This is a genomic window from Micromonospora sp. NPDC049175, from assembly GCF_043197345.1.
Classification (GTDB): domain Bacteria; phylum Actinomycetota; class Actinomycetes; order Mycobacteriales; family Micromonosporaceae; genus Micromonospora.
The window spans coordinates 1-57,671 of the sequence record NZ_JBICSY010000014.1 but is presented as its reverse complement, the minus strand read 5'-3'; the positions used below and the strand labels follow the sequence as shown (position 1 = coordinate 57,671).

At 72.5% G+C, this 57,671-nt stretch carries 50 protein-coding genes and 1 pseudogene (1 of these 51 running past the window's edge); 19 read left to right on the top strand and 32 right to left on the bottom strand.

Annotated elements, in window-relative coordinates; translation table 11 throughout:
* Positions 1 to 613, bottom strand: the beginning of a protein-coding gene (locus tag ACGFH8_RS33445; protein ID WP_393375281.1) for a winged helix-turn-helix domain-containing protein. Its footprint begins 617 nt before the window's first position; 613 of the gene's 1,230 nt are visible here — the first part of the coding sequence; its start codon is at positions 611 to 613; its stop codon lies off the left edge, out of view.
* Positions 614 to 692: 79 nt separating this feature from the next.
* On the opposite strand from ACGFH8_RS33445, the gene ACGFH8_RS33440 reads away from it, so the two are divergent.
* A complete protein-coding gene (locus ACGFH8_RS33440) occupies positions 693 to 1,244 on the top strand; it encodes a GNAT family N-acetyltransferase (RefSeq protein ID WP_393375278.1) in 552 nt (183 codons plus the stop codon).
* Here the strand turns inward: ACGFH8_RS33440 and ACGFH8_RS33435 are convergent.
* Entirely contained in the window at positions 1,143 to 2,417 is a 1,275-nt protein-coding gene (locus tag ACGFH8_RS33435; RefSeq protein ID WP_393375275.1) for a glycosyltransferase family 87 protein, read from the bottom strand. The two genes, ACGFH8_RS33440 and ACGFH8_RS33435, sit on opposite strands and share 102 nt — an antisense overlap.
* Before the next feature lie 35 nt (positions 2,418 to 2,452).
* On the opposite strand from ACGFH8_RS33435, the gene ACGFH8_RS33430 reads away from it, so the two are divergent.
* The 3 genes from ACGFH8_RS33430 to ACGFH8_RS33420 all read left to right on the top strand — a co-directional run bounded on the left by ACGFH8_RS33430 (position 2,453) and on the right by ACGFH8_RS33420 (position 4,977).
* Positions 2,453 to 3,049, top strand: coding sequence for a GNAT family N-acetyltransferase (locus tag ACGFH8_RS33430; protein ID WP_393375273.1), 597 nt, complete (start codon positions 2,453 to 2,455; stop codon positions 3,047 to 3,049).
* A gap of 95 nt (positions 3,050 to 3,144) precedes the next feature.
* On the top strand, positions 3,145 to 3,342 hold the full coding sequence (locus ACGFH8_RS33425) for a sigma factor (RefSeq protein WP_393375270.1): 198 nt from the start codon (positions 3,145 to 3,147) through the stop codon (positions 3,340 to 3,342).
* Positions 3,343 to 3,405: 63 nt separating this feature from the next.
* Complete coding sequence (locus ACGFH8_RS33420; protein WP_393375267.1) at positions 3,406 to 4,977, top strand: MFS transporter; 1,572 nt, start codon at positions 3,406 to 3,408, stop codon at positions 4,975 to 4,977.
* Positions 4,978 to 4,986: 9 nt separating this feature from the next.
* Here ACGFH8_RS33420 and dapB read toward each other — a convergent pair whose 3' ends face one another.
* The 6 genes from dapB to truB all read right to left on the bottom strand — a co-directional run bounded on the left by dapB (position 4,987) and on the right by truB (position 12,260).
* Positions 4,987 to 5,754 carry a 4-hydroxy-tetrahydrodipicolinate reductase gene (gene dapB / locus ACGFH8_RS33415; protein ID WP_393375264.1) on the bottom strand — a complete coding sequence of 256 codons (768 nt, stop codon included), beginning with the start codon at positions 5,752 to 5,754 and terminating at the stop codon, positions 4,987 to 4,989.
* Positions 5,755 to 5,862: 108 nt separating this feature from the next.
* Positions 5,863 to 7,260, bottom strand: a complete 1,398-nt coding sequence (locus ACGFH8_RS33410; protein ID WP_393375262.1) for a M16 family metallopeptidase — start codon at positions 7,258 to 7,260, stop codon at positions 5,863 to 5,865.
* A gap of 47 nt (positions 7,261 to 7,307) precedes the next feature.
* Positions 7,308 to 9,695 carry a polyribonucleotide nucleotidyltransferase gene (locus ACGFH8_RS33405; protein WP_393375259.1) on the bottom strand — a complete coding sequence of 796 codons (2,388 nt, stop codon included), beginning with the start codon at positions 9,693 to 9,695 and terminating at the stop codon, positions 7,308 to 7,310.
* A gap of 226 nt (positions 9,696 to 9,921) precedes the next feature.
* Positions 9,922 to 10,191: a 30S ribosomal protein S15 gene (gene rpsO, locus ACGFH8_RS33400; RefSeq protein WP_030337594.1), complete on the bottom strand. Its 270-nt coding sequence runs from the start codon at positions 10,189 to 10,191 to the stop codon at positions 9,922 to 9,924.
* Between the two features lie 192 nt (positions 10,192 to 10,383).
* The gene (locus ACGFH8_RS33395; RefSeq protein ID WP_393375256.1) at positions 10,384 to 11,313 is read right to left on the bottom strand and encodes a bifunctional riboflavin kinase/FAD synthetase; all 930 of its coding nucleotides are present in this window, start codon (positions 11,311 to 11,313) and stop codon (positions 10,384 to 10,386) included.
* Between the two features lie 62 nt (positions 11,314 to 11,375).
* Entirely contained in the window at positions 11,376 to 12,260 is an 885-nt protein-coding gene (truB, locus tag ACGFH8_RS33390) for a tRNA pseudouridine(55) synthase TruB (RefSeq protein ID WP_393375254.1), read from the bottom strand.
* A gap of 155 nt (positions 12,261 to 12,415) precedes the next feature.
* Between truB and ACGFH8_RS33385 the strand changes: the two genes are divergently transcribed.
* Positions 12,416 to 13,387: a hypothetical protein gene (locus tag ACGFH8_RS33385; protein ID WP_393375251.1), complete on the top strand. Its 972-nt coding sequence runs from the start codon at positions 12,416 to 12,418 to the stop codon at positions 13,385 to 13,387.
* A 103-nt stretch (positions 13,388 to 13,490) separates the two neighbouring features.
* Here ACGFH8_RS33385 and ACGFH8_RS33380 read toward each other — a convergent pair whose 3' ends face one another.
* Positions 13,491 to 14,813, bottom strand: coding sequence for an MATE family efflux transporter (locus ACGFH8_RS33380; protein WP_393375248.1), 1,323 nt, complete (start codon positions 14,811 to 14,813; stop codon positions 13,491 to 13,493).
* A gap of 204 nt (positions 14,814 to 15,017) precedes the next feature.
* On the opposite strand from ACGFH8_RS33380, the gene ACGFH8_RS33375 reads away from it, so the two are divergent.
* Positions 15,018 to 15,857 (top strand): hypothetical protein, encoded by an 840-nt coding sequence (locus ACGFH8_RS33375; RefSeq protein WP_393375246.1) that lies wholly within the window; start codon positions 15,018 to 15,020, stop codon positions 15,855 to 15,857.
* A 440-nt stretch (positions 15,858 to 16,297) separates the two neighbouring features.
* On the opposite strand, the gene ACGFH8_RS33370 is transcribed toward ACGFH8_RS33375, so the two are convergent.
* From ACGFH8_RS33370 to rimP, 9 genes are all read right to left on the bottom strand, one after another.
* Complete coding sequence (locus ACGFH8_RS33370) at positions 16,298 to 16,507, bottom strand: DUF6186 family protein (protein WP_393375430.1); 210 nt, start codon at positions 16,505 to 16,507, stop codon at positions 16,298 to 16,300.
* Positions 16,507 to 16,914: a hypothetical protein gene (locus tag ACGFH8_RS33365; protein WP_393375243.1), complete on the bottom strand. Its 408-nt coding sequence runs from the start codon at positions 16,912 to 16,914 to the stop codon at positions 16,507 to 16,509. The genes ACGFH8_RS33370 and ACGFH8_RS33365 overlap by 1 nt, the downstream gene beginning before the upstream one ends.
* A 102-nt stretch (positions 16,915 to 17,016) precedes the next feature.
* Entirely contained in the window at positions 17,017 to 18,075 is a 1,059-nt protein-coding gene (locus ACGFH8_RS33360; protein WP_393375240.1) for a bifunctional oligoribonuclease/PAP phosphatase NrnA, read from the bottom strand.
* Positions 18,072 to 18,572, bottom strand: coding sequence for a 30S ribosome-binding factor RbfA (rbfA, locus tag ACGFH8_RS33355; RefSeq protein ID WP_393375238.1), 501 nt, complete (start codon positions 18,570 to 18,572; stop codon positions 18,072 to 18,074). The genes ACGFH8_RS33360 and rbfA overlap by 4 nt, the downstream gene beginning before the upstream one ends.
* 126 nt (positions 18,573 to 18,698) lie before the next feature.
* Entirely contained in the window at positions 18,699 to 18,995 is a 297-nt protein-coding gene (locus ACGFH8_RS33350; RefSeq protein WP_363616557.1) for a DUF503 domain-containing protein, read from the bottom strand.
* Between the two features lie 90 nt (positions 18,996 to 19,085).
* A complete protein-coding gene (infB, locus tag ACGFH8_RS33345) occupies positions 19,086 to 22,109 on the bottom strand; it encodes a translation initiation factor IF-2 (protein ID WP_393375234.1) in 3,024 nt (1,007 codons plus the stop codon).
* Between the two features lie 93 nt (positions 22,110 to 22,202).
* Positions 22,203 to 22,535: a YlxR family protein gene (locus ACGFH8_RS33340; protein WP_387200354.1), complete on the bottom strand. Its 333-nt coding sequence runs from the start codon at positions 22,533 to 22,535 to the stop codon at positions 22,203 to 22,205.
* Between the two features lie 16 nt (positions 22,536 to 22,551).
* Positions 22,552 to 23,595 carry a transcription termination factor NusA gene (nusA, locus tag ACGFH8_RS33335; protein ID WP_393375231.1) on the bottom strand — a complete coding sequence of 348 codons (1,044 nt, stop codon included), beginning with the start codon at positions 23,593 to 23,595 and terminating at the stop codon, positions 22,552 to 22,554.
* A complete protein-coding gene (gene rimP / locus ACGFH8_RS33330; protein ID WP_393375228.1) occupies positions 23,592 to 24,281 on the bottom strand; it encodes a ribosome maturation factor RimP in 690 nt (229 codons plus the stop codon). The genes nusA and rimP overlap by 4 nt, the downstream gene beginning before the upstream one ends.
* A gap of 155 nt (positions 24,282 to 24,436) precedes the next feature.
* Between rimP and ACGFH8_RS33325 the strand changes: the two genes are divergently transcribed.
* The 7 genes and pseudogenes from ACGFH8_RS33325 (at position 24,437) to ACGFH8_RS33295 (ending at position 31,033) form a co-directional block, all read left to right on the top strand.
* The gene (locus ACGFH8_RS33325) at positions 24,437 to 24,961 is read left to right on the top strand and encodes a hypothetical protein (protein WP_393375225.1); all 525 of its coding nucleotides are present in this window, start codon (positions 24,437 to 24,439) and stop codon (positions 24,959 to 24,961) included.
* The gene (locus ACGFH8_RS33320) at positions 24,958 to 25,395 is read left to right on the top strand and encodes a ferritin-like domain-containing protein (protein WP_393375222.1); all 438 of its coding nucleotides are present in this window, start codon (positions 24,958 to 24,960) and stop codon (positions 25,393 to 25,395) included. Before ACGFH8_RS33325 ends, ACGFH8_RS33320 begins: the two co-directional genes overlap by 4 nt.
* Before the next feature lie 52 nt (positions 25,396 to 25,447).
* On the top strand, positions 25,448 to 26,050 hold the full coding sequence (locus ACGFH8_RS33315; RefSeq protein WP_393375220.1) for a PadR family transcriptional regulator: 603 nt from the start codon (positions 25,448 to 25,450) through the stop codon (positions 26,048 to 26,050).
* Positions 26,047 to 26,781: an ABC transporter ATP-binding protein gene (locus tag ACGFH8_RS33310; RefSeq protein WP_393375217.1), complete on the top strand. Its 735-nt coding sequence runs from the start codon at positions 26,047 to 26,049 to the stop codon at positions 26,779 to 26,781. The genes ACGFH8_RS33315 and ACGFH8_RS33310 overlap by 4 nt, the downstream gene beginning before the upstream one ends.
* A complete protein-coding gene (locus tag ACGFH8_RS33305) occupies positions 26,778 to 29,561 on the top strand; it encodes an FtsX-like permease family protein (RefSeq protein ID WP_393375215.1) in 2,784 nt (927 codons plus the stop codon). The genes ACGFH8_RS33310 and ACGFH8_RS33305 overlap by 4 nt, the downstream gene beginning before the upstream one ends.
* An 82-nt stretch (positions 29,562 to 29,643) precedes the next feature.
* Complete coding sequence (locus ACGFH8_RS33300; protein WP_393375212.1) at positions 29,644 to 30,144, top strand: nitroreductase/quinone reductase family protein; 501 nt, start codon at positions 29,644 to 29,646, stop codon at positions 30,142 to 30,144.
* A gap of 158 nt (positions 30,145 to 30,302) precedes the next feature.
* Positions 30,303 to 31,033 (top strand): annotated as a pseudogene (locus ACGFH8_RS33295) (nucleotidyltransferase domain-containing protein).
* Positions 31,034 to 31,039: 6 nt separating this feature from the next.
* On the opposite strand, the gene ACGFH8_RS33290 reads toward ACGFH8_RS33295, so the two are convergent.
* Positions 31,040 to 31,753 carry a VIT1/CCC1 transporter family protein gene (locus tag ACGFH8_RS33290; RefSeq protein ID WP_393375209.1) on the bottom strand — a complete coding sequence of 238 codons (714 nt, stop codon included), beginning with the start codon at positions 31,751 to 31,753 and terminating at the stop codon, positions 31,040 to 31,042.
* Positions 31,750 to 32,607 carry a type I methionyl aminopeptidase gene (gene map / locus ACGFH8_RS33285; RefSeq protein WP_393375207.1) on the bottom strand — a complete coding sequence of 286 codons (858 nt, stop codon included), beginning with the start codon at positions 32,605 to 32,607 and terminating at the stop codon, positions 31,750 to 31,752. The genes ACGFH8_RS33290 and map overlap by 4 nt, the downstream gene beginning before the upstream one ends.
* Positions 32,608 to 32,702: 95 nt before the next feature.
* Between map and ACGFH8_RS33280 the strand changes: the two genes are divergently transcribed.
* Positions 32,703 to 33,017, top strand: a complete 315-nt coding sequence (locus ACGFH8_RS33280) for an STAS domain-containing protein (RefSeq protein ID WP_393375204.1) — start codon at positions 32,703 to 32,705, stop codon at positions 33,015 to 33,017.
* 28 nt (positions 33,018 to 33,045) lie between these two features.
* Here ACGFH8_RS33280 and ACGFH8_RS33275 read toward each other — a convergent pair whose 3' ends face one another.
* From ACGFH8_RS33275 to pcaF, 11 genes are all read right to left on the bottom strand, one after another.
* The gene (locus tag ACGFH8_RS33275; RefSeq protein ID WP_393375201.1) at positions 33,046 to 36,705 is read right to left on the bottom strand and encodes a SpoIIE family protein phosphatase; all 3,660 of its coding nucleotides are present in this window, start codon (positions 36,703 to 36,705) and stop codon (positions 33,046 to 33,048) included.
* 194 nt (positions 36,706 to 36,899) lie between these two features.
* Positions 36,900 to 37,451: a pyridoxamine 5'-phosphate oxidase family protein gene (locus ACGFH8_RS33270; RefSeq protein ID WP_393375198.1), complete on the bottom strand. Its 552-nt coding sequence runs from the start codon at positions 37,449 to 37,451 to the stop codon at positions 36,900 to 36,902.
* Positions 37,452 to 37,491: 40 nt separating this feature from the next.
* Positions 37,492 to 38,235: a gamma-glutamyl-gamma-aminobutyrate hydrolase family protein gene (locus ACGFH8_RS33265; RefSeq protein WP_393375196.1), complete on the bottom strand. Its 744-nt coding sequence runs from the start codon at positions 38,233 to 38,235 to the stop codon at positions 37,492 to 37,494.
* An 11-nt stretch (positions 38,236 to 38,246) separates the two neighbouring features.
* Positions 38,247 to 39,014: a 3-oxoacyl-ACP reductase gene (locus ACGFH8_RS33260; protein WP_393375194.1), complete on the bottom strand. Its 768-nt coding sequence runs from the start codon at positions 39,012 to 39,014 to the stop codon at positions 38,247 to 38,249.
* Positions 39,015 to 39,019: 5 nt separating this feature from the next.
* Positions 39,020 to 40,375, bottom strand: coding sequence for an aldehyde dehydrogenase family protein (locus tag ACGFH8_RS33255; protein WP_393375192.1), 1,356 nt, complete (start codon positions 40,373 to 40,375; stop codon positions 39,020 to 39,022).
* A 116-nt stretch (positions 40,376 to 40,491) separates the two neighbouring features.
* Positions 40,492 to 41,856, bottom strand: a complete 1,365-nt coding sequence (locus tag ACGFH8_RS33250; RefSeq protein WP_393375189.1) for a glutamine synthetase family protein — start codon at positions 41,854 to 41,856, stop codon at positions 40,492 to 40,494.
* A gap of 126 nt (positions 41,857 to 41,982) precedes the next feature.
* A complete protein-coding gene (locus ACGFH8_RS33245) occupies positions 41,983 to 43,569 on the bottom strand; it encodes an amino acid permease (RefSeq protein WP_393375187.1) in 1,587 nt (528 codons plus the stop codon).
* A 386-nt stretch (positions 43,570 to 43,955) separates the two neighbouring features.
* Positions 43,956 to 44,456 carry a DUF456 domain-containing protein gene (locus ACGFH8_RS33240; RefSeq protein WP_393375184.1) on the bottom strand — a complete coding sequence of 167 codons (501 nt, stop codon included), beginning with the start codon at positions 44,454 to 44,456 and terminating at the stop codon, positions 43,956 to 43,958.
* A 121-nt stretch (positions 44,457 to 44,577) separates the two neighbouring features.
* Complete coding sequence (locus ACGFH8_RS33235) at positions 44,578 to 46,728, bottom strand: putative bifunctional diguanylate cyclase/phosphodiesterase (RefSeq protein ID WP_393375181.1); 2,151 nt, start codon at positions 46,726 to 46,728, stop codon at positions 44,578 to 44,580.
* Positions 46,729 to 46,733: 5 nt separating this feature from the next.
* Positions 46,734 to 47,546: an SAM-dependent methyltransferase gene (locus ACGFH8_RS33230; protein WP_393375179.1), complete on the bottom strand. Its 813-nt coding sequence runs from the start codon at positions 47,544 to 47,546 to the stop codon at positions 46,734 to 46,736.
* 101 nt (positions 47,547 to 47,647) lie between these two features.
* Complete coding sequence (gene pcaF, locus ACGFH8_RS33225; RefSeq protein ID WP_393375177.1) at positions 47,648 to 48,853, bottom strand: 3-oxoadipyl-CoA thiolase; 1,206 nt, start codon at positions 48,851 to 48,853, stop codon at positions 47,648 to 47,650.
* A gap of 105 nt (positions 48,854 to 48,958) precedes the next feature.
* Between pcaF and ACGFH8_RS33220 the strand changes: the two genes are divergently transcribed.
* From ACGFH8_RS33220 to ACGFH8_RS33205, 4 genes are all read left to right on the top strand, one after another.
* A complete protein-coding gene (locus tag ACGFH8_RS33220; RefSeq protein WP_393375175.1) occupies positions 48,959 to 49,924 on the top strand; it encodes a glutathione S-transferase family protein in 966 nt (321 codons plus the stop codon).
* Positions 49,917 to 50,588 (top strand): DUF998 domain-containing protein, encoded by a 672-nt coding sequence (locus ACGFH8_RS33215; RefSeq protein WP_393375173.1) that lies wholly within the window; start codon positions 49,917 to 49,919, stop codon positions 50,586 to 50,588. Before ACGFH8_RS33220 ends, ACGFH8_RS33215 begins: the two co-directional genes overlap by 8 nt.
* 204 nt (positions 50,589 to 50,792) lie before the next feature.
* The gene (locus ACGFH8_RS33210; protein ID WP_393375427.1) at positions 50,793 to 52,097 is read left to right on the top strand and encodes a dicarboxylate/amino acid:cation symporter; all 1,305 of its coding nucleotides are present in this window, start codon (positions 50,793 to 50,795) and stop codon (positions 52,095 to 52,097) included.
* A 70-nt stretch (positions 52,098 to 52,167) separates the two neighbouring features.
* Entirely contained in the window at positions 52,168 to 53,232 is a 1,065-nt protein-coding gene (locus ACGFH8_RS33205) for an NADH:flavin oxidoreductase/NADH oxidase (protein WP_393375171.1), read from the top strand.
* Positions 53,233 to 53,278: 46 nt separating this feature from the next.
* Here the strand turns inward: ACGFH8_RS33205 and ACGFH8_RS33200 are convergent, their stop codons facing one another.
* A complete protein-coding gene (locus ACGFH8_RS33200; protein ID WP_393375169.1) occupies positions 53,279 to 56,956 on the bottom strand; it encodes an ATP-binding cassette domain-containing protein in 3,678 nt (1,225 codons plus the stop codon).
* Between ACGFH8_RS33200 and ACGFH8_RS33195 the strand changes: the two genes are divergently transcribed.
* Positions 56,955 to 57,203, top strand: coding sequence for a hypothetical protein (locus ACGFH8_RS33195; protein WP_393375166.1), 249 nt, complete (start codon positions 56,955 to 56,957; stop codon positions 57,201 to 57,203). The two genes, ACGFH8_RS33200 and ACGFH8_RS33195, sit on opposite strands and share 2 nt — an antisense overlap.
* Positions 57,204 to 57,671: the final 468 nt, after the last annotated feature.

Genomic DNA, 57,671 nt, shown 5'->3' with positions numbered 1-57,671 from the left:
CCAGCACCGCCGCGGGCAGCACCCGCTCGGGCAGGTCGTAGCGGCGGGCGAAGGAGGTGCTGCGCTCCGCGGCGGTCACCTCGCCGGCCCAGAAGAGGAACTCCAACGCCCGTTTGACCGCCGACCAGTTCCAGCCCCAGTTGCCGGTCTCCCGCGGTGCGTCGTGCTCGATCTCGGCAGCGGTCAGCGGGCCGCGGGCGGCCACCTCGTCACGCACCCAGGCGACCAGGTCCGGCTGCTCCTGGGCGATCCGCCGCATGCCGCCCCAGGACTCGCTGTGCGCGCGGGCCATCCGCCAGCGCAGCATCGGGTGCAGCTCGACCGGCACCAGCGACGCCTCGTGGCCCCAGTATTCGAACAGCTCCCGTGGGCGGCGGTAGGCGGCCTGGTCGAGCAGCGTGGTCGGGTAGGGCCCGAGCCGGCTGTAGAGCGGCAGGTAGTGCGCGCGTTGCAGCACGTTCACCGAGTCCATCTGGATCAGGTTGACCCGGTCGAGCACCCGACGCAGGTGCCGGCGGGTGGGCACGCCGGCTGGCGCCGGGTCGGCGAAGCCCTGGGCGGCGAGCGCCACCCGACGAGCCTGGGCGAGCGAGAGTGATTCCGGTGCGGCCATCGTCGGCGACCTTAATTCATCGGTACGACGCCGGTGCGGGAAGCTGGACGTGACGACCAACGGGGCATAGAACGGTGCAATGCTGACCATCCGTCGGGAGGAGCCGGACGACGCCGAGGCGGTCGCCCGGGTGCACGTGCACGGCTGGCAGGCGGGCTACGCGGGCTTCATGCCGGACGAGGTGCTGGCGCGGCTGAACGTGGCGGCCTGGGCGCAGCGTCGCCGCGACCTCGGCACCGCCGACCCGGACCATCCGTTCACCACACTGCTCGGCGAGGTGGACGGGCTGGTCGTCGGCTTCACCACCTTCGGGCCGTACCGCCGCGACCAGGACCGGGACGACCTGGACCCGACGGTCGGCGAGGTGGTGGCGTTGTACGTGGAGCCGGCGTACTGGGGGGACGGGAGCGCCGCCGCTCTCCTGGCCGCCGCTCGGGCCGGGCTCGCCGAGCGGGGCTGGAGCGAATACCGGGCGTGGGTGCTGGCGGACAACCGGCGGGCCCGCCGGTTCTGCGCGCGGGCCGGGCTGTCAGCGGACGGTGAGCGGTCGACCTATCATGTGCCGCTCGCCGGTGGGCAACCCCCGGTCAGCCTTGTCGAGCTGCGGTACGTCGGGCTCCTCGACACCTGACCCGGGCGGGGTCAGCCAGCCACGGATCGGCAGGAAGGCCAGCAACGCGAGGCTGATCCACACGTAGGCGTTGCTCCCCAGGAAGCCACCGAGACCAGTGAAGTCCTTCTCCCAGAACCAGACGGTCCGGCTGATCAGCAGCGCGTACCCGATGGTCGCGGCGACCAGCAGGACCCGCCGGCGGCGGCCGGCCGGCGCGGCCATCGCGTTGTCGACGAGCAGGATCAGCGCGGGCACCAGCCAGACCAGGTGGTGCACCCAGGTGACCGGGCTGACCAGGCACATCACCGCGCCGGTCAACGCCAGGCCGATGGCCTCGTCACCGGCGGAGACGGCGGCCCGGGAACGCCAGGCCCAGAGCGCCAGGGTGCCGAGCACCAGCAGCAGCCACAGCAGGGTGCTCGGGTGCTCGGGGTCGAGTCGGGCGACCACCCCCCGCAGCGACTGGTTGGAGACGAAGGCGAGCTCCCCCACCCGTGCGGTGTTCCACAGCGCCTCGGTCCAGAACTCCCGGGACGCGTCCGGAAAGAGCGCACCGGCGAGCAGCGACACCCCGGCGGCCGTCCCGCAGGCGGTGAGCGCCGCCCGCCATCGCCCGGTCACCAGCAGGTAGACGATGAAGACGCCAGGGGTCAGTTTGATCGCGGTGGCGAGCCCGATGCCCACCCCGGCCCACCTGTTGCCGGCCGGCAGCAGCCGCAGCAGGTCCACCGCCACCAGGAAGAGCAGCAGCGTGTTGACCTGGCCGAAGTTGACGGTCTCCCGCATCGGCTCGAACGCGGCGACCAGGCAGAGCGCCACCGCGAGGGCGAACCACCGGGTCCAGCCGGCCCGGCGGGCGATCGGGTCGACCCACCACCAGATCAGCACCGTGGTGGTGACCACGCTGGCGAGCACGCTCACCACGATCGCGGCCGACCACGGCAGGTACGCCATCGGCAGCATCACCAGCGCCGCGAACGGCGGATAGGTGAAGCCGTACTGGGTGCCCGGCTTGAGGTAGTCGTAGATCTCCCCGCCGTCGTGCACCCACCAGGTCAACGCGCCGTAGTAGACCTTCAGGTCGAAGAAGCCGTGCCGCACCGCCGCGACGGCGAGGAACGCGGTGACCGCCGCGGCGAGCACCACAACCCCGACGACCTGCCCGGTCGTCCTCCTGGCACCCTGCGCCACCGTCGCCTCCCTCGCCCTGCGTAGGCTTCCGTCCCATGGCTCTCGGGTACGTCCGCCCGGCGCGTCCTGAGGACGCCGGCGAGATCGCACGCATCCAACTCGCGACCTGGCGGGTCGCGTACCGCCGGATCCTGCCTCGGCACGTGCTCGACAACCTGGACGAGGCGTTCCTCGCCCGGCGGTGGAACGCCGCGGTGCTGGAGCCGCCCTCGCGCGCGCACCGGGTGCTGGTCGCCGTCGAACAGGCCGAGCAATCGTATCTGGTGGGGTTCGCCGCCTCCGGGCCGGCCGACGCCGAGGCGCTGGCCCCGGACGAGCCGGCCGAGGCGCTCGGCCCGGACGTGGCCGCCGTGACCGATCTGCTTGTGGAGCCGCGGTGGGGCCGGCGCGGGCACGGCAGCCGGTTGCTCGCCGCCGCCGTCGACCTGTGGCGGGAGGACGGGCTGAGCCGGGCGGTGGCCTGGGCGTTCGAGGGCGACGAGGCGACCCGGAAGTTCCTCACCAGCACCGGCTGGGAGCTCGACGGCGCGGCCCGTGCCCTGGACGTCGATGACATGCTCGTGCCCCAGGTACGCCTGCACGTGGGCGTACCACCCGAGAAGGTCCCGGCCGACGAGGAGCCGACCGGCTGACGCGCGCGGGCGCCCGGCCCCCGGACGCCGGCGCCTGTCGGCGCGCCGGCCGGAGTCGACGGTCGATGTCGGACCTGTCGCCTACCGTCAGGCCCATGAGCTCAGCCACCGCGCCGCTGTCGGCTGCGACCGCCGAGGGGCACCTGGAGGAGTTCCGGGTCGAACTGACCGGTTACTGCTACCGGATGCTCGGCTCACTGTTCGACGCCGAAGACGCGGTGCAGGAGACCCTGCTGCGGGCCTGGAGCGGGTGGGACGCGTTCCGCTTCGGCCTGCCCGACAGAATCGCCTGACGGTGCACCGATGAGTTCGGGGTCGGCCGGTCGTCCACCATCGTCACCAGGAGGGCGAGACCCATGCGGACAGCACACCTCACAGCCGGGCGTCGGGAGTGGATCGGGCTGGCGGTGCTTGCCCTCCCCACCCTGTTGCTGGCGCTCGACCTGAGCGTGCTCTACCTGGCCCTGCCCAGCCTCAGCGCGGACCTCGGCGCCGACAGCACCCAGCAGTTGTGGATCACCGATGCGTACGGCTTTCTGGTCGCCGGTTTCCTGGTCACGATGGGCACCCTGGGCGACCGGGTGGGCCGTCGACGCCTGTTGCTGATCGGGGCCGGTGCGTTCGCCGTGGTCTCGGTGGCGGCCGCCTACGCGCCGAACCCGCAGCTCCTGATCGCCGCGCGGGCGCTGCTCGGCGTCGCCGGGGCCACGCTGATGCCCTCCACGCTGGCCCTGATCAGCAACATGTTCCAGGTCCCGGCTCAGCGCGCGGTCGCGGTCGGGGTCTGGATGAGCTGCTTCATGGGCGGGATGGCGGTCGGCCCGGTGATCGGCGGGGTGCTCCTGGAGAATTTCTGGTGGGGCTCGGCGTTCCTGCTGGGCGTGCCGGTGATGGCGGTGTTGCTGGTGACCGCGCCGCTGCTGCTTCCGGAGTTCCGCGACCCGCACCCCGGTCGACTGGACCTGGTCAGCGTCGCGTTGTCGCTCGCCACCATCCTGCCGGTGGTCTACGGCCTCAAGGAGTTGGCCCGCCACGGTTGGCGCCCGCTGCCCGTGCTGGCGATGGTGACCGGCCTGCTGGTCGGGGTCGCCTTCGTCCGGCGGCAGCGCCGGCTGCGTCACCCACTGCTGGACGTCTCCCTCTTCGGCAATCGCACGTTCACCGCCGCGCTGCTGGTGTCCCTGCTCAACGGCCTGTTGATGGGCGGCACCTTCCTGCTCGTCAGCCAGTGGCTGCAACTCGTCGAGGGGCTGTCCCCGCTGCGCGCCGGGCTGCTGCTGGTGCCGCAGGCGGTGGCGATGATCGGTGCGACCACCCTGGCGCCGTTGCTGGCCCGCCGATTCCGGCCGGGGCACGTGATGGCCGCCGGGCAACTGGTCACGGCGGCGGGCTTCCTGCTGCTCACCGGGGTGCGAGGCGACCACGCCCTCCTCGTCGTCCTGGTCGCCTTCGTCGTCGCCTCGGTCGGGATCGCACTGCCGTCGGCCCTGGTCACCGACCTGATCGTGGGGTCGGCGCCGCCGGAACGGGCCGGCTCGGCAGCGTCGATATCCGAGACAAGCGGCGAGTTGGGCATCGCTCTGGGCGTGGCGGTCCTGGGCAGCGTGGGCGCCGCCGTCTACCGTGCCGAACTGGGCCCGGCGCTGCCCGCGGGGCTGCCCGCCGAGGCGGCGGCCCGGGCCCGCGACGGGCTGGCCGGGGCGGTGACGGTGGCCGGTGAGGTGCCGAGCGCCGTGGGCGGCCCGCTTGTCGAGGCCGCCCGGGCGGCGTACACGAGCGGGCTGGTCACGACGGCCGCCGCCGGTGCCGTCCTGCTGCTCGGGCTCGCCGTGGTCGCCGCGTTGGCGTTCCGGTCGGTGCCGCCCTACGCGCCGGTCGGTGCCGAGCCAGCCCAGCCCGAGGAGTCCGCGCCGGCCGGCCAGCACTGACGCCGCGCCTCAGTCGAGCAGGGCGTCCAGGGCGACGGTGAGACCGGGGCGGTTGCGCACCGCGCGGACGGCCAGCAGCACGCCCGGCATGAACGACACCCGGTCGTACGAGTCGTGCCGGATGGTGAGCGTCTCGCCTGTGGTGCCGAAGAGCACCTCCTGGTGGGCGACGAGTCCCCTGGCGCGCACCGCGTGGACGCGTACCCCGTCGATGTCGGCGCCGCGCGCACCCGCCACCTCGTCCTTTGTGGCGTCCGGGACCGGGCCGAGGCCGGCCTCGGCGCGGGCCTGGGCGATCTTCCGGGCGGTGTGCGTGGCGGTGCCGCTGGGGGCGTCCAGCTTGCCCGGGTGGTGCTGCTCGATGATCTCGACGGACTCGAAGTGTCGGGCGGCCCGCGCGGCGAACTGCATCATCAGCACCGCGCCGATGCCGAAGTTGGGGGCGATGACGACGCCCACGCCGGGCTTGTCGGCCAGCCAGCCGCGCACCTGCTCCAACCGCTCGGTGGTGAAGCCGGTCGTGCCGACCACCGCGTCGATGCCCTGGTCGACGCACCACCTGAGGTTGTCCATGACGACGTCCGGGGTGGTGAAGTCGACGACCACGTCGGCGCCGGAGGCGGCGGAGAGGTCGTCGCCCTGGTCGATGGCGGCGACCAGTTCGAGGTCGTCGGCGGCGTCGACCGCCTTGCAGACCTCGATGCCCATCCGGCCGCGCGCACCAAACACGCCGACCCGCAACGTCCCGGCCGGGGTCTTCTCCTGCTCGTCAGTCACGGGGCACAACCTATCCCAATCGGGACGCGCCCCTCGGGCCGGATCCGGTGCGCTCCACCGGCCGGGACGCCCCGACCGGGACGCCCTCGACGAGTCGGGCGGCAGACCTCAGACCGTGAAGTCGCCCGCGCCGAACGGGCCGACCACGGCCAGCGACATCGGCCGGCTGAGCAACTCGGCGGCGAGGACGTTCACGTCCTGCACGGTGACCTCGTCGACCCGGCGGAGCAGCTCGTCCACAGGCATCAGGTCACCGTAGAGCAGCTCACCCTTGGCCAGTCGGCTCATCCGGGAACCGGTGTCCTCCAGGCCGAGCACGAACGAGCCCTTGCTCATCCCCTTGCCCCGGGCCACCTCGGCCTCGGTCAACCCGTCGGCGGCCACCCGGGCCAGCTCGGCGCGGGTCAGGGCCAGCACCTCGTCCACCTTGCCCGGCGCGCAGCCGGCGTAGACGGCGAACAGGCCGGTGTCGGCGTACTGGCTGGCGTAGGAGTAGACCGAGTACGCCAGGCCGCGCTGCTCGCGGATCTCCTGGAACAGGCGGCTGGACATGCCACCGCCGAGCACGTTGTTGAGCACCCCGAGGGCGAAGCGCCGGTCGTCGAGGCGGTCGATGCCGGGGCAGCCGAGGATGATGTGCGCCTGCTCGGTCTCCTTCGGCTCCACCAGGGTGGTCGCCGCCTTGGTGCGTACCGCCGGGGTGGCCGCCCGGTACGGCGCCGGCGTGGCCGGGTCGCTGTCCAGTGGAGTGCCCCGCACCGCCTGGCGGACCATCTTGACCACCTCGGCGTGGTCCAGGTTGCCGGCGGCGGCGATGACGATCTGCGGCGCGGTGTAGCGGCCGCGGTAGAAGCTCTGGATCTGCTTGCGGGTCATCGGCGTGACGGTCTCGGCGGTGCCGGAGATCAGCCGACCCAGCGGGTGGTCGCCGTAGACGGCCTGGACGAAGAGGTCGTGCACCTCGTCACCGGGCTCGTCGTCGTGCATGGCGATCTCTTCCAGGATCACGCCGCGCTCGGTCTCGACGTCGGCCGGCTCCAGCAGCGAGTCGGCGACCAGGTCGCACATCACGTCGACCGCGAGCGGCAGGTCCTCGTCCAGCACGCGGGCGTAGTAGCAGGTGTATTCCTTCGTGGTGAACGCGTTCGTCTCACCACCCACCGCCTCGATCTGCGAGGAGATCTCCAGCGCGGTGCGCTTGTGGGTGCCCTTGAAGAGCAGGTGCTCGAGGAAGTGCGCGGCACCGGCCTGCGGGCCGGTCTCGTCGCGGGAGCCGACCGCCACCCAGACGCCGAACGAGACGCTGCGCATCGTCGGAATCGCCTCGGTGAGGACGCGCAGGCCGCTGGGCAGCACGGTACGTCGTACCGTGCCGCCCAGCGGGTCGTCGCTGAGCGTCCGGGTCACCGCACGGGCGGTGCCGCCGGAGCGGCCCGTCCCATTCCCCGGGGACGCGGCCACCCCCCGTCGATCCGGTGGAAACGGCGCGCTGATGGCCCGACTCACGACTTGCTCCCGGTTCGACGAGGGGTGGGTGATGCGATGTACGACGATCAGCTGTGCCGGGTCCGGCGGCGCGGACGCTCGCCGCCCTCGCCACCCTCGCCGCCGCCGTTGCCGCCCTCGCCGCCACGCTCCGGACCACGGCCACCTCGGTCGCCGCCCCGGTCGCCGCCACGCTCGCGGTCGCCACGGTCACGCGGACCCCGGTCGCCCCGGTCCCGACCGGCCGGCCGGTCGCCGCCGGCGGCCGGCGCCTCGGTGCCCTCCGGGCGGACCTTGTCGAGGTAGATCTTGCCGCGGGCGTCGATGTCCGCGATCTCGACCTCGACCCGGTCGCCGACGTTGAGGAAGTCCTCGACGCGCTCGACCCGCTTGCCGTCGCCCACCTTGGAGATGTGCAGCAGACCGTCGCGGCCCGGCAGCAGCGAGATGAACGCGCCGAACGCGGCGGTCTTGACCACCGTGCCGAGGAACCGCTCGCCCTGCTTCGGCAGTGTCGGGTTGGCGATCCCGTTGATCCGGTCGACGGCGGCTTGGGCCGACGGGCCGTTCGTCGCGCCGACGTAGATCGTGCCGTCGTCCTCGATGGAGATCTCGGCGCCGGTCTCGTCCTGGATCGCGTTGATGGTCTGCCCCTTCGGGCCGATCACCATGCCGATCTTGTCGACCGGGATCTTGACGGTGGTGACCCGCGGCGCGTAGTCCGACATCTCGGCCGGAGCCTCGATCGCGGCCTTCATGACGCCGAGGATGACCTGCCGGGCCTCGTTCGCCTGCTGCAGCGCGGCGGCCAGCACGTCCGACGGGATGCCGTTGAGCTTGGTGTCGAGCTGCAGCGCGGTGACGAACTCCGGCGTGCCGGCGACCTTGAAGTCCATGTCACCGAACGCGTCCTCGGCACCGAGGATGTCGGTCAGCGTCACGTACTGGGTCTTGCCGTCCACCTCGTCGGAGATGAGCCCCATCGCGATGCCGGCGACCGGCGCCTTCAGCGGGACACCCGCGGAGAGCAGGCCCAGCGTCGACGCGCAGACCGAACCCATCGAGGTGGAGCCGTTGGAGCCGAGCGCCTCCGAGACCTGCCGGATGGCGTACGGGAACTCCTCGCGCGACGGCAGCACCGGGATCAGCGCACGCTCGGCGAGAGCGCCGTGGCCGATCTCGCGACGCTTCGGCGAGCCGACCCGGCCGGTCTCACCGGTCGAGTACGGCGGGAAGTTGTAGTTGTGCATGTAGCGCTTGCGGTTCTCGGGGGACAGCGTGTCCACCATCTGCTCCATGCGGAGCATGTTCAGCGTGGTGACGCCCAGGATCTGGGTCTCGCCCCGCTCGAACAGCGCCGAACCGTGCACCCGGGGCAGCACGCCGACCTCGGCGGTCAGCTCCCGGATGTCGCGCGGGCCCCGGCCGTCCATGCGGACCTGCTCGCGCAGCACGCGGTTGCGCACCTCGGACTTGGTGAGCGACCGGAAGGCAGCGCTGAGCTCCTTCTCCCGACCCTCGAACCGAGCGCCCAACTCCTCGGCGACGCGGGCCTTGACCCGGTCCAGGGCCTCCTCGCGGTCGGCCTTGCCGGCGATGGTGATCGCCTCGGCGACCTCGCCGCGGGCCAGCTCGGAGACGGCGTCGTACACGTCGTCCTGGTAGTCCAGGAAGACCGGGAACTCGGTGACCGGCTTGGCGGCGACCTCGGCCAGCTCGCTCTGCGCGCGGCACAGCTCACGGATCGCCGGCTTGGCGGCCTCCAGGCCGCTGGCGACGACCTCCTCGGTCGGCGCGGTGGCGCCGGCCGAGATCAGGGCGACGGCGTTCGGGGTGGCCTCGGCCTCGACCATCATGATCGCGACGTCGCCGTCCTCGAGGGTGCGGCCGGCCACGACCATGTCGAAGGTGGCGCGGGCCAGCTCCTCCAGGGTCGGGAAGGCGACCCACTGGCCGTCGATGTGGGCGACGCGGGTCGCACCGATCGGGCCGGAGAACGGCAGGCCGGACAGCTTCGTCGACATCGAGGCGGCGTTGATCGCCACGACGTCGTACGGGTGCTGCGGGTCGAGCGCGAGGATGGTCTCGACGACCTGGACCTCGTTGCGCAGGCCCTTCACGAACGACGGGCGCAGCGGCCGGTCGATCAGGCGGCACGTGAGGATCGCGTCCTCGCTGGGCCGGCCCTCACGGCGGAAGAACGAGCCGGGAATGCGGCCCGCGGCGTACATCCGCTCCTCGACGTCGACGGTCAGCGGGAAGAAGTCGAACTGCTCCTTCGGGTGCTTACCGGCGGTGGTGGCGGAGAGAACGACCGTCTCACCCAGCTGGGCGATGACGGAACCGGCGGCCTGGCGAGCCAGCCGGCCGGTGGAGAAGGTGATCTCGCGGGTGCCGAAGGACCCGTTGTCGATCACGGCGGTGCGGGATTCGGTGCCGAGTTTGGTCTCGGTCATGTGCTGTCGTGCTCCTTCGCGTCGTGGGCCCACGACATCGGGGAGCTGCTCAGCCGGCCGGTCTTCGATCGAAGCGCCCGGGGGCCGGCTCGATGCCGGGGTTCCCGGGGGCCACTACCGGAGACCGGTACGCTGACCGGCTCCCTCTCGGGTGGTCGCGCGGCCCGTGTTTCTTCAGGTGGGACGCCGTACGGGGGAGCGGCCGGTCGGCCACTCCCCCGTCACGTCACCGGCGCAGGCCGAGCCGCTCGATGAGCGACCGGTAGCGGGCAATGTCCTTCTTCTGGACGTAGTTGAGCAGCCGACGGCGACGGCCGACCAGCAGCAGCAGCCCACGGCGGCTGTGGTGGTCGTGCTTGTGCACCTTCAGGTGCTCGGTCAGCTCGGCGATCCGCTTGGTGAGGACCGCGACCTGAACCTCCGGCGAACCGGTGTCGCCCTCGGCGGTCGCGTACTCCGCGCGGATGCTGGCCTTGGCTTCCTGGTCGAGCGCCATGTTCTCCCTGTTTCGATGGGTTGATCAAGTAGGTGTCCGTCGTCCCGATGGACCGGGAACGGACCGGTACCTCGCACCCGCGGCGTCGAGCAGGCACGCGAGGCCCCACGCCGGTCTCCCGACGTCTGGGCAAGACTACCAGCACTCGCCGGTAACACCCGGCGAAGGGCTCGGCGGCGCAGCCCACGGCGCTCAGGCGAGCGCGCGCCGGGTGCGTTCGACGTCCTGGTTCATCTGGGCGATCAACGGCTCGATCGAGTCGTACCGGATCTGACCGCGCAGGTGCGCCACGAAGTCCAGGGCCAGCCGCTCGCCGTACAGGTCACCGGCGAAGTCCAGCGCGTACGCCTCCACCCGCCGCTCCCGCCCGGAGAACGTCGGGTTGGTGCCCACCGACACCGCCGCCAGCAGCGGCTCGTGCTGCCCGCGACGGATCAGCCGGGCCGCGTACACCCCGTCGGCCGGGACCGCCGCGTACCGGTGGCAGAGCAGGTTGGCGGTGGGGAAGCCCAGTTCCCGCCCCCGCTGGTCGCCGCGGACCACCACACCTTCCAACCGGTGTGGGCGGCCGAGCGCGGCGGCGGCGGCGCCGACGTCGCCCGCGTCGACGCAGGAGCGGATGTACGTGGAGGAGAAGACGGTGCCGTCCTCGGCGACGAGCGGGCTGCCCTCCACCCCGAAGCCGAAGGTCTGACCGAGCCGCTCCAACAGCGCCACGTCGCCGGCCGCCCGGTGCCCGAACCGGAAGTTGCCGCCGACCACCACGAGCGCGCAGTGCAGGTGCTCGACCAGGACGTCGTGCACGAACTGTTCGGCGGGCAACCGGGAGAACTCCGGTGTGAACGGCACCACACAGAGCACGTCCACGCCGAGTTCCTCGACCAGTTCCGCCTTCCGGGCCTGCTCGGTGAGCACCGCCGGATGCGAACCGGGGCGGACCACCTCGGCCGGGTGCGGGTCGAAGGTGACCACCACCGACTGCACGCCCAACTCCCGCGCGCGGGCCACGGTGTGCCCGATGGTCGCCTGGTGCCCCTTGTGCACGCCGTCGAACACGCCGATGGTGACGACCGAGCGTCCCCACCCACCGGGCGCCGCGTCGTACCCCCGCCACCGCTGCATGCCGTTCCTCTCTGGTGTCCCCAACACCGCCGGCCGGGCCGGCGGGACTGCCTTGCGACCCGTCACGCCGGGGCGAGCACGATCTCCGCCCGAGCCCGTCCGTCCCGCTCGCTGACGATAGCGATCAGGCCGCCCGCCGGCCCGAAGACGGCGTACGGCCCGGTGAGGCCGACCGGGTCCAGTGGCCCGCCGTGGGCCAGCACCTTCGCCTCGTCGGGCGTGGCCTCCCGGCGCGGGAAGAACCGGTCGGCCGCCGCGTCCAGCGGCAGGTTCACCACGTCCGGGGCACGCTGTTCCAGCTCGTCGAGGGTCGCCGCCTCGGCCAGGGTGAAACCGCCCACGGCGGTCCGGCGCAGGGCCGTCAGGTGGCCACCGACGCCGAGCGCCAGGCCCGCGTCCCGGGCGATGGCCCGGATGTACGTGCCGGAGGAGCAGGTCACGTCCACGTCCACGTCCACCACGTCCGGCTCGGTGCGGTGGATGGCCAGCACCCCCAGGCGGGAGATGGTGACCCGCCGGGCGGGCAGCTCGACGCTCTCCCCGTCGCGGACCCGCTTGTACGCCCGCTGCCCGTCGATCTTGATGGCGCTGACCGCGCTCGGCACCTGGTCGACCTCGCCGCTCAACCCGGCCAGCGCTGACCGGATCGCCTCGTCGGTCACCAGGCCGGCCGGGGTGGTGGCGATCACGTCGCCCTCGGCGTCGTCGGTGACGGTGGCCTGACCGAGCCGGATGGTGCCGGTGTAGCTCTTGCCCGCGCCGATCACGTAGGTCAGCAGCCGGGTGGCCCGGCCCACGCCGATCACCAGCACGCCGGTGGCCATCGGGTCGAGGGTGCCGCCGTGCCCGACCCGTCGGGTCTTCGCCAGTCGGCGGATCCGCGCCACCACGTCGTGCGACGTCATGCCGCCGGGCTTGTCGACCACGATCAGACCATCGGTGCTCACGTCGGCCAAGCCTGCCAGACCGCCAGTCGGCGACGGTCGTCGCGGTGGCTCTCGGCCGGGCGCCACACCCCGCTGGCTCGATCACGGAGGGGACACCACGACGTCGCGGCGGATGCGAAGATCACTCGCCCGCTCCCATCGAGCCAGGACGACAGATGATCAGCGAAGAGCCCTCCAGCCCGCCCGTCACCCCGGCCCGCCCCCCGGATGCCGTCGAGCCTGAACCGTTGCGAGTGGCGGACTGGCTGCGCGAGCCGGTGACCGAACGCGCGCTGACCAGGGGGGAACGCCTGCGGCTGGGGTGGGAGCAGCACGCCGGAAAGGTGCTCGGCGGGACCGCCGCGTTCGTCACGCTGACGCTTGTCGCGGTGCTGACCTGGCAGGGCATCAACCTGGCGCGGGGCGAGTCGAACTCCCGGCCGGTCGACGGGAGCGGCAACGCCCTCGGCCCGTTCGCCGGCACTCCGGCGGAGACGTTCGCCGTGGGCGAGGCGGGAATCGCCCTCCCGACAGCCCGGGCCGCCGCGCCGTTCACCGCCCAGCAGGTCGCGGACGCGCTGACGAAGGTCAGGCAGGCGTTGATCCACGGTCGACTCGAGCGGTCCATGCTCGCCGGCGACCCCACGAAGTTCGTCGCCCTGCTGACACCGGACGGCCGGTACCAGGTGGACAAGGACTTCGCGGCCGGGGACAGCCTGGCCTACGCCACCCGCATCGACCCCGCCGCCGACCCGCGGTTCGACCCGGCGCCGGGCATCCGCGTCAGTGGCAGCATGGAGTACCGGTTGGTCACCGACGACCGTGTCCGGGAGCTGGAGATCACCACCCGGTTCCTGTGGGTGTACTCCTTCGCCCTGCCCGGACGGCAGGCACATCCGCCCGGCACCGGGCTCGTCACCCTCCGGGACGAGGTGGTCTGGCAGGTGCCGCACCCGGACGACGTCCTGGCCAGCTCGGCCGGCCTGTGGTTGGCAAGCGCCGACTACAGCGTGCTCAACGCGACCTGCGCCGCGATCCTCCGGGGAATGATCGACCTGGAGATCGGGTTCGAACGGGGCCTGCCGGCAGGGTCAACCAAGAGCATCTACGACCCGAACTGGGGCCCCGAAGAGGCAGAGATCTGCTAACCCCACCCCCGCGCTCCGCGATCTTGCAGTTACTGCCCCGACATAAGGCACCATCCACCTCATATCGGCGACAGAAACTGCAAGATCGGCGGGGACGTCGGGGTCAGCGGACGGCCCCGGTTACCGCCCAGCCGCCACTGCGCAGGCGCAGCAGCAGGGCGACCAGCCGGACCACCACGAACAGGGTGAGCCCGGCCCAGATGCCGCCCAGCCCGAGGTCGAGCACGTAGGCCAGCCAGATGGCCGGCAGGAAGCCGCCGAGCGCCGCCACGATGGTGAGGTTGCGCAGGTAACGCACGTCGCCCGCGCCGATCAGCACGCCGTCGAGGGCGAACACCACCCCGGCCAGCGGCAGCATGGCGACGAACCAGGGCCAGGCCACCATGGCCTGCTCGCGTACCCCCTCGTCGGAGCTGAACCACGACGGCACGACGCCGGCGCCCGCGGCGACGACAAGCGCGAAGGCGACGCCGCAGACGCCACCGAGCAGCCCGATCCGGCGGGCCAGTGCCCGGGCGCCCGCGTCGTCGCCGGCGCCGAGCGCGGCACCGACCAGGGACTGCGCGGCGATCGCGAGGGCGTCGAGCACCAGCGCGGTGAAGAACCAGAGTTGCAGGGCGATCTGGTGGGCGCCGACGGCGGCGGCGCCGAAGCGGGCGGCGACGGCCGTCGCGGAGAGGAAGCTGGCCTGGAACGCCAGCCCTCGGATGAGCAGGTCGCGGCTGAGCACCAACTGCTGGCGGATCACCCGGGGCCGGGGCCGCAGCGACACCCGCTCGGCGACAAGCGCCGCGGCGAACAGCGCCCCGCAGAGCGTCTGCGCGACGACGTTGGCCACCGCCGAACCGACCAGGCCCAGGCCGCCGGGGTAGACCAGCAGTGGGCAGAGCAGCGCGGAGAGCAGGTTGGGGCCGAGCACGAAGAACAGGGGACGTCGGGTGTCCTGCACGCCGCGCAGCCAGCCGTTGCCGGCGGCGGCGAGCAGCAGGCCGGGGGCGCCGAGGGCCGCGATCCGCAGCCAGTGCGCGGCGGCGTCGGCCACGTCGCCAGGTCCACCGGCGAGGGTACGCGCGAGCGCGCCACCGCCGACCTGCATGCCGATCGCGATCAGCAGGCCGACGCCGAACGCCAGCCAGGACGACTGCACTCCCTCGGCTACCGCGGCGGCCCGGTCCCCCGCGCCGAAGCGACGGGCGGCGCGACCGGTCGTGCCGTACGCGACGACGGTGCCGACCCAGGCGGTGAGGGTCATCACCGTGCCGCCGACGGCGAGCGCGGCGAGCGGCACCCGGCCGAGGTGTCCGACCACCGCGGTGTCGACGAGCACGTAGAGCGGCTCGGCGGCGAGCACCACGAGGGCCGGCAGGGCGAGCGCGGCGATCCGCCGAGGAGAGGCGGGTCGGTGAGCGGTGGCGGTGTGGTTCATCGCCGCCGATCCTGGCACGACTGCGGTAAGGAGCACAAGGCAACCGGGAACTTACGGGCCCAGCTCTCGCCCGGCTCGGTGGACGGCACCGAGGATCGCGGGCCCGATGCGCTCGGTGTCGCCGGCATCCCGGTTTGCGGCGCTCACTACCCTGTCCGAGGCTCCCACGCGGGGGGCACCACGACAGCGATAGGCCTGACCACAGTGAGCGACAGTTACCCTCCGCCCGGCCCGAACGTCACCCCATGGAGCGGCCCCCCGGTGCCGCAGCAGGGCGGCTACCCGCCGTACGGGCAGCCACCACCCCAGCCGTACTACGGCGCGCCACCGCCGCCGGCGCCGAACACGTCGAACAAGGGCCTGATCATCGGGCTGGTCGCCGGCGCGGTGGTCGTCATGCTCGCCATCTGTGGCGCGGGAATCGGCATCCTGCTCGCCTACGACAACGACGAGCCGGCACGGGGCACGTCCCCCACCCTCACACCCGGCGCCGCCAGCACTTCGGGCACGGGGACCGTCCCCACGCCGGGGCAGGCGGATCCACCGAACAACAACTCGATGACCGCCCGCTACTCGAGCGACCTGGCGAACGTCTGCGACGGCAGCCCGATCCTGAACGCGGCGCCCTACGGGGGCCGGGCCGGCGCCAAGGCGTACACGTTCTCGAACAACCCCGACCGGCCGACGTCCTGGTCGTCGACGTACGTCCCCTCGGACAAGTCCTACTACGCGAAGGGCGCGGACTACGAGAAGGTGTCGGTGGTCGGCTGCCTGAGATTCGTCGAGGGCAGCCAGGGCGCCCCGAAGAAGTGTCAGTACAAGGACAAGGCGGAGAAGCAGGTAAGCGTCGACTACGTCTCGTCGCGCTACACCCTGACCTTCTACGCGGCCCGGACCGCCGAGAAGATCGGCGACGGCGGCACCGTGACCGCCCCGACGAACAGGTGCCCGAGTTTCATCTCGTACGACAGGACCACAATGAGGGCGTACGCGACGCCGGACTCCGGCACCATCGAGGCGGCCCTGGACACGTTCCTGTCCTGAACGACCCGATCCCCACGTGTGGCCGGGCGGTGACGCCGTCAGCGCGGCGCATGGGCGGCGTCACCACGTGTCGAGATGAGTCACTGACGGGTGTCCATCGACGTCTGCAGGGCGCGGCGGGCCTGCTCGCGGGCGTCGTCGGTGGTCTCGGGCTTGGGCTTGTTCGGCATGGTGGTGGTCCTTCCAGGGAGCGAGCCACCGACACGCGGTGGCCCTCGCGGGCGGTCGTGCTGCGCGTCCCACGGCGGTCCGGGATTACCGGAGCAGCCGACTGGGCAGCGTGAGCCCGGGTCGGTCCGACCCTGGAGGGAGGCAGCACGAGGTGTGGCGCCACCACCCATGACCTGCACCGCGACGCGGTACCCGGCCGTCTCCCAAGTTATCGTTCAGGTCCATATGCTGCTCTCGGTTCCCGCCATGTGGACAGGCGGAGACCCGGCTCAGCGGGCCAGGAAGTGCCAGCCCAGCCACCACCAGAACCCGAACAGACCGATCCGGCCCACCGGGACCGACCCGACCTCGTAGCGCATCACGTACGCGCAGACCTCGCCCAGGGTGGGGATCCGGGAACCCTCCCGCCGGGCCATCCACTCGACCACCGCGAAGAGCGCCAACGCGGTGAGGAAACCACCGATGGCGAGCGCCCGCATCATCGACGCACCAGCCCCCAGAAGGCGGCCAGCCAGGCGAACCACACCGCCGACCGCGTCAGATGATCTTCCAGAAGCGGGTCGGCCAGCCGGGAGAAGGTGGGGAAGTCGTCACCGGCGGCCAGCACGAAGGTCACGCCCTCGAAGACCCCGAAGACCACCACCGGCACCGCCCACCAGACCGCCCCCGGGCCCAGCCGGCGCGGCGCCGGTCGGCGAGGCACCCGATTGCTCAGACCGAGCCAGATCAGCACCCCGCCGGTGCCGATGGTGAAGAGATTCGCCTCGGTGGAGAAGGACGCGAACCGACCACCGACGAGCGACAGGCAGACGAGGACGGGAACGGAGACGGTGGGCCGGTCCCAGGCACGGGGGGCCTCCACGGTGAGGTCGTGCGGCTGCTCCATCCCGCAATTCTTCCCGGTCTCACCGAGCGCGGGAAGACCGACACTCCCCGGAGTTGACCCTGATCCTGCGGACCGGGCGATCGATGACGGCGAACGTCGCCGTCAGGCGCCGGGGTCGAGCAGCGCCGCGTCCAGTTGGCCGCGGATCGACTCGACCACCTGCTCGACGGTGCCCCGACCGGTGAACCCCGCCGCGAACCGGTGGCCACCACCGCCAAGCGTCACCGCGACCTGGCTGACGTCCACCGCGCCCTTGCTGCGCATCGACACCGCCCACTCGGCGGGAGCGGTCTGCTTGAGCACGCAGCTCACATCCGCCTCGGCGGTGCACCGCACCGAGTCGATGAGCGCCTCCAGCACGTACGGCCGCTGGTCGTGCCGGGTCAGATCCGCGAGCGTGGCGAAGGTCCAGACAAACCCTCGGCCGCCCGCAGCCGCCGGCTCCAGCCGTGCCCGGCCGAGCACCTCACCGAAGAGACGCACCGCCCCGAAGGGCCGGGTGTCGAAGACCTGTCGGGAGATGTCTCCGGGCGAGATGCCTGTCGCCAGCAACCGGGCGGCCATCTCATGCACCGCCGGGGTGGTCGCCGCGAACCGGAACGAGCCGGTATCCGTGGTCAGGGCCACGTAGAAGCACTCCGCGATGGCGGGATCCACCACGACCCCGAGCCGGGCCAGCAACTGCTCCGCCACGACCGACGTCGCCGCGGCGCCCGGATCCACGAGGTTGACGGTGCCGAAGCCGGAGTTCGACGCGTGGTGGTCGAGCACCAGCGCCGCACCCGCCGACGACAACCGCCCGGCCAGCTCACCGAGGCGCGACTCACTCGCCGCGTCGAAGCAGATCACCAGGTCGGGTGCGGGGTCGGCGGCGTCCGCCGGGACCAGCAGGTCCAGCCCGGGCAGACCCCGGAACGGCTCGGGCACCTCCGGCGGCCCGGGAAAGGTCGCCTGCAGTTCGAAGACGCCGAACTGCCGCAGGCCCAGACCGAAGCCGAGCATGCTGCCCAGCGCGTCACCGTCCGGGTTGACGTGGCAGATCAGCAGGACCCGGCCACCCGGCGGGACAGCCCGCACCAGCGCCTCGGCCGCAGCCCAGTCCCTCTCGGCCGGGCCGAGCCCGGCTGCCCCGGCGAGCGGGGCGCTGGCGGTGCTGGTCACCGCGTTTCCCCACCCCGCGGGGTGTCCTTGACGTCGGTGGCCTCGTCGGCCTCGTCCGTCTCGTCTGTCTCGTCGTCCTCGTCGTCCACCCGGTACGGCTGGGCCTCGCCCGCGTACTTCGCCTGGGCGGCCAGTCGCTGCACCTCGGCGTCGGCGTTACGGGCGGCGGCGAGCAGGTCGTCGATGTGCTTGACCTGGTCCTGCACGTCGTCGAGGACGAACGTGAGGGTCGGCGAGTGGCGCAGCCCGAGCGCCTTGCCGACAGTGCTGCGCAGCAGCCCCTTGGCGCTCTCCAGGGCCGCGGCGGTGTCCGCCTGGGCCACCGCGTCACCGAGCACCGTGTAGAAGACCGTCGCCTCGCGCAGGTCAGCGGTGATCCGGGCGTCGGTGATGGTGATCATCCCGAGCCGCGGGTCCTTGATCTGGCTCCGCACCACCGACGCGACCAGCTCACGCACCCGTTCCGCGTGCCGGCGTACCTTGGCCGGATCAGACATCTCGCCACCTCCACGGCGTCCTGCTCCCGGTCGCGCCGACGACCCGGGGGTCGCCGGCCGACCGGCCAACATCTCGAACACTACCTTCGCGGCCGCACCGGTGGCCCGGCACAGCCGGCACCATGGTCAGTCGTCGTCCACGCCGTACAACCGGCGTCGGACCGACAGCAACTCGACCTCGGGGCGACTGGCCACCAGGCGCTCACAGGAGTCGAGCACCTCGCGGACGTGCGCCGTCTCGGCGGCCACCACGGCCACCGCCAGCTGCGCCCGACCATGCAGGTCGAGCGCACCCACCTCGGCGGCCGAGACCTCGAAGCGACGCAACGCCGCCACGATCGGCCGTACATATGATCTCTTGGCTTTGAGCGACCGGGAGTCGCCCGGCAGCAGCAGGTCGAAGACCGCGGTTCCGGTGAACATCGCCCCGGACGATACCGCCAACCCACCCCGCATGATCAAGGGGTTTACGCCGCGTGGCGTAAACCCCTCGATCAGCGTGTCACTGCCGGATCAGGCGCGAACCTTCTCCCGCATCTCGAAGGTCTCGATGACGTCGCCGACCTGGACGTTGTTGTAACCACCCAGGGTCAGACCACACTCGAAGCCCTCGCGGACCTCGGTGGCGTCGTCCTTGAACCGCTTGAGCGAGGTGATCGTGAGGTTGTCCGCCACGACCGTCCCGTCCCGAAGCAGCCGAGCCTTCGCGTTGCGTCGGATGATGCCCGACCGGACGATGCAACCGGAGATGTTGCCGATCTTGGACGAGCGGAAGACGTCGCGGATCTCCGCGCTGCCCAGCTCGGCCTCCTCGTACTCCGGCTTGAGCAGGCCCTTGAGCGCTGCCTCGATCTCCTCGATGGCCTGGTAGATGACGGTGTAGTACCGGATCTCCACGCCCTCGCGGTCGGCCATCTCGCGGACCTTGTTCGAGGCCCGCACGTTGAAGCCGATGATCGTGACCGGCTCGGACGACGCACTCGCGAGCATGACGTTGCTCTCGGTGATCGCGCCGACGCCCCGGTCGAGGACCTTGAGCTGGACCTCCTCGGGGATGTCGAGGTTGAACAGCGCGTCCTCCAGGGCCTCCACCGAACCGGAGACATCACCCTTGAGGATGAGGTTGAGCGAGGTCTTCTCGCCCTCCTTGAGCTGCTCCATGAGCGTCTCAAGAGTGGCCCGACCACGGGAGTTGGCGAATGCCGCCGCCCGCCGCCGCGCCTGCCGCTGCTCGGCGATCTGCCGCACCGTGCGGTCGTCCGCCGCGGCGAGGAACGTGTCACCCGCACCGGGAGGCGCGGTCAGACCCAGAACCATGACCGGACGTGCCGGCCCAGCCTCGGAGAGCTGGTTGCCGTTCTCGTCGAGCATGGCCCGGACCCGGCCGTGGGCCCCACCGGCGACGATCGAGTCGCCCGCCCGCAGGGTGCCCTTCTGCACGAGCACCGTCGCCACCGCACCGCGGCCCTTGTCCAGGTGCGCCTCGATGGCCACACCCTGCGCCGGCCCGTCGATCGGAGCGGTCAGCTCCAACGACGCGTCGGCGGTCAGCAGGACAGCCTCGAGCAGCTCCTCGATGCCGATGCCCGGCTTGGCGGCCACGTTGACGAACATGGTCTCGCCGCCGTACTCCTCGGCGACCAGGCCGTACTCGGTCAGCTGCTGGCGGACCTTGTCCGGGTTGGCCTCCGGCTTGTCGACCTTGTTGACCGCGACCACGATCGGCACGTCGGCCGCCTTGGCGTGGTTCAACGCCTCGATGGTCTGCGGCATCACGCCGTCGTCGGCCGCCACCACCAGGATCACGATGTCCGTCACCTGCGCGCCACGGGCACGCATGGCGGTGAACGCCTCGTGACCGGGGGTGTCGATGAAGGTCACCGCGCGGTCCACACCATCGTGCGGAACGTGCACCTGGTACGCACCGATGTGCTGGGTGATGCCACCCGCCTCACCGGCCACGACGTTCGCCTTACGGATCGCGTCGAGCAGCTTGGTCTTACCGTGGTCGACGTGACCCATGACGGTCACCACCGGCGCACGGCTGACCAGACGCTCCTCGGCCACCTCCGCGTCGAGGTCGATGTTGAACTGCGCGAGCAGCTCGCGGTCCTCGTCCTCCGGGCTGACGATCTGGATGTCGAAGCCCAGGTGCTCACCCAGCAGCTGCAGGGTGTCGTCAGAGCAGGACTGGGTCGCGGTGACCATCTCGCCCAGGTTGAACATCTCCTGGACCAGCGAACCCGGGTTGGCGTTGATCTTGTCGGCGAAGTCCGACAGCGAGGCGCCACGGGAGAGCCTGACGATCTGACCCTGACCCCGGGGAGCACCCGAGCTCATGGTCGGAGCCGACAGGTTGTCGAACTCCTGTCTGCGCTGCTTCTTGGACTTGCGACCACGCGTCGGCCGGCCACCCGGACGCCCGAAGGCACCCGCTGCGCCGCCGCCACGGCCACGACCACCCGCACCCGGACGACCGCCGCCACCGGACGGAGCACCCGGACGGAAACCGCCACCGGGGGCACCGCCACCGCCGCCGGGACCGCCACGGTAGCCACCGCCACCGCCGGCACCCGCGCCGCCACCAGGGCCGCCACGGTAACCGCCACCGCCACCGGCGCCACCGCCGGGACCGCCACGGAAGCCACCGCCGCCGCCACCGGGACGACCGGCGCCGCCGCCACCGGGGCGACCAGCGCCACCGGGACCGGGACGGCCGGCAGCCGGACGCTGGCTCGGCATGGAGGCCGGGCTGGGCCGCGGCGGCATCGAGTTGGGACTGGGCCGCGGCGGCATGCCCGCCGGGCTGTTGGGCCGGGGACCACCCGCACCGGCGGCCGGGGGCCGCTGCTGCTGGCCGCCCTGGATGCCGAACGGGTTGTTACCGGCGCCGCGCGCCGGTGGGCGACCACCGGGTCGGGCACCCGGACCCGGAGCCGGCGTGCTCGGACGAGCGGCCGGTGAACCGGGACGGGGTGGCATCGCGGCGGGACCCGGCCGAGGGCCGGGACGGTTGCCGCCGTCGGCCGGAGGCTCCCGGCGAACGGGGTTGTCCCGCTGCTGCTGGCGGGCGGCCTGTGCGGCCTTGACCGCGGCCTCCTGCTCAGCCTTCAGCGCGGCGGCACGCGCCTCGGCGGCCGCCACCTCGATGTCGTGGGCACTAGCCGGCTTGGCGACCGGAGCCGCAGGCTGCGGCGCACCAGGCACCGGACCCTTCGGCTTCGGGCCGGGTGCCGGCGCGGTCGGCCGCCGGGGCGGCATCGGCTTGGCCGAGACCCGGGGCGCGCCCGGGGTCGGGGACAGCGTCGGGGTCGGGTTGGAAGCCGGCGTCGGCGCGGGCGCCGACGGGGCGGCGGCCGGTGCCGGAGCACCGGCGGACGCGACGAATGCGTTACGCAGCCGCCGGGCGACGGGCGCCTCGACGGTGCTCGACGCGGACTTCACGAACTCGCCCATTTCCTTCAGCTTGGCGAGAACGGTCTTACTCTCGACCCCGAGCTCTTTTGCAAGCTCGTGTACGCGGGCCTTGCCTGCCACTGCACTCCTCACTCCGAGGTCGTGCGGGCAGCACCCGCAGCGACCTCACTCGTGCACTTGAAGCCTGGTCATTTCAGGGACTTCATCGTGTGCTCATGTCGGTCGTCCTACCCTGCTAGCGACCCTCGCCCGGTCGGGCTGACCGGACGTAGTGGTTGGCGCATCGACGTGCTCCGCCAGCACACCGTGGTCAAGGACCTCGGTGATGCGCAGCGCACGCCCGAAGGCGCGGCGACGCACCGCCAGCGCGAAGCAGGCCGGATCCGGGTGCATGTTCGCTCCCCGACCCGGCAGCCTGCGGCGCGGATCAGGTCGAAGACTGAAACCAGCCTCGTCCCGGACCGCGATGATCCGCAGCAATTCGCTGGCCGGCGCACGTTGCCGACAACCCACACAGGTGCGTTCCGGCGTTGCGCGTCGTACCACTGGAAGAAGTCTACCCCTAGCCGCCCGAGATCGCGCCGCCCGGCTCCCGCACGTGATCAGCTCCCGCACGCGCGGCCGGCGCGGTCTGCTCCGCATCGGACCGAATGTCGATCCGCCAACCGGTCAAACGGGCCGCGAGCCGGGCATTCTGCCCCTCCCGACCGATCGCGAGGGAGAGCTGGAAGTCGGGGACCGTCACCCGGGCGGCACGACCGGCCAGGTCGACCACCTCGACGCGCAGCGCCTTGGCCGGCGACAACGCGTTACCGACGAAGGTGGCGGGGTCGTCCGACCAGTCGATGATGTCGATCTTCTCACCGTGCAGCTCGCTCATCACCGCCCGCACCCGCTGACCCATCGGGCCGATGCAGGCGCCCTTGGCGTTCACCCCGGGGGTGGTGGAGCGTACGGCGATCTTCGTACGGTGACCTGCCTCACGGGCGATCGCGCCGATCTCCACCGTGCCGTCGGCGATCTCCGGCACCTCCAACGCGAACAGCTTCTTGACGAGCGCCGGGTGCGACCGGGACAGGGTGATCTGCGGCCCGCGCATGCCCTTGGCCACGTGCACCACGACACAGCGCACCCGCTCACCGTGCGCGTAGCGCTCACCGGGTACCTGCTCGGACTGCGGCAGCACGCCCTCGAGCTTGCCGAGGTCGACGCTGACGATGCCCTTCTCGGTACGCGTCTCGTGCGCCTGCACCACGCCGGTGACCAGGTCACCCTCGCGGCCCACGTACTCACCGAAGTGCACCTCGTCGGTGGCCTCCCGCAGGCGCTGGAGGATCACCTGCTTGGCGGTCATGGCGGCGATCCGGCCGAAGTCGTGCGGGGTGTCGTCCCACTCCCGCACCAGGCTGCCGTCGGCGTCCATCTCCTGCGCGTACACCAGGGCGGCGCCGGACCTGCGGTCGATCTCCACCCGGGCGTGCGGCTCGGCGCCGTCGGTGTGCCGGTAGGCGGTCAGCAACGCGGTCTCGATCGCCGCGAGAATCGTGTCGAACGGGATCTCCCGCTCGCGCTCGAGTGCGCGCAGCGCCGCGAGGTCGATGTTCACCTCTCCTCGTCCTCCACATCATCTTCGTCGTCGATGTCGTCTGAATCGTCGATCTCGTCTGAGTCGTCCGCGTCGTCGAACTCCTCGTCCGGCTCGCCGAGTTCGGCGAGCCGGGTGAACTCGACCTGCACACGGCCGGGGCCGAGTTGGGCGTACGCCCAGGAGCTACGGTCGCCGTCGGTCTCCAACTGCACGCCCTCGTCGTCGGCCGCGACCACCCGGCCGGTCAGCTGACGGTCACCGGCGGGCTGTTCGCCACGCTGGCCGGGCAACGCGGCCGCGCCCCGGGCGGTGACCTTGACCAGCCGGCCCACGTTGCGCCGCCAGTGGCGGGGCAGGGTGAGTGGCCGGTCGACGCCCGGCGAGCTGACCTCGAGCTGGTATTCCCCGGCGACGATGTCGCCACCGGCCTCCTCGGCGGCGTCCAGTGCGGTCGAGACCGCGCGGGAGACGTCGGCGACGGCGTCCAGGTCGATCCCGCCGTCGGTGTCGACCATCACCCGCACCACGTGCCGGCGACCGGCCCGGGAAACCGACAGGTCTTCCAGGTCGTAGCCGGCGTCGTTGACCACGGGCTCGATCACGGCCCGCAGTCGCGTGCGTCGCGCTGCGAGATCACCACCGCGGGGACCCGCGGCATCGCGGGGTCGCCCTGTCGACCTGGTGGCACGGCCACGCTGCGTCATCTCCGCACCCTCTCCCTGGTCGACGGTGATCGGTCGTCCCGACATGCCGGCATACCACCGGAGCGGACGCGCCGGTGGCTGCGCAGAGCGTAACGCGCCTGCCCGTCGGCGGGCCGGGCGGCGCACCGACGTCGGTGGCCCCCGGACCGACGGGGATGGTGTTGACTTGCCGGGTGGGGACCGGCAGAACGACACAGCGCGACCAGGCATCCAGACATTCCCGGCGAAAGCTCCTGCGTGCCGGGGCCCTGCTGGCACTCGGCGGCGCCGCGGCGCCGCTGACCGGCTGTGATCTTTTCGACCGTGACGACCAGCCGGCGCCACCGCCGGACCCGCTGCGGCCGATGGTGGACGAGTCACTCGCGCTGGCCGCCGCGTACCAGGCCGGCGCGGCCGCGCATCCCGACCTGGCCGCCCGGCTCGGCCCGATCGCCGAGGCGCACACCGCGCACGCCACCGAACTGGCCCGGGTGATCGGTGTCGCCCTGCCCAGCACTGTGGCCACGCCGACCACCGCCCCGGCAGCCGATCCGGCCGGCGCGCTCGCCGCCCTGCGCGCGTTGGAGAAGACCGCCCAGAAGTCCGCCACCGCCGCCTGCGCCTCGGCGAGCGCGGAACGGGCCGCGCTGCTCGGGTCGATCGCCGCCGCCCGAGCCACCCACCAGGAGGCACTGAAGTGAGGCAGCCGTCCGCCGGGGAGGCGCTCGCCGCCGCCCTGTCCGCCGAGTACGCGGCCATCTACGCCTACGGGCGGATCGGGGTCCGACTCACCGGGGCGGCGCGGGAGGCCGCACACCAGGCCGAGGCCGCACATCGCAGCCGGCGCGACGTCCTCGTGGTGCAACTGAGCGCGGCTGGCGGCGTCGTGCCGCCGGACCGCGCCGGCTACGCGCTGCCGTTCCCGGTCACCGACCGGGCCAGCGCCCTGCGGCTCGCCGCGGAGGTGGAGGAGCGCACGGCCGCGCACTGGCGGGCGGCTCTGGCGTCCACCACCGGCGCCGACCGCAACCAGGCGTTGGCCGCCCTCGTCGAGTACGCGGTACGGGCCACCAGGTGGCGCAAGACGGCCGGCCTGACCCCGCTGACTGTCCCATTTCCCGGTCGGCCGACCTGAACCGTTCCACTCCGGTTGCGGTGCGCATACCAGGTATGCATACTCCGTTGCCATGTCCATCCGTCACGGGTTGCTCGCCCTGCTCGAACGCGGCCAGATGTACGGCTACCAGCTGCGCGCCGCGTTCGAGGAGTCGACCGGCTCGACCTGGCCGCTGAACATCGGGCAGGTTTACACCACACTGTCCCGGCTGGAACGCGACGGTCTGGTGCGCCCGCTGCCAGAGAGCGAGGCCGGGCAGCGCCCGTACGAGATCACCGACGCCGGCCGGGCGGATCTGACGCTCTGGTTCGCCACCCCGGTCAACCGCAACGACCGGCCCCGCGACGAGCTGGCGATCAAACTGGCGCTGGCGCTGACCACCCCCGGCGTGGACGTCCGATCGGTGGTGCAGGCCCAGCGCAGCGCGACGATGCGGGCTCTGCAGGAGTTGACCCGGTTGAAGTACGGCAGCAACCGACCGGAGGACCTGCCCTGGCGTCTCGTGCTGGACTCGATGGTGTTCCAGGCCGAGGCCGAGGTCCGCTGGCTGGACCACTGCGAGACAAGTCTGGTGCGGCACCAGCCCAGCGGCCCGGCACCTCCCCCACCCGGGCCGGGCGACGCCGCCGCGCGGGACGCGGCGCACTGGGCCGGCGAGGAGGCGCGACGGTGAGCGGATCGGACGACGCGGTGCTGGAGCTTCGCGCCGTCCACCGCACCCACGGCGCCGGACCGGCCGCGGTGCACGCGTTGCGCGGGGTCAGCCTGGTCGTGCGGCCCGGCGAGCTGGTCGCCGTGATGGGCCCGTCCGGCTCCGGCAAGTCGACGTTGCTGGCCCTCGCCGGCGGGCTGGACCGCCCGACCGACGGGGAGGTCCGGGTGGAGGGGCAACCGCTGGGCGCGCTGGACCGTCGCGGGCTGGCCCAGCTGCGGCGCCGTCGGATCGGCTACATCTTCCAGCAGCTCAACCTGCTGGGCAGCCTGAGCGCGCTGGAGAACGTGGCGCTTCCGCTGGAACTCGACGGCACCAGCGGACGTCGGGCCCGGACGTTGGCCATGGCCGCGCTCACCGAGGTGGGTCTACCCGCGCTTGGTGACCGCTTCCCCGACCAGCTCTCCGGCGGGCAGCAGCAGCGGGTGGCCATCGCCCGCGCGCTGGTGGGCGAACGCCGGCTGGTGCTCGCCGACGAGCCCACCGGGGCCCTGGACTCGCAGACCGGCGAGGCGGTGCTGCACCTCCTGCGCCGCCGGATCGACGCGGGGGCCGCCGGCGTGCTCGTCACCCACGAGGCCCGACATGCCGGCTGGGCGGACCGGGTGGTGTTCCTGCGCGACGGCGTCCTCGTCGACACGACCACGCCGCTGGGCAGCGTCGAGCAGTTGCTGTCCGGCAGCGAGCGGTGACCGTCCGCCGTACCAGGCCGGCGCCTTCCCGGCTCGACACCCCCGCGGCACGACCTGCCGCGCCACCGGTCCGGGCCGGTCGTCGGCGGCTCGCCGAGCTGACCGGCTCGTGGCGGGCGGCGTTGCGGATCGCCCGCCGGGAGTCCCGCCGCGCCCGGCGCCGGACCGCCCTGGTGCTCGCGATGATCGCCCTGCCGGTGGCCGTGCTCGCCTTCCTGGCCGCCAGCTACGACATGGCCGTGCTGACCGGCCAGGAACAGGTGGATCGCCGGCTCGGCGTGGCCGACGCGGAGCTGCGCTGGATCTCCGACACCCCGCTGGACCAGGACGAGTGGGGGGACAGCTGGACCGCCCGCGACGGGACGCAGCGACCCACGACCGCCCGAGCCACCACCGCCCAGGTGAGCGCCCTGCTCGGGCCGGGCAGTCGAGTCACCGAGATGCGCAGCGGCGTCCGGCTGACCCTGCGGGGCCCACACCGCGACGAGGACATGCAGGGGCGAGTGCTGGACCTCGGCGACCCGTTGGCCCGCGGGCTGGTGCGCTTCCGGGCGGGACGGGCGCCCGAGCAGCCCGGCGAGGTCGCGGTGAGTCCGGCGGCGCTGCGCCTTCTGAACCTGCGCCTTGGTCGCGCCGTGGCCCTCGCCGACGGAAGCAGGGCGTACACCGTGGTGGGGGTGGTCGAGTTCCCCGACGACCTCGGCGCGGTGGTGGCGCTGCACCCGGGTGCGGTGCCCCGGACCGGTCCCGAACCGGAGAGCAGCTGGCTTGTCGACGTGCCCGGCACCATCGATGCGGCGCTGGTGTCCCGACTCAACGACCGGGGTGTGCTGGTCGCCGCCCGTCCTCCGAACGAGTCGGCCGCCGAACGGAAGCGGATCTGGCTCGGCCCCGTCGACCCGGGAGAAACAACCGACCTGGGCACCGGCGTGCTCATCGCCGGCCTCGGGCTGCTGGAGGTCGTCCTGCTGGTCGGGCCGGCCTTCGCGGTCGGCGTCCGTCGCCGACGGCGCGATCTGGCGCTCGTCGCGGTGGCCGGCGGGGACGCCGCCCAGCTTCGTCGGGTCGTGCTGGCCGACGGCGTGGTGCTGGGTGTGCTGGGCGCCGCCACCGGTCTGCTGGTCGGCGTCGGCGCGGCGTTCGCCGGTCGTCCGCTGATGGAGCAGTACGTCTTCGACGCCCGCTTCGGTGGGTACCGCTGCTGGCCGATCGCGCTACTGCTGCTGGGTGCCGTCGCGGTGTTGGCCGGGGTGCTCGCCGCGCTGGCGCCGGCCTGGACCGCCGCGCGGCAGGACGTCAGCGCCGGCCTCGCCGGGCGACGCACTCCCCCGGTGTCCCAGATCCGCTGGTTGGCCTTCGGGCTGTCGCTGGTGGCCGGCGGCGTGGGGTTGGCGGCGTTCGGGGCGTCCCGTACCTCCACCGTGGTGATCCTCACCGGCCTGATCCTCGGCGAGTTGGGCCTGGTGTGCTGCACGCCCACGTTGATCGGCGCGCTCGCCCGGCTCGGTCGGGCGTTGCCGTTGGCACCGCGAATCGCGTTGCGCGACGCCAGCCGCAACCGCGCCGCCGCCGCGCCCGCCATCTGCGCCGTGATGGCGGCGGTTGCCAGCAGTGTGGCGCTCGGCGGGTTCCTGGCCAGCAGCGACGCCCGTAGCTCGCACGCCTACCGGCCGATGCTGCCGACCGGCCATGTGCTCGTCTACGCGGGCGAGTCGGTCCGGCAGCCCTCGCTGACCCAGCTCGCCGCCATGGCCCGGGAGCAGTGGGGCGCCGATCGGATCGCCCCGGTCAACACGGTGAGTTGCGCACCCGAGGTGGGTTACTGCGACGTCGCGCCGGTGCTGCCGCCCGCGCAGGTCTGCCCCTGGCAGCCCGGGGACAAGCTCTCCGCGGCGCACCGTCGGCAGGCGCGGGCCGACAGGCGTTGTCGGATCGACCCGATGAACTACGACGGCGGCTACGTGCAGACGGGCGTGGACGACGGGGCCGCACTGCCGTTGCTCACCGGTGCGGACCCGGCGACGACAGCCGCCGCCACCGCCGTGCTGCGTGCCGGGGGTGTGGTGGTGACCGAGCCGCGCTACCTGCACGACGGCCTGGTGACCGTACGCGTGAACCAGGTGGATCCCGGGACGGACCGGCCGGGCCCCACCGCCGACTTCCCCGGGTACGCGTTGCACGGGGTGGCCGGCCAGTCCCACCTGCTGCTCTCCGGGTCCGCGGCCCGGCACCTCGGCCTGACCTGGTCACCGGCCGGTTGGGTGATCGGCGCTCCCACACCGCCGGACCGGCAGCAACGGGAACGCTTCGCCAGCGCGCTGCGACCCTTCGGCACGTTCTCGATGTCCGTGGAGTACGGCCGTGATTCGCACGACATCTCCCCGTTGCTACTGCTGCTCGCTGCGGCGGCCGGCGTCATCACGATGGGCGCGGCCGGGATCGCCACCGCGCTCGCCGCCGCCGAGGGACGCGCCGAGCTGACCACCCTCGCGGCCGTCGGCGCGGCACCGGCTCTCCGCCGGATGCTGGCGATCTGCCAGGCGGGGGTGATCGCCGGTCTGGGCTCGGTGCTCGGCATCGTGGCCGGGCTGGGCACCGCCGCGATCGTGCTGTTCTCGGCGAACCGGCAGTACGCCAACGACTGGCCGGTACCCGACCGGTACCCGTACGTGGTGCCGTGGCCCGCGCTCGGGGTGCTCGTCCTGGTGCCGATCGTGGCGATGCTCGGTGCGGGCCTGTTCACCCGCGCCCGGCTGCCGATCGAACGTCGACTGGACTGACTGGTGGCGCGACCGCCCGGTTGGCAAGCCGGGCGCGTACGGGGGGTGCCGGCGGGGCCCGGCAGCCGGCACACTGATCGGCGTGTCAGTGCTCGGAACCCTCACCCGTCGAGTCGGTCATCATCGCTGGTTCGGCGCCGCCGCACGTCTGCTGGTCCCGGCCGACCGGGTGGTCGGTCGACTCACCCGGGGGCGGGTGGTCGCGCTCGGCCTGATCCCGTCCCTGGTGATCACGACGACCGGCCGCCGCTCGGGCAAGCCACGCAGCAACCCGCTGCTCTACGTGCCCGACGACGACGCCTACGTGGTGATCGGCTCCAACTGGGGGCAGACCCAGCACCCCGGCTGGGCGATGAACCTGCTCGCCGATCCCGCCGCCGAGGTGCAGCTGAAGGGCCGGCGGATCCCGGTGCGGGCCGAGCGGGCGTCCGGCGCCGAGCGGGACCGGCTGTGGCAGCTGTTGGTCACCGAGTGGCCCGCGTACCACACGTACGTGCGGCGGGCCGGCGGCCGGGAGATCCACATCTTCCGGCTCGTGCCGGCCGGGCGCGGCGTGCCGGCCGGTCCACCGTCGGCTGGCTAGGCTGACGCTCGGTCGCGAACAGAGGCGGGTCCCGTGAGCGCGAGCAGTGAGCCGGGCTGGCAAGCCACGCGATCGCGCACGGCGACGCCCCCGCGAGACCCACGGTCGCGCATGGCGACAGCCCCGCAAGCCGCGCGGTCGCGCACCCTGGCGGCCGGATGAGCGCAGGCGGCGGGCCGGCCGAGGTCGGCCGGGGCCTCGACGACAGTCGGTGGGCGGTCGCGGAGCGGGTCGGCGAGGCGGTCCGCCGGCGCTTTCCGGCCGATGTGCTCGCGGTCGCGGTGCACGGCCCGCTGGCGCACGGTGACGACGACGGCGGCGGGGATCGCGAGGCGGGCCTGCTGGTGGTCACCTACCGGCCCCGGGCCGGCCCACGGCCGGCGACCCGGCGCGTGGACGGGGTGCTCGTCGATCTGACCGTGGCCGCCGCCGAGGACTACCTGGCGCAGGCCCGGGTCATCTCCCCGCTCTGGCCGCTGACCGCCGACCGGTACGTCACCACCCAGCCGTTGCACGATCCGACCGGCTGGTTGCGGACGCTGCGCGACGAGCATCTGGGCCGGCTGGCGCGGGCCCGACCGGCGGAGTTCACCACCGCGGCCCGGCAGGCCGGGGCAGCGCGGCGCACGCTCGGGCCGCCCGGCTCGCCGAGTGGTACGAGACCGACCAGGCGCTGCTGATGCTCGGTGAGGCCCGGCTGGCGGCGGCCACAGTGACGGGCCTGCTGAGCCGCACCTACTACCGGGACCCCGGCGACGCGGTACGACGGACCGGGTTGGCCGGCGCGGACATGACCGAGGTGGGTGTGGTGCTCGGTCGACAGGCCGAGGAGTTGGCCGCCCGTGGCCGGGCGGTCGACGGCACGATCGACGACCTGCTCAGCGGTTGACCGGCGTCACAGCCCGCCCGGCACGCCGATCAGCGTGCCGACCAGGTAGGTGGCGCCGGCGGCCGCGGCGCCCAGGAGCAGTTGCCGCAGCCCGCTGGTCCACCATGGGCGTTGGGTGAAGCGGGCTACCACCGCACCGGCGACGAACAGGCCGAGCCCGCCGACACCGAGTGCCAGCCACAGCTCGGTGGCGCCGAACAGGTAGCTCAGTAGCGGCACGAGCGCGCCCACCGAGAAGAACAGGAACGACGAGATCGCCGCGGCCCACGGGCTGGGCTGGTCGTCGGGGTCGACGCCCAACTCCTCGCGGACGTGCACCCGCAGGGCCTCCTCCGGGTCGCGCCGCACCGCTTCGGCGACCTGGGTCGCCAGGTCCCGGGGAAGACCCCGGGCCACCCAGGCGTCGGCCAGCTCCCGGGCCTCCGCCTCGGGGTGCCGTTCCAGCTCGCGTCGCTCCTTGGCGACCTCGGCGGCGACCTGCTCGTTGGCGGAGCGGACACTCGTGTACTCGCCGAGCCCCATCGAGATCGCGCCGGCCACCAGGCCGGCGGAGCCGGTGAGCACGATGTTGCGGGGGGACACCCCGCCGCCGCCGACACCGGCGATCAGGGCAATGTTGGTGACCAGGCCGTCCATCGCACCGAAGACGGCCGGGCGCAGCCACCCGCCGGAGACGTCCGCGTGGTGCGCCTCGCGCAGCGCCGCTGGGGTGTCGGTCACGGCAGGGTCAGGATCTCGTGGCCGTCGTCGGTCACCACGATCGTGTGCTCGAACTGGGCCGTCCACTTCCGGTCCTTCGTGACCACCGTCCACCCGTCGTCCCACATGTCGTACTGGTAGGTGCCCAGGGTGATCATCGGCTCGATGGTGAACGTCATGCCCGGCTCCATGATGTCCGTGGGCCGCGGGCTGTCGTAGTGCGGCACGTAGAGCCCGCTGTGGAAGGCCTCGCCGATGCCGTGGCCGGTGAAGTCGCGGACCACGCCGTAGCCGAACCGCTTGGCGTACGACTCGATGACCCGGCCCACCACGTTGATCTGGCGGCCCGGGGCGACCGCGCGGATGCCGCGCATCATCGCCTCGTGGGTCCGCTCGACAAGCAGCCGGGCGTCCTCGCTGACCGTGCCGACGCAGAAGGTGGCGTCGGTGTCGCCGTGCACCCCACCGATGTACGCGGTGACGTCGACGTTGATGATGTCGCCGTCCTGCAGCACCGTGGAGTCCGGGATGCCGTGGCAGATGACCTCGTTGAGGCTCGTGCAGCAGGACTTCGGGAAGCCCTTGTAGCCGAGCGTCGACGGGTACGCGCCGTGGTCGCAGAGGAACTCGTGCACCACCCGGTCGATCTCGTCGGTGGTCACGCCGGGCTTGCAGTGCTCGCCGGCGAGCTGGGTCGCCTGGGCGGCGAGCCGGCTGGCGATCCGCATCTTCTCGATGGTCTCCGGCGTCTGCACGTGCGAGCCGCGCCACTGGGCGGGGCGCTCCTTGCCCACGTACTCCGGTCGGGCGATCTGGGACGGCACCGGACGCGTCGGGGAGAGCGTGCCTGGTGTCAGCGGCGGACGGACGGTCATGCCGCCAGCCTATCGCCGGGGCCGCTGGTGACCCGCGCCACGGGCGCTGGAAGGGGGTTGTTGCCCCGTCAGGTCGGCTGTGCCATGGTGTCAGCGTGGATCAAGGGGGAGCACCACCCGTCTTCTCCGCCAGCGCGGAGATCGACGGTGACCACCTCCAGGTGGTGGTGGCCGGTGAGGTCGACATGGCCACGGCCGACACCATGCTCCAGACGGCGCTGCGCGAGCCCGCCGAGCGGATCACCCTCGACCTGAGCGCCGTCACCTTCTTCGACTCGGCCGCCATCCACGCCCTGGTCCGGCTCGCCCAGCAGTTCTCGGGCGCGCTCACCGTCCTGCCGTCGCGGCAGGTCCGCCGGGTGCTGGAGATCTCCGGCCTGGGCGAGCAGAGCTGGCTCCGGCCCACCTGAGTCGACCCGGCCGCCGCCGGGCGCACGGTCAGCTCCGCAACTCCCGGCGCAGCGTCACCTCGGTGCCCGCGTCGGTACGCCGCACCGACAGCTCACCCAACGCCCTGATCAGCGCCAGGCCACGCCCCCGGAACCCGGAGCCGGTCGACTCACGCCACTGCCCGCTGTCGCGCACGGTCGCCGTCACCGTCCGATCCTCGATGCCCACCTCCACGCTGATCACCGCCTCGGCGGGATGGACCGGGTGTTCGATGGCGTTGGCCGCGGCTTCGGAGACGGCCACGGTCAGGTCGAACACGTCCGTCTCGTCGACCGCGTGCGCGACGAGGAAGTCCTCCAGTCGCTTGCGCAGCACACTGAGCCGGGTCGGGTCCGCCGGCAGGCGCAACGCGAAACGGTTCAGCTCGGCCGCCTCGAGGGCGAGGACCGCCACGTCGTCGCGGCGCGGACGCCCGTCGACCCGCGCGACGACCGCGTCGATCAGGTCCGCCACGTGCTCACTGGGGGTCGCCGCGTCGACGCACAGCTGGGCCAGCGCGGCGTCGATGCCGAGCTGGCGGTCCTCGATCAACCCGTCGGTGTAGAGCACCAGTCGGTCGCCGGGCGCCAGCTCGCCCTCGACCGCCTCGTACGTCGCACCGGGGATCGCGCCGACCGGTGGGCCGAGCGCACGGTCGTGCAGGAACGACACCTCACCCGCCCGGACCAGCAGCGGGGACGGGTGACCGGCGCTCGCGTACCGCAGCCGGCCGGTGCGCGGGTTGAACAGCAGGCAGACCACCGTCGCGAAGGAGCGGCCCTCGGTGGAGTCGACAAGCCGGTTGAGCCGGGTCAACGACTCGCCCGGGCCGTAGCCCTCCAGCAGGTACGCCCGCAGCGCGTTGCGCAGTTGTCCCATCGTCGCGGCGGCCTGGACGCCCTTACCGACCACGTCGCCGATGACAAGCACCAGGTCGTCGTCCTCGACGTTTATCGCGTCGTACCAGTCACCGCCGACCTCGACGTCGGCGCTGCCGGGCAGGTACCGGCTGGCCACCACCGCTCCGGGTAGCTGCGGCAGCGACCGGGGCAGCAGGCTGTGTTGCAGGGTGGTCGCGATGCGGTGTTCGGCCTCGTAGAGCTGGGCGTTCTCCAGGCGGACCCCGACCAGTCGGGCCAGTTGGGTCAACGCGGCCTCGTCGGCCTGTGCGCCGTCGCCGGCCGGCCGCCAGACCCGCAGCTCGCCGAGTGGCTCGCCGGCGGTGCCGGTCAGGTCGGCCACGAAGGACGGATCGGTCGCGGTGGCGCCGCCGCTGTCCGCCTCGGCCCGGGCCCCGGTGGTGGTGACCACCACCCGCGCGGCCTCGGCGAGACTCAGCGCGTGCCGGGCGGCGACCTGGAGCACGTCGGCGGTGGACCGGGCGGTGTTCACGGCCACCGCCGCGTCGGCAAGCGCCCGGAGCCGACGGATGATCTGGCCGCGGAGTTGGCCCAGCTCGACGTTGGCCCGGACCCGGGCGATCAGCTCCTGGCTGGAGAACGGCTTGGTGAGGTAGTCGTCGGCCCCGGCGGAGAGGCCGGCGACGGCCTCCGCGGAGCCGGCTCGGGCGGAGAGCAGCACGATCGGCACGTGACGGGTACGCGGGTCTGCCCGCAGCGCGCTCACCAGCCCGAACCCGTCCAGTCGGGGCATCATCACGTCGCTGAGCACCAGGTCGAAGCCGCCCTCGCGGGCCAGCGGCAGGGCAACCACCCCATCGCTCGCGGTGACCACCTCCCAGGTCGGGGAGAGCAGTCTGGTGACGTGCTCGCGCAGGTCCACGTTGTCGTCGACGACGAGGATCCGGCCGGCCGGAGCGCCGTCCGTCGGCCGGCCGTCGAACCCGGGCGCCGGCGCGACGCCGGTCCACAGCGCGGTTTCCGCCACGTAGAGCCGGGCCTGCTCGGGCTCACCGGGCGGCAGCGGGTCGAAGGCCACGACCCGGTCCGCGGGCAGGTGTGCGACACCGAACGGAACGCTCACCGTGAAGGTGCTGCCCTCGTCGACCTGACTGGTCAGACCGACAGTGCCGCCGTGCATCTCGACCAGCTCCCGGACCAGCGCCAGGCCGATCCCGGTGCCCTCGTGGGTGCGGGCACGCACCCCCGGCACCCGGTGGAACCGCTCGAAGACGTGCGGCAGCTCGTCCGGCAGGATGCCGATGCCGGTGTCGGTCACCTCCAGGCAGGCCACGTCGTCCACGGCCCGGATCCGCACCCGGATCTCACCGTCGAAGGTGAACTTGACCGCGTTCGACACCAGGTTGAGGACGATCTTCTCCCACATGTCCCGGTCGACGACGACAGGCGCCGGCAGCGGTGGGCAGTCCACCACCAACCGCAACCCGGCCCGTTCGGTCGCCGAACGGAAGGTGCTGGCCAGTCGGGCCGTGTAGCTGGCGAGGTCGGTGGGCTGGTAGCGGGCGGCGAGCCGTCCGGACTCCAGTCGGGAGAAGTCCAGCACGGTGTTCACCAGTTTGAGCAGGCGCAGCGCGTTGCGGTGCATCATGGTGAGTCGGTCGGTCTCGGCCGCGGGCCGGGCCGGGTCGGCAAGCATGTCTTCCAGCGGGCCGAGCACCAGGGTCAGCGGGGTGCGGAACTCGTGGCTGACGTTGGCGAAGAAGTTGGTCTTCGCCAGATCCAGCGCCGCCAGTTCGGCGGCGCGGGCCCGCTCCTGTTCGTAGGCGCGCTGGGTGCCGGCCGCACGGGAGATCTGGGCGGCGATCAGCTCCAGGAAGTTGCGGTAGTCGTCGCTGAGCGGATGCTGACGGGCCACGCCGACGACGAGCGCGCCGACCGTCTGGTTGGCCGCCGTGAGGGGCAGCACGAGGGCCTGGTCGGCGGCGTCGGCCGGCGGCGGATCGAGCAGCTCGGCCACGTCGACGGCTGCGGGCGCGGTGTCGGCGGTGACCCGCGCCAGCAGCTCGGCGGTGTCGCCGAGAGTGGCCGGAGCGATGCCGGTGGACCCGGCCAGGGCGAGCTGACCGCTCTCGTCGGCCAGGTAGATCACGGCGAAGGGCACGTCCGCCCGGTGCCGGCCGAGCGCCTCGGCGGCGGTCCGACCGAGGTCGGCGGCGTTGCCCGTGTCGGTCAACTCGACACCCAGTTCGGCAAGTGCCCGCAGCCGGCGCTCGCCGAGGACCCGTCCGGTGGTCTCGTTGACGATGCAGTACACGCCACTGACCGAGCCGTCCTCGCCCCGGATCGGGTCGTACGAGACGTTGAAGTAGGTCTGCTCGACGAAACCGTGCCGGTCCAGCAGGAACGGGTGGTCGTCGCCGCGGTAGGAGCGCCCGGTGCTCCGCACGCCGTCGAGCAGCGGGCCGAGCACCGACCAGGTCTCCGCCCAGTGGTGTCGGGCCGGTTGGCAGAGCACGTCCGGATGTTTGCCGCCGATTGTCGGCCGGTAGGCGTCGTTGTAGAAGGCGAGCTGCTCGTCGCCCCAGAACATCACGACCTGCGCGCTGGAGGTGAGCATCATGCCGACCGCGTTGGAGAGCGCCAGCGGCCAGCGGCCGGGCTCGCCGAGCGGGCCGGTGGACCAGTCGAAGCGGCTCAGCAGCTCACCCATCTCGCCGCCGGCCACGAACGCCGCCGCCAGCATCGGAGGAGCCTTCGGGCCGGGCGCGACGGACTGCCCAGTGTCCGCGCCCCCCTGGGCCGAGCTCATACAGCCTCCCGCTCCGGCCGGCACCCCGCGACCGTTGATCTTCACCCGCCGTGCTTCGACTTGTACCCCAGCGGACCAGCAACGTAACGCAAGACGACAGTTGGACGCTGTTGACGTCCGCCCGAGCCGTCGGGCACGGGACGGTACGCCGGGCGCGCCGGCGTCGAACGGCGGTCGCCAGAGCGCCCGACGAGTCAGAAGACCGGCAGCCCGTCGATGCTCGCCGCGTTCTTTGTGGCCCGGTAGACAGCCAGGTCGTCGGTGGTGCGACGGGAGTGTGAGGTGAGTAACAGGTCGCGTTCGGCGCGGAAGTCCATCAATGGCACCGCGAAGCCGCAGGAGTCGCTGACCCGTTCCACCTCGACGATGATCACGGCCCGGACGGCGTGCACGTCCGGCGGCGCGGGAAACTCGGCGAGCCGGTCGGCGAAGTCGTCCTCGGTCACCGCCACGCTGCGCCCCCGGCCCTGCAACCGGACGATCTTCGGCGGCCCGTCGAAGGCGCAGAACATCAGCGTGATCCGGCCGTTGTCCCGCAGGTGGGCGATGGTCTCCGCTCCGCTGCCGTGATAGTCGAGGTAGGCGACCCGGTGCGGGCCGAGGACCACGAACGTGCCCCGCATGCCCTTCGGGGAGACGTTCACATGCCCCTCGGCGCCGGACGCCGCGGTCGCCACGAAGAAGACCGGCTGGTCCGCGATGAAGTCACGTAGTCGAGAGTCGATCTCCGGATAGACCTTGCCCATGCGGCGATCCTCCCACCGGCCCAACACCCGTCGGGGCGACCTAGCTCACACCGCTGGCCAGCCGCTCGGCGGCGGCCCGGACCAGCGCCGTGATCGGCCGCGGCTCCTTCTCGTTCTCCGGATGCCACTGCACGCCCAGCACGAACGGCCGCGTCGGGTCCTCGACGGCCTCGATCACGTCGTCCTCCGCCCACCCGGTGACCGCGAGTCGACCGGGATCGGCGACCGCCTGGTGGTGGTACGAGTTGACCCGGTCCACCCCGGCCAGCACCGTCGCGGCCAGGCTCCCCGGCGCGAACCGTGCCGGATGGGTCCCGTAGACGCCGGGCGCCGGCCGGTGCCCCTCGTGGCCGACCACGTCGGGTAGGTGCTGGTGCAGGGTGCCGCCGTAGGCGACGGCAAGCAACTGCATGCCCCGGCACACGCCCAGCACCGGCAGCCCGGCGGCGAGCGCGGCGGCCAACAACACCAGCTCACCGGCGTCCCGCTCCGGCCGATCCTCGGTACGCGGGTCGGGCCGCTGGCCGTAGCGCCCGGGACCCACGTCCGCGCCGCCGGCCAGCAGCAGCCCGTCGAGGACGGCCACCACGTCCGCGTCCACGTCGTCCGGCGGCAGGACCACCGCGCGGCCACCCGCGGCCGTCACCGCCCGCGCGTACGCCTCCGGCACCAGCACGGCCCGTACGCCCTGCCAGCTCGCCCAGGCGGCGGGCTCGACGTACGCGCTGATCCCGATCAGCGGCCGCCGCCGGGCCGGCGCCGTTCGCGACCGCGGGGCTCGCACGACCGGTGTGCTCACAGCGGTGTGACGTACGCGCCCGTGATGCCGCCGTCGACCACGAACTGCGCGGCGGTCATGAACGAGGCGTCGTCGCTGGCCAGGAACGCCACCGCGGCGGCGATCTCCTCGGGCTGCCCGAAGCGTCCCATCGGAACGTGCACGAGCCGGCGGGCGGCCCGCTCCGGGTCGGCGGCGAACAGCTCCAGCAGCAACGGGGTGGCCACCGGGCCGGGACAGAGCGCGTTGACCCGGATGCCCTCGCGGGCGAACTGCACACCCAGCTCCCGGGTCATCGCCAGCACCCCGCCCTTGCTCGCGGTGTACGCGATCTGTGACGTCGCCGCGCCCATCAGCGCCACGAACGACGCCGTGTTGATGATCGAGCCCTTGCCCTGGCGGCGCATGTGTGGAATGGCGTACTTACAGCAGAGGTAGACGCTCGTGGTGTTGACCCGGAGCACCCGCTCCCACGCGTCGAGGCCGGTGTCCAGGATGGAGTCGTCGTCCGGGGGTGAGATGCCGGCGTTGTTGAACGCGACGTCCACCCGACCGTGTCGGTCGGCCACCCCGTCGAACAGGTCGCGTACCGCCGACTCGTCGGCCACGTCGGTGGCCACGAACTCACCACCGCACTCCTCGGCGGCCCTCGTGCCGGCCGCCGCGTCGATGTCCACGCAGACCACCCGGGCGCCCTCGGCGGCGAACCGCCGCACGGTGGCCAACCCGATGCCGCTGCCCGCTCCGGTGACCACGGCCACCCGGTCCTGCAACCGACCCTGCACAGGCGTCACTCCTCTGTCGCGATGAACACGTTCTTGACGTCGGTGAAGGAGTGCAGCGCGTCCGGGCCCAGCTCACGGCCGAGCCCGGAACGCTTCATCCCGCCGAACGGGGTCCAGTAGCGCACCGAGGAGTGCGAGTTGACGCTGAGGTTGCCGGAGTCGACGGCACGGGCCAGGCGGAGTGCCCGCCCCACGTCCCGGGTCCAGATGGAGCCGGAGAGCCCGTACTCGGTGTCGTTGGCGAGCCGGACCGCGTCGGCCTCGTCGTCGAACGGCAGCACCGAGACCACCGGGCCGAAGATCTCCTCCCGCCAGTGCCGGTCGGCCGGTGAGTCGGCGAGCAGCACCGTGGGCGCGTGCCAGAAGCCGGGGCCGTCGGGGCAGGAGCCGGTGAAGGCGACCCGCGCGTCGGGCAGGTAGCCGGCGACCCGGTCCCGCTGGGCCGCAGAGATCAGCGGACCCATCTCGGCGGTCTCCCGGGACGGGTCCTCCACCCGGAAGGCGCGTACCGCCGGTTCGAGCAGTTCCAGGAACCTGTCGTACACCGAACGCTGGACCAGGATCCGCGACCGGGCGCAGCAGTCCTGGCCGGCGTTGTCGAAGACCGCGCCCGGCGCGGTCGCGGCGGCGCGTTCCAGGTCGGCGTCGGCGAACACGATGTTCGCGCTCTTGCCGCCCAGTTCCAGGGTGAGTCGCTTCACCTGGGCCGCGCAGCCGGCCATGATCCGGGTGCCGACCTCGGTGGAGCCGGTGAAGCAGATCTTGCGGACCGCCGGGTGGCTGACGAAGCGCTCCCCCACCACCGCACCCGCGCCGGGTACGACGGTGAACACGTCGTCGGGCAGACCCGCCTCGCGGGCCAGCTCGGCCAGCCGCAGCGCGGTGAGCGGGGTCAACTCGGCGGGCTTGAGCACCACTGTGTTGCCGGCGGCGAGGGCCGGGACGAACCCCCAGGCGGCGATCGGCATGGGGAAGTTCCACGGCACGATCACGCCGACCACGCCGAGCGGCTCGTGGAAGGTGACGTCCCACCCGCCCGGCACCGGGATCTGCCGCCCGGTCAGCCGCTCGGGCGCCCCGGCGTAGTAGTCCAGGACGTCGCGGACGTTGCCGGCCTCCCACCTGGCGTTGCCGATGGTGTGCCCGGAGTTGCGCACCTCCAGCGCGGCCAACTCGTCCAGGTGGGCGTCGACCACGGCGGCGAACCGCCGCAGCAACCGCGCCCGATCCCCCGCGGCGACGAGACGCCACGTCTCGAAGGCCGAGGCAGCCCGCGAGATCGCCCCGTCGACGTCAGCCACCGACGCCGCAGGAACCTCGCGAAACCCAACCCCGCTCGCCGGATCCACGACAACGCTCACGCCCCAACCCACCCTTCCTCCACGCGATCTTGCACTTACTGCCCCGACATCAGCGACGATTCACCACAGAACGGCGACACATAGTGCAAGATCGTGGCGGCGGCGGGGGCTGCGGGTCAGAGGCGTTCGAAGCCACGGGTCAGCTCCCAGTCCGTCACCGCCGCGTCGAACGCGGCCAGTTCTACCCGTGCCTGGTTGGCGTAGTGGGCTACCACCTCGGGGCCGAACGCCTCCTGGGCCGCCGTGGAGTTCTCCCAGAGGGTCAGGGCGTCCCGCAGGGTGCCGGGGACGCGCTCGGCCTCCGGGTCGTCGTACGCGTTGCCGGTGCACTCCGCGCCCAGCTCCAGCTCGCCGTCGATGCCGTGCAGCGCGCCCGCCACCAGCCCGGCGATCGCCAGGTACGGGTTGACGTCGGCGCCGGGCACCCGGTTCTCCACCCGCATGCCCTGCCCGTGCCCGACGACCCGCAGCGCGCAGGTGCGGTTGTCCACGCCCCAGCGCAGCGCGGTCGGGGCGAACGAGCCGGGTTGGTAGCGCTTGTAGGAATTGATGTTGGGGGCGAACAGCAGGCTGAACTCCCGCATGGTGGCGAGCAGCCCGGCGAGCACCCGCTGCCCGGTGGGTGACAGGTGCGCCGGCCCGTCGCCGAGCATCGCCGAGTCACCGAAGCTGTCGCGCAACGAGAAGTGGATGTGGCAGGAGTTGCCCTCCCGCTCGTTCGGCTTGGCCATGAAGGTGATCGCCATCCCCTCCTGGGCGGCGATCTCCTTGGCCCCGTTCTTGTAGATGACGTGGTGGTCGGCGCAGGCGACCGCCTCGTCGTAGCGGAAGGCGATCTCGTGCTGGCCGAGGTTGCACTCGCCCTTGGCGCTCTCCGGCGTGAGCCCGGCGCCGGCCATCTCGGTGCGGATCCGGCGCAGCAGCGGCTCCACCCGGGCGGTGCCGAGCAGCGAGTAGTCCACGTTGTACTGGTTTGCCGGGGTGAGGTCGCGGTAGCCGCGCCGCCAGGCATCCTCGTACGAGTCGCGGAACAGCACGAACTCCAGCTCGGTGCCGGCGTACGCGGTCAGCCCGTGCTCGGCCAGCCGGTCCAGTTGCCGTCGCAGGATCTGCCGGGGCGAGGCGACCACGTCTCCCGAGCCGTCGAGCCAGGCCAGATCGGCCAGCAGCAACGCGGAGCCCGGCTGCCAGGGCATCCGGCGCAACGTGGCGAAGTCGGGCACCATCGCGAAGTCACCGTAGCCGCGTTCCCAGCTCGACATCGCGTACCCGTCGACGGTGTTCATGTCGACGTCGACGGCGAGCAGATAGTTGCAGCCCTCGCTGCCGTTCTCGACCACCTGGTCGAGGAAGAAGGGCGCGTGGAACCGTTTGCCCTGCAACCGACCCTGCATGTCGACAAGGGCCAGCACCACCGTATCGATCTCACCGTCGGCGACAGCGACCCGCAGTTGTTCAAGCGTGAACGGAGCTTTCGTCATGCGCGGGCCTCCATCACCAAGGTCTACTGGCAAACCGGATCACCGTCAATGCCCCCGGCGGCACCCGCGGCAAACCCGACGGCCACCGGCGGGACGGACGGCGCCGTCCGTCCCGCCGGTGGCCGGTCAGACCGGGTCGTCGGCCGGCGCCGGGTCGGTCACCCCCGCCGACTCCTCGACGGTACGGACCGGGCCGGTGAACCACCTGCGGGCCGAGGCGTACCACCAGACGGCGACCACGAGCAGCACCCCGCCGACGGCGAGTGGCGCGTAGTTCACGGCCGACCAGGTGAAGCCGTCGTTGCCGGGCACCCCGGCGGGCACGATCGGCAGCACGAAGTAGACGGCGATGACCGCGATCTCGATCACCGCGATCCAGCCCAGCAGCCTGTACTTCCGCCCCAGCGTCCACGGGCCGGGCACGAACCGGTCGCCCATCCGCAGTCGCAGCGCGATCGGGATGAGGAAGGACAGGTACAGCCCGAGCACCGCCACGGAGACCACCGCGTAGAAGGCGATCGGGATGCCGGCCGAGCTTTCGTAGAGCGCCGGCAGGGTCAGCACCAGGCCGGCCACCGTGGCGCCGATGATCGCGTTGACCGGGGTGCCGTTCCGGTCGACTGTCGACCAGAGCCGCCAGCCCGGCACCGCCCGGTCCCGGCTGAACGCGTACGCCATGCGGCTCATCGACGTCACGCAGCTCATGCCGCAGAAGAACTGGCCGATCGTGGAGATGATGATGACGATCTTGAAGAAGACCGGGGTCAACGCGGACTCGAAGATGGCGCCGGAGAACCCGCCCGCCGCGTTGACCGCCTCGACGTCGGTGGCCGCGAAGAGGAACGCCAGCAGCAGGATCCAACCGCCGACCGCCGAATAGAAGATCGACTGCCAGAGCCCCCGCGCGGCGGCCTGCGACGCGCCCCGGGTCTCCTCGGAGACGTGCGCGCAGGCGTCGAAGCCGGTGATCGTGTACTGGGTCAGCAGGAAGCCCAGCGGCAGCACGTAGAACCAGAACGTCAGTCCGCCGATGTCCCCGTCACCGAAGCCGGAGTTGTTGAACCGCTCGGTGAACACGAACTGGAAGCTCTGGTGGTTGTCGGGCACGAGGACCAGGATGGCCACCACGACGGCCGCGCCGGCCACGTGCCACCAGACCGAGACGTTCTGGAGTACGTCGATGATCCGGTGCCCGAAGATGTTGATCAGGCCGTGCAGGATCAGGATGATCACGAAGAGCACGAACGCCTGTCGCAGCGTCCCGGCCCAGCCGTCGAAGAGCGCCGACAGGGTGAGGTTGAGAAACGTCGCGCAGCCGTAGTCGACCGAGGCGGTGACCGCCACCAGACCGATCAGGTTCAACCAGCCGGTGAACCAGCCGTGCACCGGGCGACCCATGGTGGCCGCCCACCAGTAGATCCCGCCCGCGGTCGGGTACGCCGACACCAGCTCCGCCATGCAGAAGCCGATGATCAGGATGAACAGCGAGATCAGCGGCCAGCCCCAGGAGATGGCGACCGGCCCGCCGTTGTTCCACGCCTGGCCGAAGGTGGTGAAGCAGCCGGCCAGGATCGAGATGATCGAGAACGAGATGGCGAAGTTGGAGAAGCCGCTCCACTTGCGGCGCAACTCCTGTTTGTAGCCGAGTTCGGCGAGCCGTCGGGCGTCGTCGTCCATCGGTTGCTCGGCGGTCGGCACGGGCGTCGTGGCCACTGCACACCTCCCTGAGGTGGTTCCGCGTGCGAGTGCGCAAAGTGTCGTCCCGGCTGATCAAGATGGTCAATACGTCGCGGGTGGGAAACTCGCCGCCGGAGGGCTAATTGCGTTGCCGGCCGGCCGCACCGACCCGCATCCTTGACCCCGTGACCAGGCCCGATCCAGGGGCCGCTCCCCGGGCGCTCGGACCGCCCGGACCACGGCGCGGGGCACGCCTCTCTCTCACGTACGGCTCATCGCCGTACCCAAAAAAAGTGCCCCGCGCCCGCCCCGCGCGCGCCGATCTTGCAGTTTCTGTCGTCGATTTCTGCGGGTATGCCCCATATATCGCGGCAGAAAGTGCAAGATCGCGGAGGAGAGGGGCGGGTCTGGGAGTTTGGGGGTCAGGTCAGGAGGAGGCCGGTCACCCAGAGGGCCGCGACGGTCAGACCGGCCAGGAACTCCACGAGCATCGAAAGGCCGACCGCCTTGAGGGCCTGCACCGTGGACGGCCAGGCGAGCCGGTTGCTGCCCAGCCGCAGCCGCTCCGCCGCCCACACCCCGGCGACGAAGCCGAGCACCAGCCCGACGACCGGCACCACGAAGAACCCGATGACGCCGAGCACCCCGCCGGCGAGCAGGGTGGACATCGGCACGCCGGTGTTCTTCAGGTTGCGGCCCGGCCACGCGTACTTGATCACGGTGCCGCCCGCCGCGACGACAGTGGCGGCCGCGAACACCGCCCAACCACCCACCCCGGCGCCGCCGAAGATCGCCCAGACCAGCACGCCGCCCCAGCACAGTGGCAACGCCGGCAGACCCGGCACCACCACGCCGGCCAGTCCGGCCAGGATGGCCAGCCCGGCCACCACCGTCACCGCCGTCTGCGAATCCGTCAGGTCCACGCCGTCACCCTCCATCGCCGCCAACCGAGCCAACCCGACCGTGGGGGCCCCTCGCGCACGCCGTCCTGCGGGCGGTCCACCGTGGCGCGCCCGCGCCGGCCGCCGGCAACCGGATCCCCGCTCACGCCGCCCCGCCCCGCAGCCGAGCGGTGATCGCGTCGGCCGGGACCGGGGCGCCGAAGTACCGGCCCTGCCCGGTGTCGCACCGTAGCGCCCGCAGCCGTTCGGCCTGCACGCCGGTCTCGACCGCCTCGGCGGTGACCCACAGCTCCAGGGCGTGCGCCAACCGGACCAACGCGTCGACGATCCGTTCGTCGCGGTGGTCGGCCGCGACGTCGGTCCCGTCGGCGCGGATCCCCTCCACGAACGGGCCGGCGAGCTTCAGCGAGTGGATCGGCAACCGCCGCAGGTACGCGAGGTTCGAGTAACCGGTGCCGAAGTCGTCCACGGCCAGCCGGACGCCGAGCGCGGCGAGCCGATGCAGGCTGCGCAGCGGCTCACCGGCGCTGCCCATCACGGCGCTCTCGGTCAGCTCCAACTGGAGCAGGTCGGCGGGCAGGCCGCTGGTGTGCAGCACGTCGGCCACCGTGTCCACGATCGCCGGGTCGTCGGCCTGCCGCGCCGCCAGGTTGACGCTGACCACCAGCCGGGCGTCGGGGAACTCCCGCCGCCACCGCTCGGCGTCCTGACAGGCCCGCCGCAGCACCCACTCGCCGAGCCGGACGATCAGGCCGGTCTCCTCGGCCAGGCCGATGAACCCGTCCGGCCCGAGCAGGCCCAACTCCGGGTGCTCCCACCGGACCAACGCCTCCACCGCGAGCATCGCGCCCTCCAACAGCGACACGATCGGCTGGTAGTGCAGCACGAACTCGCCCCGGTCCAGTGCGGCCGGCAGCCCGGCGACAAGTGCCGACCGGGCGATGTCCCGGGCGCTGCGCTCCGGGTCGTAGACCGCCCAGCGGCCCCGGCCCGCCCCCTTGGCCCAGTAGAGCGTGGTGTCCGCCGCCTTCATCAGCTCGGACGGGGTGGTCTCCGCCGCCGGGCACTGCACGATGCCCACGCTGGCCGTCACGGCCAACTGGTGGTCACCGACGTGCACCGGGGCCGCGACGGCGGCCAACGCGGACTCCGCGACGGCCACCGCGTCGTCGATGTCGTCCCCGCCGTCGACCAGGATCACGAACTCGTCGCCACCCATCCGGGCGACCAGGTGGCCGTGGTCGGCCACGCACGCGGCCAGCCTGCGGCCGATCATCACCAGCAGCCGGTCGCCGAGGTCGTGGCCGAGACTGTCGTTGATCGCCTTGAAGCCGTCCAGGTCGAGGAAGCACACCCCGACCCGCTGCCCGGCGCCCGCGCCGTCGAGGACCCGGCCCAGCGTCTCGAAGAACAACGTCCGGTTGGGCAGCCCGGTCAGCGGGTCGTGCAGCGCCTGGAAACGCAGCCGCTGCTGGAGTTCGTACCGCTGGGTGATGTCCTCGATCATCGCGACGGTGAACCGGGGTCGCCCGTCGCCGTGCCGGATCAGCGAGACGGCCAGATCCGTCCAGACGACGCTGCCGTCCTTGCGGTGGTAGCGCTTCTCCACCCGGGCGGCGTCCTGCTTGCCGTCGATCAACTCCTGGTAGAGCTCCCACATCCCGGCGGCGTCGTCGGCGTGGAACAGCGCCGCCACGTTGCTGCCGCGCAACTCCTCGATCGAGTAGCCGAGCATGTCGGCGAACGCCTGGTTGACGTCGATGATCTGACCGTCCACGCCGGCGATGCCGATGCCGATCGCGGCCCCGGTGAAGACCGCCCGGAAGCGGGCCTCACTGTCGCGCAGTGCCTGCTCGACCCGGTCCCGTGCCTGCCAGGCGGACCTGGCGATCTGCTCCTGCTGGCTGAACGTGCGGTCGCGCAGCGCGCGGGCGAACCCGGCGGCCAGCCCGCCCTGCAGCGCCGCGATCCGCTCGGTCAGGTCCGCCGGCTCATCGACGGTGGAGAGCACCCGGCCCGGGAAGTCCGTACCGAGGGCGCGCAGCGTCCAGTCCAGTGCCTGCGGCGCGGTGAGGTGCGCCTCGACAAGCGCCCGACCGACCTCCTCCGCCGGTTCGACACGGAACGGTTCCGCCCGCACCGCCTGCGCCAACCGGTTCGTGTGCGCCAGCAGCAGCCGCTCGGTCTCGGTCACGCTGAGCGGCACGAAACCGAGGCGGCGGATCGCGCGGGCCCAGTCGGCGGCGTACCCCTGGGCATCGGCCCGGCCGACGGAGTCCGGGACGGCGGTCATGTCGCTCAGCCGGCGGGCTGGTCGTACCGGGCGACGCCACCGAAGGCGCCGAACCGTTCCGGGTGTTCGTCCACGTCCGACGGTGAGTCCGGACGCCAGAGCGGCATGTGCACCACGCCCGGTTCGAGGACCGTCCAGTCGCCGAAGAAGCCGGTGACCTGCGCACGGGAGCGCAGGGTGATCTCGGTGTCGGTCCGTGCGGAGAGCCGCTGGGCGTCCAGCATCTCCTGTGGCTGGTCCTCGAAGGTGGAGTGCGAGACGACCAGGAAGCTGCCCGGCGCGGCGACGGCCCGCAGGGCGGTCAGGATCTCCTCGGGCCGGTCGCGGTCCGGGATGAAGTGCACCACCCCGGCCAGCAGGATGCCCATCGGCCGGCTGAAGTCGATGAGCCCGAGCTGCCGGGTCTCGGCGAGGATCCGCTCCGGCTCGCGCAGGTCGGCGTGGATGACACCTGTCAACTCGTTGCCGGCGAGCAACTCCCGGCTGTGGGCGACCGCCACCGGGTCGATGTCGACGTAGACCACGCGGGCCTTCGGGTTGACCGCCTGGGCCACCTCGTGCACGTTGCCGACAGTCGGTATTCCGGAGCCGATGTCGAGGAACTGGTCGATACCGGCGTCGAGGAGCACCCGGACGGCCCGCCGCAGGAACTCCCGGCCGGACCGCATGGTGGCGGCGAGGTTCGGGGTCATGCTGGCGATCTGCTCGGCCAGTTGCCTGTCGATCTCGAAGTTGTGCGCCCCGCCCAGGAAATAGTCGTACACCCGGGCCGCGCTCGGCCTGGTCAGATCGATCTCGGTCGGCAGTCCGTCCGGCATCAGCGTGCTCCCCAGTTCATCGCCGCGGCGCGGGACGGCACCGGCGTCGACGGGCGTTCGCGAGCACCGGCCGACCCGCGGGTCGTGTGGTGTGCACCACTCTAGGCGGCTGACTCCAGGATCAGCGAGATGCCTTGACCGACGCCGATGCACATGGTGGCCAACGCCCGGCGGCCGCCGCGACGGCGCAGCTCCAGGGCGGCCGTCAGCGCCAGCCGCGCGCCGCTCGCGCCGAGCGGGTGCCCCAGCGCGATGGCCCCGCCGTTCGGGTTGACGTGCTCGGCGTCCACGGGCAGGCCCAGCTCCCGCAACACCGCCACGGACTGCGCGGCGAACGCCTCGTTCAGCTCCACCACGTCCACCGCGCCCACCTCGACGCCCACCCGGTCGAGCAGCTTGCGGGTGGCCGGCACCGGGCCGATGCCCATGATCCGGGGCGGCACGCCGGCCACCGCCGCACCGCCGATGCGGGCCAGCGGGGTGAGGCCGTACCGGTGCACCGCCGCCTCGCTGGCCACCAGCAGCGCGACCGCGCCGTCGTTGACGCCCGAGGAGTTGCCGGCGGTGACCGTGCCGCCGTCACGGAACGGGGTGGACAGCGCGGCCAGCTTCTCCAGCGTGGTCTCCCGGGGGTGCTCGTCGACCTCGACCAGCCGGGTCTCGCGCCGGCCGGCCGGCACGGACACCGCCACGATCTCCTCGGCGAACCGGCCGTCGGCCTGCGCCTTGGCGGCGCGCTGCTGGGAGCGGTACGCGAAGGCGTCCTGCTCGGCCCGGCTCACGCCGTACTCGGCGGCCACGTTCTCCGCCGTCTCCGGCATCGAGTCGACGCCCCACCCGTCGCGCATCAACGGGTTGACCAGCCGCCAGCCCAGTGTGGTGTCGTACACCTCGGCCGAGCGGGAGTACGCCGACGTCGCCTTCGGCATGACGAACGGCGCCCGGCTCATGCTCTCCACCCCGCCGGCGATCATCAGCTCCGCGTCCCCGGACACGACGGCTCGGGCGGCGATGGCGAGGGCGTCCAGGCCCGAGCCGCAGAGCCGGTTGACAGTGCTGCCCGGCACCTCCTCGGGCAGGCCGGCCAGCAGCGCCGCCATCCGGGCCACGTTGCGGTTGTCCTCGCCGGCCTGGTTGGCGCAGCCGAGCACGACGTCGTCCACCCGCGCCCAGTCCACCGACGGGTGGCGGGCGACCAGTTCGCGGATCACGTGCGCGGCCAGGTCGTCGGGGCGGACGGCGGCCAGCGCGCCCGCGTACCGGCCGATCGGGGTACGGACACCGGCCACCAGGTATGCCACGGTCATCGCGAGTCCTTCGGGGTGCAGACGGCGGGGGGTGGGCACGCCCACCGGGTCGCGGGGGCTGCCGGCCGCCAGGATATCCGCGCCGGCAACGGATAGGTTGACGGCATGGCTCGGGCCCAGTTCAGCGCAGAGACCAGTGGCGGCGGCGCGTTCGTCCGCCAGCCCAACCGCTTCACCGGGCGGGTCACCGCCGACTCGACCTCGCCACCCGGCGGCGGTCCGGACGAGCAGGACCGCTGGCCCCTGGAGGCCGGCCGCTACCGGTTGATCTGGTGCCGGGCCTGCCCGTGGGCGCACCGCGCGAGGATCGTGCGCGGCCTGCTCGGGTTGGACGACGCGATCTCGCTGGGCACCGTCGACCCGATCCGCGACGAGCGGGGCTGGGCGTTCGCCCTCGACCCGGACGGCTTCGACCCGGTCCTCGGCGTCGGCTTCCTCTCCGAGGCGTACCTGGCCACCGACCCGGACTACACCGGCCGGGTGACCGTGCCGGCGCTCGTCGACACGCTCACCGGCCGGGTGGTCACCAACGACTATCCGCAGCTCACCCTCGACTTCTCCACCGAGTGGCGGTCGCTGCACGCGCCCGACGCACCGGATCTGTATCCGGTCGCGCTGCGCCCCGAGCTGGACGCGCTGATGGCCGAGATCCACGCGGACGTCAACAACGGCGTCTACCGGTGCGGGTTCGCCACCTCCCAGGAGGCGTACGACGAGGCGTTCCGGGCGCTCTTCGCCCGGCTGGACGCGCTGTCCGAGCGGCTGGCCGGGCAGCGCTACCTGATGGGTGACGCGATCACCGAGGCCGATGTGCGGCTGTTCACCACGCTTGTCCGCTTCGACGCCGCCTACCACGGCCACTTCAAGTGCAACCGCAGCAAGCTGACCGAGATGCCGGTCCTGTGGGCGTACGCCCGGGATCTCTTCCAGACCCCGGGCTTCGGCGAGACGGTGGACTTCGACCACATCAAGCGGCACTACTACGGCACCCACCGGCAGATCAACCCGAGCGGCATCGTGCCACTCGGGCCGGACGAGTCCGGTTGGCACACGCCGCACGGGCGTGGCTGAGCCGGGTCGTCCCGGCACCACGACCGCGCCGAGGTCCGGCGCGGACGTCGCCCGCCGGGCCGCCGGTTCCGCCGCGGCGGGTTGCGCGCTCGCGGGCGCGGTGGCGGTGACGGTCGCCGTGGTCGCCGGTCCCGGTCCCGGTCTCACCGGGTACGTCAGCGAGGCCGGCATCGCCGGCAGTGGACACGCCGCGACGTACCGGATCGGAATCCTCGCCCTGGCCGCCGCGTTGCTGTTGATCGGCGCCGCGCTGCCTCCCGGGGTGTGGGCGGCGGCGCCGGCGCTGCTCGCCACCGGCGCCGTGTTCGCGGCGGTCTCCGGCGCGGTGACCTGCTCCACCGGCTGCCCACTGCCGCCGTTCGAGCGCGCCACGACCGCGGATCTGGTGCACGGCGGCGCGAGCATCGCGGCCACCGCGTCGGTGGTCTTCGCCATGCTCGCGCTCGCCGTGTCCGGGTCGGTCGGCACGGCGGTGCGTCGCCTGGCCGGTGGGAGCGCCGCGCTGGCCCTGCCACTCTGCGCGACGGTCGGGCTGTGCATGCTCGTCGTCGGTCGGGGCGCGGTGGTGGGCGTGCTGGAACGGGTGGTCCTCGTGCTGCTCGTGGCCTGGGGTCTCGCCACCGCCACCACCCTGGCCCTGGACCGCGGGCAGGCACGCTCCTAGTAAGGATCCTCACGCCGACCGCTCCTTGCGATACCCGGCCAGCGGCGTATTCTCGCCTAGCGATGACAAATGTCTGGGGCCTCACCGTCCGCCTGTATGTCGACCTCCGACTGCAGGCCAGCGGCATCTGTCCGGGCTAGCTGCGCTTCCACGCCCGCCCCGATCAGACCCGGACAATTGGATAGATTCCTCATGCCCTTCAGCCTGCGCAAGATTCCCTTCTCCGTGCAGATCCTGCTCGGCCTCGTGCTCGGCGTCGCGCTGGGCTTCCTGGCCCGCGCCAACGACCTGAGCTGGCTGACCAGCACCCTGCACACCGTCGGTGGCCTCTTCATCCAGCTCCTCAAGCTGGCCGTACCGCCGCTGGTCTTCACCGCCATCGTGGTCAGCGTCGTCAGCCTGCGCGGCGTGGCCAACGCCGCCCGGCTCGCCCTCAAGACCCTGATGTGGTTCGGCATCACCGCGCTGATCGCGGTGAGCATCGGCATCGGCATCGGCCTGCTCACCAACCCGGGCAAGGGCGTGTCCCTCGACGTGGGTGGCGCGACACCGCCGAAGAACACCGGCTCGTGGACCGACTTCCTCACCGGCATCGTGCCCACCAACCCGGTCGGCGCGTTCGTCGAGGGCAACGTCCTGCAGATCGTCTTCCTCGCCCTCGTCGTCGGTGCCGCGGCCCTGCTGGTCGGCGACGCCGCCGAACCGTTCGTCGCGTTGAACCGCTCCCTGCTGGAGATCGTCCAGAAGGCGCTCTGGTGGGTCATCCGCCTCGCCCCGATCGGCACCCTCGGTCTGATCGGCAACGCCGTCGCCTCGTACGGCTGGGACCTGCTGGCCCCCCTCGCGAAGTTCACCACCGCCGTCTACGTCGGCTGCGCCATCGTGCTGTTCGTGGTCTACCCGCTGGTGCTGATCCTCGCCGGCCGCCTCAACCCGCTGCGCTTCTTCGCCGGCGCATGGCCGGCGATCGAGCTGGCCTTCGTGTCGCGCTCCTCGGTCGGCACCATGCCGGTGACGCAGCGCTCCGTCGAGCGACTCGGCGTCCCCCGCGAGTACGCCTCGTTCGCGGTGCCCTTCGGCGCCACCACGAAGATGGACGGTTGCGCCGCCATCTACCCGGCCCTCGCCGCGATCTTCGTGGCCCAGGTGTTCGGCGTGCACCTCGGCGTCACCGACTACCTGCTCATCGCGTTCGTCTCGGTGGTCGGCTCGGCGGCCACCGCCGGCCTGACCGGCGCGATCGTGATGCTCACCCTGACCCTCAGCACGCTGGGCCTGCCGCTGGCGGGCGCCGGTCTGCTGCTGGCCATCGACCCGATCCTGGACATGATCCGCACCGCCACCAACGTGGCCGGGCAGGCCCTGGTGCCGACAGTCGTCGCCGCCCGCGAGGGCACCCTCGACCGGGTCGCGTACGAGTCCGCCGGTCGTCGCGACCTGATCGACCCGGAGCCGGCCACCGAGCCCCGGCCGGATCGGCACGACGAGCTGACTCCCGTTCCCGCCTGACCAGAGCACACCGACGGCGACCGGCCCCTCCCCGGAGGGGCCGGTCGCCGTCTTCGAGAGGATGACCCCCATGAGTTCCCTGTTCACTCCCCTGGCCCTGCGTGCCGTCACCCTGCCCAACCGGGTCGCCATGGCGCCGATGTGCCAGTACTCCGCCGGCCCGGACGGTCTGCCCACCGACTGGCACCTGATCCACCTCGGCAGCCGCGCGGTGGGTGGCGCCGGGCTGGTGCTGACCGAGGCGACCGCGGTGCTCCCCGAGGGGCGGATCAGCCCGCAGGACACCGGGCTGTGGTCCGGCGCGCACGTCGACGCGTGGCGGCCGGTGACCGCGTTCGTGGCCGCCCACGGCGCGGTGCCGGCCGTGCAGCTCGCGCACGCCGGGTTCAAGGCCTCCACCTACCGGCCGTGGGCGCCGGAGCGCGGTGGCGTGCCGGACGCCGAGGGCGGCTGGACGCCCACCGCCCCCGGCGCGGAGCCGTTCACCGCCGGCTACCGGACGCCGACCGCCCTCGACGAGGCCGGCATCGCCGGTGTGGTCGAGGCGTTCGCGGCCGGGGCCGAACGCGCGCTGGCCGCCGGCTTCGCCGCCGTGGAGATCCACGCCGCGCACGGTTACCTGCTCAACGAGTTCCTCTCACCGCTGACCAACACGCGCACCGACGGCTACGGCGGCGACCGGACCGCCCGGATGCGACTCACCCTGGAGGTGGCCCGCGCGGTACGCGCCGCGGTGGGCGAGGACGTGCCGGTGCTGACCCGCATCTCGGCCACCGACTGGGTCGAGGGCGGCTGGACGATCGAGGACAGCGTGGTGCTCGCCGGTGAGCTGGCCGGCGTCGGCGTCGACCTGGTCGACACCTCCTCCGGTGGCGTCAGCACGGACCAGCGCATCCCGCTCGGCCCCGGCTACCAGGTGCCGCTGGCCGCCCAGATCCGCCGCGAGGCAGGCGTGCCCACCGGCGCGGTGGGCATGATCGTCGAGCCCGAGCACGCCGAGCAGATCATCGCGGGCGGCGAGGCCGACCTGGTGCTGCTGGGCCGGGAGCTGCTGCGCGACCCGTACTGGCCGCGCCGGGCCGCCGCCAAGCTCGGCGTCGTCTACTCCGGGCCGCCGCAGTACGCCCGCGCCTGATCCCCGCCGCTCGGACGGCTGCCGGTCCCGGCAGCCGTCCGAGGGGTCAGCCCGCCAGGTGCGACCAGTCGCCCTCCAGGTCCTGCCACCTGCCCTGGGCGGCCACCGTGCCACCGAGCAGCACCACCACGTGGTCGGCGCGGACCAGCGCGGCGCGCTTCGCGGTCGAGCCGACCACCGTCACCCCGTGTCCGCGCAACGCCTGCCACAACGCCAGCTCGGTGGTGACGTCGAGCGCCGACGACACGTCGTCGGCGACCAACAGTTCGGTACGCGGCGCCAGCGCCCGAGCCAACGCCAACCGCTGCAACTGCCCACCGGAGAGCCTCGTGCCCTTGTGCCCGATGAGCAGACCCAGCCCACCGCCGGCGGCGGCCAGGTCGTGGTCGAGCTGGGCGGTGCTGACCGCGTCGGCGGCGTCCACCTGGTGCCCGAGCGCGATGTTGTCGGCGACAGTGCCGGACAGCACCCGGGGCAGCTGACCGACGTAGCCGACCTGGTTGGGGCGCAGGAACAGCTCCGGCTCGGTGACCGGATCGCCGTTCCAGGCCAGCTCACCGGTGTGGTGCACGATCCCGGCCAGCGCCCGCAGCAGCGAGGACTTGCCCGAACCCACCGGCCCGACGACAAGCACCAACTGCCCCCGCCGCACGGTCAGGTCCACGTTGCGGACGGCCACCGTGCCGTCGGAGTGCACCACCCCGAAACCGCGCAGCTCCAGCCGTCGCAACGGATGCCGCGGCGCGGGCGTCGGCGCGGGCGCCGTCCCGGCGGCCAGGTCGACCGCGGCAACCCCCGCGGAGTACGCGCTCACGCCGGTCATCGCCACGGTGCGCCGCGTCCAGACCCGCGCCGACGGTAGCTGGGAGATCAACGAGGCGGTGGTCCAGGCGAACCAGCGCGCCGCGCCCAACGTGGAGACGGCCACCAGCACCGCCCCGGCGGAGAGCGAGCCGCTCAGGTAGAGCGCCCACGCGCCGATCGGCAACAGGCCGCTGGCCATCGACGGCGTGGAGCGCGCCCACACCTGCACGGAGATCTCCCGCCGCTGCCGGTCACTGCGCAGCACGTCCAGGCTTGCCAGGTGGCGCAGCACCGCGGTGGTCGCGCCGGCGAGCTTCACCGTCCGCGCCGCGGAGAGCGCGGAGACCAGCGCCGTGGCGAAGGCGGCCCGCGCCGCCACCGTCGCCCGTGCCGCACGTTCGAGTTTCGGCCCGAACAGCGTCGCGGCCAGCCCGGAGACGACCATCGTGCCGAGGAAGAACAGCCCCGGTACGACGCTGCCGGTGACCGCCGTCATGGCGACCACCAGGACCAGCGCGACGGACTGGTCCAGCACGTTGTCGGCGAGCTGGACCACCCGCTCGGTGTCACCGCCCTGCGCCACGACCTCCGCCGGGGTGTGCGAGCTGACCCGGCGCGGCCCGGTCTGGCCGTGCACCAGGCGAAGGCCGATCCGCAGCATCTGCCGTACCCACCAGTGCGGGAACCAGACGTGCGTGTAATACGGCAGCGGCAGGGTGATCAGCAGTCCGGCCACGATCCCGACCGCCGGCAGGTACGCGTTGCCCGTCCCGTCGACCAGGTCGGCCCAGAGCCAGGGCAGCACCGGGCCGTCCAGCCCGAGCAGGCTGAGCCCGAGGAACAACCCGATCGCGGCAAGCCCGTACCGGGGATCGTTGATGCAGAGTCGGACGATCTCCCGCAGCGTCCGGGCCGGCGGCACGGGTGGCAGCGGCGGCGGGTCGGCCCGCGTCGGCGTCCCCGTGCCCTGCGTACTGTCGGGCGATGTTTCCCCGGTGGCCCGCCCATTCGGCTCGGCCCGCGCGGGCGGCGGCTCGCTCGGCCACGCGGTGATCTGCTCGTTCGGCGCGACCGGTTCGGCCCGCGCGGGCGGCGGCTCGCTCGGCCAGGCGGTGACCTGCTCGTTCGGCGCGACCGGGTCGGCCCGCGCGGGCGGCGGCGCGGTCGGCCAGTCGTCGGCGGGGCCGGGACCGACCAGCAGGTCGGTGCCGCCGGCACGGACGGTCGGCGCCACCGCGGCGTACGCGGCGGCGTGGCTGGTCGCCAGCAGTTCGGCGAAACGCGTCGACGTCTCCAGTGGACCGGCCTCGACCACCGCGCCGTCGGCCAGCACCACCACCTCGTCGCAGCGGCGCACGGAGGAGAGCCGGTGAGCGATGACGATGCCGATCCGGTCGCGCAGCAGTCGTTCGGTGGCCCGCTGCACCCGCGCCTCGGTGACCGGGTCCAGACGCGCGGTTGCCTCGTCGAGGATCACCACATGCGGGTCACGGACCAGGATCCGGGCGAACGCCACCAACTGCTCCTGACCTGCGGAGAGCACGTGCCCGCCCTCCCCCAGCCGGGTGTCCAACCCGTCCGGCAACTCGGCGATCCAGCCCGCCAGGCCCAGCTCGTCGAGTGCCCTCGCCGCGGCGTCGAGCAGCTCCGGGTCGTAGAGCGCGACGTTCTCCGCGAGAGTGCCGGCCAGGATCTCGGTACGCTGCGGCACCAGTGCCACCCAGCGGCGCAACTGCTCGACGTCGAGGTCGCACAGGTCGGTGCCGCCGAGGAAGACCGCGCCCGACGGCACGTCGACAGCCCTGGTGAGCACCTTCGCCAACGTCGACTTGCCCGAACCGGTCCGCCCGATGAGCGCGTACGAGCGTCCGCGCGCGAAGGTGAGGCTGAGCCCGCGCAGCGCGGCCCCCCGGCCACCCTCGGGGCCGCTCACCTCGTATTCGAAGGTCAGGTCGCGGATGCGCAGGTCACCCTCGGTCGGGCTGGCGCCGCCGACGGGCTCCTGCCGGGCCTTGTGCAGCAACTGCACCCGGGCCCACGCGCCCAGCGCCTCCTGGATCTCCGGCACCATCCGGCTGACGTGTTCCGCGGTGGCCCCGAAGGCCAGGGCGAGCAGCCAGATCGCGGTGAGCCGGGCGGCGTCGATCCGGTCGGTGGTCAACGCCCACGCCCCGCCGAGCACCACCGCACCGATGCCGGCCCGGATCGTCGCGGTGGCGGCCGTGGCAACCCGGGCGGACAACACCCAGACCAGGCCGCCCCGGGACAGCACGGCGGCGGCCCGCCGGGCATAGAGCCGCAGCACGTACGGTCGGGCCAGGCTGGTGCGTACGTCGTCCTGGCCGTGCACCGCCTCCTCCATCACGGCGGCCAGGTCGGACCACGCCTCCTCCTCGCGCATCCGGGCCGGGGCGATCCGCGCCGTGGGCCCGCGCAGGCCGGCCGCGAGCAGCACGGTGAGCAGCAGCATCGCGACCCCGGCCGGCCACCACACGGCCAACGCCACGATCATCGACAGCAGGCCGACGCAGAGGCCCTGGGCGAGCCGGGTGCCCTGGTTACGGATCCCCGACGCCACCTGGTAGACGTCCCCGTCGATCCGGTCGAGCAGCTCACCCACCGGGGTGGTCTCCAGGGTCGGCAGGTCCTGCCCGAGAGCGACCTGGCAGAGCCGGCGGCGTACGTCGGCGGACCAGTCCGCGGTCAGACCGGCCATCAGCAGGCTCACCGCGAGGTCGCTGAGCACCACCGCGACCAGCGCCGCGGCCAACACGGCGAAGAAGCCCGCCGACCGGTGCACCAGTACCGCGCCGGCCAGCGCCGAAGCGCCCGCCTGGCCGGCGGCGCCGAGCACGATCAGGACGGCCACGACCGTCATCCGACGTGCCGAGGTGCCCCACAGATCACGGAGCAGGCGCATGGAAGTCCTCCGGATGTGGGGTGGCGGAGACTTCAGCCTGGTGGCGCGGACGCCCAGATTCAACCGAATTTCCGGCGCTGAGCAGGGCATCAGCCATCCGGGCCAGCACCATCACCTCGGTTTCCGTGACGTCGCGGTGTCAACCCGTCCCGGATACCGCGATCTTCATGAAGTCGAGCGGATCATGCCCGGCGGGTGGTCTGGGGCCGATGTCCGGCGTGCCGGCGTGGGCGAACCGGGCCGTTGAGTGGTTTGTCCGGTTCGGGGGTCGTCTGGCCTGTGACCGGGCGCACCGACAGGCCGGAATGATGGCCGGGGCGGGGTCGTTACACACTCTGACGATCGCAGCACCACCGGCTCCGCCACCCTGCCCTCCGGGGTTGGGCCGCCGGTAAGGGGGTCGGAATGCCGGGCCCCGGCCCGGTCGTTGAAGACTCCGCCGAGCACCCCGCCCCATCGGGTGCCACGGGATGGGCCGCCCCCGGAATGACCCCGGCCCCCCGGTCGTTACAGATGGACCGGCGCCACAAGCCCCCGCTTGTAAGTCGCCGCCCCGCTTGCAGGTCGCCGCCCCCGGGCGCCGTGAGCCTCTGGGCTTGCCCCGCAAAGACTTTTCTCCGTTTGTGCAGCGCCGGACGAGGTGCTCACACCCGTGCCGCCGACCCCCGTTTGGTGGCTGGGTGTTCCTACCCCCGAAGGAGCTACCCCCATGAAC

Bases quoted from the DNA above. Each gene is read 5' to 3' on its own strand.
- ACGFH8_RS33200 (WP_393375169.1), bottom strand. From the start codon at position 56,956: ATGCGCCTGCTCCGTGATCTGTGGGGCACCTCGGCACGTCGGATGACG.
- ACGFH8_RS33350 (WP_363616557.1), bottom strand. From the start codon at position 18,995: ATGTTCACCGGAACCGCGGTCTTCGACCTGCTGCTGCCGGGCGACTCC.
- ACGFH8_RS33220 (WP_393375175.1), top strand. From the start codon at position 48,959: ATGGCTCGGGCCCAGTTCAGCGCAGAGACCAGTGGCGGCGGCGCGTTC.
- ACGFH8_RS33275 (WP_393375201.1), bottom strand. From the start codon at position 36,705: ATGAGCTCGGCCCAGGGGGGCGCGGACACTGGGCAGTCCGTCGCGCCC.
- ACGFH8_RS33385 (WP_393375251.1), top strand. From the start codon at position 12,416: ATGATCAGCGAAGAGCCCTCCAGCCCGCCCGTCACCCCGGCCCGCCCC.
- ACGFH8_RS33205 (WP_393375171.1), top strand. From the start codon at position 52,168: ATGAGTTCCCTGTTCACTCCCCTGGCCCTGCGTGCCGTCACCCTGCCC.
- ACGFH8_RS33440 (WP_393375278.1), top strand. From the start codon at position 693: ATGCTGACCATCCGTCGGGAGGAGCCGGACGACGCCGAGGCGGTCGCC.
- rimP (WP_393375228.1), bottom strand. From the start codon at position 24,281: ATGACGCAGCGTGGCCGTGCCACCAGGTCGACAGGGCGACCCCGCGAT.
- ACGFH8_RS33315 (WP_393375220.1), top strand. From the start codon at position 25,448: ATGTCCATCCGTCACGGGTTGCTCGCCCTGCTCGAACGCGGCCAGATG.
- ACGFH8_RS33250 (WP_393375189.1), bottom strand. From the start codon at position 41,856: ATGACGAAAGCTCCGTTCACGCTTGAACAACTGCGGGTCGCTGTCGCC.
- ACGFH8_RS33370 (WP_393375430.1), bottom strand. From the start codon at position 16,507: ATGCGGGCGCTCGCCATCGGTGGTTTCCTCACCGCGTTGGCGCTCTTC.
- ACGFH8_RS33395 (WP_393375256.1), bottom strand. From the start codon at position 11,313: ATGCAGCGGTGGCGGGGGTACGACGCGGCGCCCGGTGGGTGGGGACGC.
- ACGFH8_RS33430 (WP_393375273.1), top strand. From the start codon at position 2,453: ATGGCTCTCGGGTACGTCCGCCCGGCGCGTCCTGAGGACGCCGGCGAG.
- ACGFH8_RS33230 (WP_393375179.1), bottom strand. From the start codon at position 47,546: ATGCCGGACGGACTGCCGACCGAGATCGATCTGACCAGGCCGAGCGCG.
- ACGFH8_RS33405 (WP_393375259.1), bottom strand. From the start codon at position 9,695: ATGACCGAGACCAAACTCGGCACCGAATCCCGCACCGCCGTGATCGAC.
- ACGFH8_RS33235 (WP_393375181.1), bottom strand. From the start codon at position 46,728: ATGACCGCCGTCCCGGACTCCGTCGGCCGGGCCGATGCCCAGGGGTAC.
- ACGFH8_RS33270 (WP_393375198.1), bottom strand. From the start codon at position 37,451: ATGGGCAAGGTCTATCCGGAGATCGACTCTCGACTACGTGACTTCATC.
- rpsO (WP_030337594.1), bottom strand. From the start codon at position 10,191: ATGGCGCTCGACCAGGAAGCCAAGGCCAGCATCCGCGCGGAGTACGCG.
- rbfA (WP_393375238.1), bottom strand. From the start codon at position 18,572: ATGTCTGATCCGGCCAAGGTACGCCGGCACGCGGAACGGGTGCGTGAG.
- ACGFH8_RS33365 (WP_393375243.1), bottom strand. From the start codon at position 16,914: ATGGAGCAGCCGCACGACCTCACCGTGGAGGCCCCCCGTGCCTGGGAC.
- pcaF (WP_393375177.1), bottom strand. From the start codon at position 48,853: ATGACCGTGGCATACCTGGTGGCCGGTGTCCGTACCCCGATCGGCCGG.
- ACGFH8_RS33380 (WP_393375248.1), bottom strand. From the start codon at position 14,813: ATGAACCACACCGCCACCGCTCACCGACCCGCCTCTCCTCGGCGGATC.
- ACGFH8_RS33325 (WP_393375225.1), top strand. From the start codon at position 24,437: ATGGTGTTGACTTGCCGGGTGGGGACCGGCAGAACGACACAGCGCGAC.
- ACGFH8_RS33195 (WP_393375166.1), top strand. From the start codon at position 56,955: ATGGAAGTCCTCCGGATGTGGGGTGGCGGAGACTTCAGCCTGGTGGCG.
- map (WP_393375207.1), bottom strand. From the start codon at position 32,607: ATGACCGTCCGTCCGCCGCTGACACCAGGCACGCTCTCCCCGACGCGT.
- ACGFH8_RS33425 (WP_393375270.1), top strand. From the start codon at position 3,145: ATGAGCTCAGCCACCGCGCCGCTGTCGGCTGCGACCGCCGAGGGGCAC.
- ACGFH8_RS33420 (WP_393375267.1), top strand. From the start codon at position 3,406: ATGCGGACAGCACACCTCACAGCCGGGCGTCGGGAGTGGATCGGGCTG.